Genomic DNA, 55,790 nt, shown 5'->3' on the forward strand with positions numbered 1-55,790 from the left:
GAAGTTGGGGTCCTTGCGGAATTCGGCGTCGTTGAGCGACCCGTCGAGCGCGGCGTTGAGCAATGCGCGGGTGGCCTTGATCGGCATCCGGCTGCCGACGCCATACTTGCCGCCGGTCCAGCCGGTGTTGACCAGCCAGCAATGCACTTCGCCCTTGGCGATGCGCTCCTTGAGCAGATTGCCGTAAACGCTCGGGTGGCGCGGCATGAAGGGCGCGCCGAAGCAGGTGCTGAAAGTCGCTTCGGGCTCGGTCACGCCGATTTCGGTGCCCGCGACCTTGGCGGTGTAGCCCGACAGGAAGTGGTACATCGCCTGATCGGGCGTCAGCCGCGCGATCGGGGGCAGCACGCCGAAGGCATCGGCAGTCAGCATGATGACGTTGGAGGGCGGCGGGCCCATGTTCTTTTCGGACGTGTTCGGAATCGACGACAGCGGATAGGCGCCGCGGGTGTTCTCGGCGAGGCTGTTGTCGTCGAGGTCGATTTCGCCCGCATCGTTCATCACGACGTTTTCGAGCACGGTGCCTTCCATCTTGGTGGTGGCATAGATTTCCGGCTCGGCCTCGGGGTTGAGACGGATCATCTTGGCATAGCAGCCGCCTTCGAAGTTGAAGACCGCCGTATCCGACCAGCCATGCTCGTCATCGCCAATCAGCGTGCGGCTGGCATCGGCCGACAGCGTGGTCTTGCCGGTGCCCGACAGCCCGAAGAACACCGCGGTCTTGCCGTCGGGGCCGATGTTGGCGCTGCAGTGCATCGGCATCACGCCCTTGGCGGGCAGTAGGTAGTTGAGAATGCCGAAGACGCTCTTCTTCATCTCGCCGGCATATTTGGTGCCGCCGATCAGGATCAGCTTTTCTTCGAGATTGACCGCGATCACGGTCTCGCTGCGCGTACCGTGGCGTTCGGGGTCGGCCTGGAAGCTGGGCAGGTCGATGATCGTGTATTCGGGCACGAAACCGTCGAGCTCGGCCTCGGTCGGACGGACCAGCAGCGTGCGGATGAACTGGTTGTGCCACGCCAGCTCGTTGATGACGCGCACGTTGACCCGGTATTCGGGCTGCGAGCCGCCGAACAGGTCGGCGACGAAAAGCTCGCCCTTGTCCGCTACCGCTTTGAGGAAATCTTCCTTGAGCGCAGCGAAATGCGCCGGCGTCATCGAAGCATTGTTGTCCCACCATACGGTGTCTTCGGTTTCGGCGTTGCGGACGATGAACTTGTCCTTCGCGCTGCGGCCCGTGTGCTTGCCCGTTTCGACCACCAGCGGACCGTCCTTGGCGCGGCGGCCCTCGCTGCGCTCCAGCGCGGCGGCGGTCAGCTCTTCCGAAGTCAGGTTGGGGTGAATGGTAGCGGAAGTCTCGATGCCCTGGTCGGCAAGCGAATGGGAAAGCGAAAAGGTCACTGAATTCTCCAGCGCGGGATGCGGGTTCGTCCGAAAGTGGCCTGCGCATACGAATGCGCGGCTGTCCTCAAAGCCAATAGTCCGGCTGCCAGCCGCCGTCAAACCACTGGCTGCCGATAAGTGCGCAGCATGCGACCGCCCGCGTTGTTTTGCCGCGGCAATGCGGCTAGTCATCGGGGCATGGAGCACATGGGCGCAGAGGCGATGCCGCAGGGCGAGACGAACCGCACGGTCATCGCGCTGGTCGATGACGACCGCAATATCCTCACCACCGTGTCGATCGCGTTGCAGGCCGAAGGATTCGCCACCCGCGTCTATTCGGATGGCGAGGCGGCGCTGGGCGCGCTGCTGTCGAACCCGCCCGACCTTGCCATCTTCGATATCAAGATGCCAAAGATGGACGGGATGGAGCTGCTCCGCCGGCTGCGCGAACAATCGCCGTTGCCGGTGATCTTCCTGACCAGCAAGGACGATGAAACCGACGAGCAGGCCGGCCTCGAAATGGGCGCGGACGATTATATCGCCAAGCCGTTCAGCCTGCGCCTGCTGCTGGCGCGTATCCGCGCGATCCTGCGGCGCAGCGGCGGCGACCATCCGCTGCTGTTGTCCGAGCAGTTCGACGACAAGCCGGGCGAGCTGGTCGAACGCGGGCGCCTGTTCATGGACCCGGCGCGTCACCACGTGACCTGGGACGGGCAGCCGGTATCGTTGACCGTAACCGAATTCCTGCTGCTCGAGGCGCTGGCTGCGCGCCCCGGCGTGATCAAGAGCCGCAACCAGCTGATGGATGCCGCCTATCCCGACGACGTCTTCGTCGACGACCGCACGGTCGACAGCCATATCAAGCGCATGCGCCGCAAGTTCCGCAGCGTCGATGACACCTTCTCCGCCATCGAAACCCTGTACGGCGCAGGCTACAGCTTCAACGAAGGCTGAGGCGAAGCGCAATGTCCGAAACCGGCAGTGTTCTCAAAGGCGATCCGCGAATCGAGAAGCAGCGCTGGTCGCGGCGGCTCTCGCTCACCAGCCGCATCCTGTTCGTCAACGTGCTGCCGCTGGTGCTGCTGGGCGGCGGGGTCATCTATGTCGATGCCTATCGCAAGCAATTGCTCGACGAGCGTTTCAAGCTGGCGCTGGTCGAAGCGCAGATCACCGCCGAAGCGCTGGCCGGCGCGACGCCGCAGCGACAGGAAGCGCTGCTGATCCAGATCGGCAAGGAGCAACGCCTGCGCCTGCGGGTCTACAGCCCAGACGGCACGCTCGAATCGGATAGCTTCAAGCTCGCCCCGCCCAGTTTCGTCCTGCCAAGCGCGAAGGAAGTCGACCAGAGCGCCTTCGCGCTGCGGCTCGATCGCTGGTTCGACCGGGTGGTGGGCGCGCCCGCCCTGCCCGACTATGTCGAGCCCGAGACCGACGATGTCGGCGACTGGCCCGAACTGACGCGGGCGCGCGAGGACAGCTTGACCCAGATCGTCCTGCGCGATGCTCCCGACGGCACGCATGTGATCAACGCCGCCGCACCGGTCGGGCTCGACGGCGATACGCTGCTGCTGACGCGCAACCCGGTCGACATTACCGAAAGCGTGCGCGAGGCCCGCTCGACGGTGGCGCTGGTCGTGCTGCTGGCGCTGGTGATCTCGACGCTGCTGTCGTTCTTCCTTGCGCAGACCATCGTGCGCCCTTTGCGCGAACTGGTCCATGCCGCAGTGCGCGTGCGGCAGGGCCGTGACCGGCAGGTCGAAGTGCCGCGCCTGCCGCAGCGACGCGACGAGATCGGCATGCTCGCCCGCTCGATCTCGGACATGACCGCCGCGCTGCGGCAGCGGATCGATGCGGTCGAACATTTTGCTGCCGATGTCGCGCATGAGATCAAGAACCCGCTCGCCTCGCTGCGCAGCGCGACCGAATCGCTCAGCAAGGTCGAGGATCCGACCTTGCGCGCGCAATTGCTCGATATCGCCACGCATGACGTGCGCCGGATCGACCGGCTGGTCACCGAAATTTCGGACGCAAGCCGGATCGATGCCGAAATGTCGCGGACCGAATTCGAGCCGGTCGACCTGGCGCAATTGCTCTGCACGATCGTCGAAAGCCGCGAGGCGCGCGACGAGAACGAAGGCCGCACGCTTGAAATTACGGGTGCGGACCGCCCCGCACGAGTCATGGGCGTGCCCGTGCGGCTCGAGCGCGTGATCCAGAACCTGCTCGACAATGCAGTGTCCTTTTCGCCGCCTGCGGGCCGCATCTGGGCCGATCTCAGCCGCCGCGACGACTGGATTACGCTGACCATCTGCGACGAGGGTCCGGGCATCCCCGAGGAAAAGCGCGAAAAGGTCTTCCGGCGCTTCCATTCGGACCGTCCGGCGGAAGAAGATTTCGGCAATCATTCGGGGCTCGGCCTCGCGATCGCGCGGACCATCGCCGAAGCGCATGACGGGACGCTGGTCGCCACCTCGCGCATGGACGGCGAAAGCGGGGCGTGCCTCCACCTGGGCCTTCCGGCCAAGCGCTGAGCATGGCGGTGCTCGCCAATATTACCGCTGTGGCAGTCGCCGGGCGGGTGCTGCTGATCGAGGGGCCGCCGGGGTCGGGCAAATCGACGCTTGCGCTGGCGCTGATCGATCGCGGGGCCACCCTGGTGGGTGACGATGGCGTGTCCATTACCCGCGATCGCGACACGCTGTTGGCCGCGCCGCCACCGAATACCTGCGGGATGATCGAGATACGCAATGTCGGCATCGTGGAGCTGCCCGTGACTGAGGGTCCGGTCGCGCTGCTGCTTACGTTCGATCCCGCAGCACCGCGTTTCCCGATGGACATTCCCGTGCGCGACATCGAGGGCGTGCCCATCCCGGCGCTGCCTTTCGCCCCCGGTGATGCGGTGCAGGCGCTGCGCGCCGAATATGCGTTGGAACTGCACGGGCTTCCCCTCCCCAAAGGCGATGAAAAGGCATAGGCACCCCCGCCATGGCTGATGATTCGCCCCCTTCGCAGCGCATCCTGCTCGTCACCGGACTGTCCGGCGCGGGCAAGTCGACCGCGCTGCAAGTGCTCGAAGATCTCGGCTGGGAAACGATCGACAATTTCCCGATTCGCCTGCTGGGCGGACTGGTCGCGGGAAGCGATGCGAACACCCGCCTTGCGATCGGTTTCGATTCGCGCACCCGCGGCTTCGTGCCGCAAGAGATCATCGCACTGTGCAAGCAATTCGAAGCGCGCGACGATATCGAACTGACCACGCTGTTCATCGATTGCACCAGCGCCGAGCTCGAGCGCCGCTATAACGAGACCCGGCGGCCGCATCCGATGGCCCGCGGGCGCACCGCGCTCGACGGGATCAAGTCCGAGCGCGAATTGCTCGACCCGCTTCGCCGCTGGTCCGATACCGTCATCGACACATCCGATTACGCGGCCAACCAATTGCAGCAGGTGGTGCGCGAACGCTTCGCCGAGAATGCCGAACCGGGGATGAGCGTGACCGTGTCCAGCTTCGGCTTTGCGCGCGGCATGCCCCCACTCGCCGATCTGATGTTCGACATGCGCTTTCTCGACAATCCGCACTGGATCGAGGGCCTGCGCGAACAGACCGGGCTCGATGAAGCAGTCGGCACGCATATCTCCGCCGATCCGGCCTTCGACCCCGCTTTCGAAAAGATCACCGACCTGCTGCTCGAGGTCATGCCGCGCTACGCCGCGCAGGGCCGCAGCTATCTCAACATCGCCTTCGGCTGTACCGGAGGGAGACACCGCTCGGTCTATAGCGCGGAACGTGCCGCCGAGGTCTTGCGTGAGGCCGGATTTTCGCCCACGGTCATTCACCGTAACCTCGGTTCGCGTCCCGCCGATCCGCTCGAGCGCCGCTAGACCCGGGGGCAAGGAATGATTAAGCGCCACGCTGGCATATTCTTCGGGCATCGCAACGGAACTGAAGCTGCATGATCGGCATGATCCTCGTTACCCACGGCAAGCTGGCCGAACACTTCATCGATGCGATGGAGCACGTCGTCGGCAAGCAGGAAGCCGTGGCCACCATCTGCATTGGCCCCAATGACGACATGGAGCAGCGCCGCGCCGACATCGCCGACGCGATCAAGGCGGTCGACGATGGCCAGGGCGCAATTATCCTGACCGACCTGTTCGGCGGGACGCCCTCCAACCTCGCCATCTCGCTGCTCGATACGGGCCACATTGAAGTGATCGCCGGGATCAACCTGCCGATGCTGATCCGCCTCGCGGGCGCGCGCAAGAGCATGAACGTGGTCGATGCGGTCAACGCCGCGCAGACCGCGGGACGCAATTACATCACGGTCGCGAGCGAATTCCTCGGCCAGGATATCGCCGGCGCTCGGAAAGCCTCTTGAACGAGCTGCGCAAGAGCCTTGTGGTGGTCAACCAGCGCGGGCTCCACGCCCGGGCGAGCGCGAAATTCGTCAATGCGGTGGCCGAACTTCCCGAAGGCTGCACCGTCCGCGTCGCCAAGGGCGAGAACGAGGCTGCCGGCGGGTCGATCCTCGGCCTGATGATGCTCGGCGCGGCCAAGGGCGACACGATCGACATCGTGGTTGCAGGCGAGGATGCAGATGCGGTGATGGCGCAGCTTTCGGCGATGGTCGAGGATGGCTTCGGGGAGCCCTGACGTGAGCCCGACACGCCGCGAAATCACCGGCTTTTCCAATCCCACGGTCAAGGCGCTGCGCGCGCTACGCGAAAAGAAGCACCGCAAGGCCGCGGGCCGCTTCCTGGCCGAAGGGCTGCGGCTGCTGACCGATGCGCGCGAATGCGGCTATCTGCCCGAAGTGCTGGTGCTGTCCGACAGGCGCGAGCCGCACCCGCTGCTGGCCGCGCTCGAAGAGGCGGTCGAAGCCGAGGGCGGCGAGATTATCGAAACCACGCCCGACATCCTCTCCAAGATCACCGGCAAGGACAATCCGCAGGCAGTCGCGGGGGTCTTCGCCGAATTCGACACCTCGCTCGCCGCGCTTGATCGCAGCAGCGCCGATATCTGGCTGGTTGCGCAGGCGCTGCGCGATCCGGGCAATCTGGGCACCATGCTGCGCACCGGCGATGCGATCGGTGCGGGCGGCGTGATCCTGCTCGACGACTGCGCCGATCCCTTCAGCGTCGAGGCAGTGCGCGCGAGCATGGGCGCGGTGTTCACGCAGCGCCTTGCGCAGGCGCGGTGGGAGGAATTCGAACCCTGGCTGCGCAGCGGCGCAGGGCAGCTTGTCGCCGCCAGCTTGCGCGATGCGCAGCCCTATCGCGGCGCACCCTATAGCGCACCGTGCTTCGTCATGGTCGGCAATGAAAGCCGCGGCCTGCCCGAACCATACGAGATGGCCTGCGACCTGCGCGTGACCATGCCGATGAAGGGCCGCGCCGATAGTCTCAATGCCGCGGTCGCCGCGGCGGTGCTGGGTTATGAGGTATTGGCCTCGCTCTGAGGGGCGTGCGGCGGCCCGCGACGGGACGAAGGGGATGTTAACCACAGTTCCCTAGTAATGGGCTCGACGCCCATGACCTCACCCGATCGCTTTGTCTCCCTCGACGGATTGCGCGGCATTGCGGCGATCGCGGTCGTGTTGTTTCATGTTTCGCTGGGGTACATGCCCGGCGGCTATCTGGCGGTCGATTTCTTCTTCTGCCTCAGCGGCTTCGTGATCGCGCTGGCGTTTGGCAAGCGGTTCGCAGACGGGCTGTCGTTTCGCGCTTTCGCCACGGCCCGCTTCGCGCGGCTCTACCCGATGATGTTCATCGGCGGCCTGCTCGGCATTATCCTGCATGGCGGCAATCCCAACATCCTGCTGCTCGTGCCCGATTTTCTGGGGCTGAGCCTGTTTCCGACCAACCCGCCGTTCTGGTCGCTGCTCGCCGAAGTCCTCGCCAATATTGCCTTCGCGCTGGTCCTCGTCGGATTGTCGACCCGCAAGCTGGCGCTGGTTGCATTGGTTTCCGGGTTACTGCTCGCCTTCGCGATCCTGTCGGGGCCGTGGCCGCGCGAGCTCGGCTCGCATTGGGACGGGGCCGGATGGGCGGTCCCGCGTACGCTCTATTCCTTCACCGCGGGGATGCTGATCTATCGCTGGCATGCGCAGGCTGCGCCGGTGCGGCGTATCACCCGGCTTGCATTGTTGCTGCCAGCCGCGCTGCTTGCCCTGACCTATTTCGGCGGACCCGACCGCGCGCTGTGGGACACCGCCGCGATCCTGTTCGGCCTGCCTGCGATCGTCTGGCTCGGCACGCGAATGGAGATGCCGTTCCAGCCGCTTTGGCGGCGGATGGGCGCGCTGTCCTACCCGCTCTATTGCATCCATGTGCCGCTCATCGCGCTGGCCGACGATCCGCTTGTTCGGCTGGCTATCGCGGCGCTGCTGGTGCCCGCGGCGCTGGCGCTCGATGCGTGGTACGACAAGCCCGTCCGGACGCTGCTCGCCAGGCGGTTTTCGCAAGCCAAGCCCGCCGCCATGCCCGCCCCTTAGATACGGGGGTGCCCTACTCCGCTGCTTCGCGGCCGTCGGCGATCTGCGCGGCGTCTTCAGCATTGTAGCGCGGGGTCGCCTCGACCTGGGGCACTTCGTCGATCTCGCGCTTGCCGATCTCGATGCCCTTGTCATGCAAGCGGCGCCCGGCGGAGAGCACGTTGCGCTCGAAACTGCCGACGAACTTGTTGTAATTGTTGACCGCAGTTTCCAATCCGCCGCCGACGCGCTTCATATGTTCCGCCGCGACCGCGAGGCGATCGTAAAGCTCCGCCCCGGCCTTGCCGATCTCGACCGCTTCCTGCGCAATCGTATCCTGCCGCCAGACCTGCGCCACGGTGCGCGCGATGGCGACGAGGTTGGTCGGCGTGGCGAGCAGCACCTTGTTGCGGAAAGCAAAGTCCCACAATTCGGGATCGTGTTCGAGCGCGGCGGCAACGAAATGCTCGCCGGGGACAAACATGACGACATAGTCGGGCGTGTCGTCGAACTGGCTCTGGTAGCTTTTCGAACCCAGCGTCTGGACGTGCCCGCGCATCGATTTCGCATGCAGGTCGAGATGCCGGATGCGTTCGTTCTCGTCATCGGCCTCGAACGCGGCCTGATAGGCGTTCAGTGAAACCTTGGCGTCGATCACCAGCTTCTTCTGGCCCGGCACATGGACCACCGCGTCGGGGCGCAGACGCCCTTCGTCGGTCTCGATCGAATGTTCGAGAATGAAATCGGTGTGTTCCGAAAGCCCGCATTGTTCGAGCACGTTCTGCAGCGCGCGTTCGCCCCAGCGGCCGCGCGCCTTGGGCGCATTGGTCAGGCTGTTACCGAGCCGCTGCGCCTCGCGCCGGACCTCTTCCTGGCCCAGCCGCATCTGTTCGATCTGCGCTGCGAGCGAGGAGAACGCATTGGTGCGCTTTTCCTCCAGCGCGGCGACCTGGTCCTCGTATTTCTTGAGCCGGTCGCCCACCGGCTGCAGCAATTCGCGGATCTTCGCTTCGGAGGTCTTCTCCGAATGCCCCAGCCGCTCGGTCGCGCGTTCGAGAAAGGCATCCTGCGCCTTGGTCAGCACCGCCGAACCGGTGTTCTGGAATTCCTTAAGCATTTCCTCCCGCGCTTCGATCAGCAGGCGTTTCTGCTCTTCGAAATTGGCGGTCTTTTCCTTCAGCGTCGCAAGCTCGGCGCTGAGCGCCCCGTTATTGCGGCGCATTTCATCTAGCACCGCCTCGTGCTGGCGGCGCGTTTCGCGCAATTCGCCGTCGAGCGCGTCGGCCCGCTCCGCCCGGACCGTGGCATTTTCCAGGTCGACGATCGCCTTGCGGAACTTCGCGTCGAGTTCCTTGGCCTCCGCATCGCGCTCGCCGTGGCGCGCCTGCCAGTCCTTGACCGGCGCGGAGCCGAGACGGTGACCGAGGAAATATCCCAGCGCGAGGCCGAGGACGAGCACGATGATGGCGATGAGGGTCGGATCCATGGCGCGACCCTACGCAGAACGGAGCGGGAACGCTAGGTGCACATTGCCACAATCAACACATGCGTCGCCCCTGCGCAGGCAGGGCCCCAGATAACTTCGCGAAAGAAACCCAACTCAGCTGGATCCCCGCCTGCGCGGGGATGACGCAATTCTGAGGGAGGTCCTTACGCCGCTTCGCGCAGCTTCTTTAGCTTCTTGAGCGCCATGTTGCGTTTGAGACGGCTGAGGTGGTCGATGAACAGGATGCCTTCGAGATGGTCCATCTCGTGCTGGATGCAGGTGGCCATCAGGCCTTCCATGTCCTCTTCATGCGTTTCGCCCTCGAGGTCCTGATAACGCACGCGGCAGGTCGCCGGGCGGTCGACATCGGCGAAGATGTCGGGGACCGAGAGGCAGCCTTCCTGGTAGCTGGCGAGGTCTTCCGCGGGATCGAGGATTTCGGGGTTGATGAACACCCGCGGTTCCTTCTTCGTCGGATAGTGGACGTGTTCGTGCCCGTCGTGATTGCACGGTTCGGGTTCCGCATCCTCGTCCTCGGGCTGGAGGTCGATCACCAGCACGCGCTTGGGCACGCCGACCTGGATCGCGGCAAGGCCGATACCGGGCGCGGCATACATGGTTTCGAACATGTCGGAGACGAGTTCGTTCAGCTCGTCGCCGAATTCGGTGACGGGTTCGGACACGGTCTTGAGCCGGGGATCCGGCACTTCGAGGATTTCACGGATAGCCATGGGTTGCCAGATAGTCGCGCCATGCGGATTCTTCAATTGTTCGTTGCGCACAGGCCATACCCCGTCTGCACGCGCCGGGTTTTACCCCAGCGGCCGCCGCGCGCGTAGCGCCTGTGCAAGCGTGCCTTCGTCGAGATAGTCGAGTTCGCCGCCGACCGGCAGGCCGTGGGCGAGCTGCGTGATGCGCACGGGATGCTCCTCGAGCCGTTCGGCGAGGTAATGCGCGGTCGTCTGCCCTTCGAGCGTGGCGTTCATCGCCAGCACCACTTCGTCCACCCCGCCCGCCTCCACGCGCGCCAGCAATTGCGCGATATTGAGGTCTTCGGGCCGCACACCGTCGAGCGCGGACAGCTTGCCGCCGAGCACGTGGTACTTCCCGGTGAACAGCTTCGCGCGGTCGAGCGCCCACAGGTCGGCGACATCCTCGACCACGCAGAGCGATTTCAGATCGCGCCGCGGATCGGCGCAGATCCCGCACGGGTTGGTGGTGTCGACATTGCCGCAGGTGTCGCATTCGACCAGCGCTTCGCCCACCGTGGCGAGCGCTTCGAGCAGTGCGGGCAGCGCGCTTTCGCGGCGCTTGACCAGCCACAGCACCGCGCGCCGGGCGCTGCGCGGTCCGAGCCCGGGCAGGCGCGCCAGTGCGGCGGCGAGGGTTTCGATCTCTTGCGATGCCATGGGGCGACAGATAGGGGCCGCAGCCAAACAGAGAAAGGCCAACCGCCCAATCATGCGCATAATCTTCATGGGAACGCCCGATTTCGCAGTGCCGACGCTGCAGGCTCTGGTCGATGCGGCGCATGAGGTCGTCTGCGTCTACACCCAGCCGCCGCGTCCGGGTGGCCGCCGCGGGAAGGAACTGACCCCCACCCCGGTGCACCAGCGCGCCAGCGATCTGGGGATCGAGGTCCGCCATCCCAAATCGCTGAGATCGGCCGAAGAGCAGCAAGCCTTCGCCGCACTCCACGCCGATGTCGCAGTGGTCGCTGCCTATGGCTTGATCCTGCCGCAGGCGGTGCTCGATGCGCCCGAACATGGCTGCCTCAACGTGCATGCCTCGATCCTGCCGCGCTGGCGCGGTGCGGCGCCGATCCACCGCTCGGTGATGGCGGGCGACAAGGTGACCGGCGTCACGATCATGCAGATGGAGGCCGGGCTCGATACCGGCCCGATGCTGGCGATGGCGCGCACCCCGATTGAGGGCAAGACCACCGGCGAGCTTACCGGGGAACTGGCCGAACTCGGCGCGCAACTGATGGTCGGCACCTTGCGCGACCTCAATATCCATGTGCCGATCGCGCAGGACGATGCCGATGCGACCTATGCCGCCAAGATCGACAAGGCCGAGGCGCGGATCGACTGGGACCGTCCGGCGGTGGAGGTGGTTCGGCACGCCCATGGCCTGTCGCCCTTTCCGGGAGCCTGGTTCGAACTCGATGGCCAGCGGGTGAAGCTGCTGCGCGCCGAGGTGGTCGAGGGGTCGGGCGCGCCTGGCGAAGTGCTCGACGAGCGGCTGGCGATCGCATGCAGCGAGGGAGCGATCCGTCCGCTCGAACTGCAACGCGCGGGCAAGCCGAAGATGGACCTGGACACCTTCCTGCGCGGCAACGCGGTGGCCAAGGGTGTCGTTCTCGAATGACTGCCGACCCTGTCCGTCACCCCCACAAAGGCGGGGCCCCAGATACCCTCTCGCCTGCCGCGATCGTCGGCTGGATTCCCGCCTGCGCGGGAATGACGGATGGGAGCGTAACGCCAGAATGACTCGCTTCGCGCTCACTCTCGAATTCAACGGTCCTACGCGGCAATGCGGTGGTGCCGGGTACAATCCTCGAATGACTGTCGCCTCAGCCCGTCACCCCCGCGAAGGCGGGGGCCCAGATACCCTCTCGCCAGTGCGCATGGTTAGCTGGATTCTCGTCTCAGCGGAAATGACGGGTGCGGGGAGCGTAACGCCAGAATGACCCGTTTCGCGCTTACTCTCGAATTCGACGGGACGCCCTTTTTCGGCCTCCAGCGGCAGAAAGACGGGCCGAGCGTCCAGCAGGCCGTCGAGGAAGCGGCCTTTCGCGTGCTGGGCGAAGAGGTGCGGCTGCACAGCGCCGGCCGGACCGATGCGGGCGTCCATGCGATCGCGATGCGCAGCCATCTGGATGCCGAGAAGGACATCAAGCCTTACCGCCTGATGGAGGCGCTCAATGCGCACCTCCGCCCCGATCCCGTCGCGGTGACGCATTGCGCGATCGTCCCCGACGACTGGCACGCGCGCTTTTCCTGCACCGGGCGATCCTATGTCTACCGGATTGCCAACCGCCGCGCGCCGCTGACGCTGGAACGCGGCCGCCTGTGGCAGGTGCCGCAGGATCTCGACGTGCAGGCCATGCACCGCGCGGCGCAGGCGCTGGTCGGGCTGCATGATTTCACCACTTTCCGCTCGGTCCATTGCCAGTCGGACAGCCCGGTCAAGACGCTCGACCGGCTTGATGTCGAGCAGGTGGCGACGCCGATGGGCACGGAAGTCCGCGTTCACGCTGAAGCGCGCAGCTTCCTCCATCACCAGGTCCGCTCGATGGTCGGCTGCCTTGCGCTGGTCGGCATGGGCCGCTGGCCCGAAGAGCGCATGGCCGAAGCGCTGGCCGCGCGCGACCGGCAGGAATTGGGATTGAACGCGCCCCCGCACGGCCTGTATTTCGTATCGGCGAGCTACCCCGCGGATAGTTGACCCAACGTCACCCTAGCCAAGCGCCACGAGCGCGCCTAGCGATAGGCCGGTTAGGTCCAGAATTGAATTGGGAGAATGCAGATGACCACAACCGGAAAGCAGCTTTTCACCACTCTTGAAAGCGACGGTACGCTGACCGTCGAGATCGCGCAGAGCGAATTTCCCGATCCCACCGGCAATCAGGTGCTGGTCAAGATGGAAGCGGCGCCGATCAACCCGTCGGACCTCGCGATCCTGACCGGCGCGGCCGATTTCGAGAATGCCGACTATTCCCCCGGCAAGGTCGTTGCCAAGATGCCCGAGCCGTTCAACTCGGGGCAGAAAGCCCGCCATGGCCAGCGCCTGCCCGCAGGCAACGAAGGCGCAGGCACGGTCATCGCAACCGGCGACAGCGACATGGCCAAGGCGCTGATGGGCCAGCGGGTCGCCTGCGTGCCCGGCACCGCCTACAGCGAATACGCGATTGCCGATGCCGCCATGTGCCTCCCGCTGGGCGATAACAGCGCCGAAGCCGGCGCGTCGAGCTTCGTCAATCCGATGACCGCGCTCGGCTTCGTCGAGAACGCCCGGATGGATGGCCACAAGGCGATCCTGCACACCGTCGGCGCATCCAATCTCGGCCAGATGCTCAACCGCATCTGCCTCGAGGACGGCATGGGCCTGGTCAATATCGTGCGTAAGGACGAGCAGGCCAAGCTGCTCAAGGATCAGGGCGCGACGCATGTCGTGAATTCTTCCGACGACGATTTCCTCGACCAGCTCAAGGCGGCGATCGACGATACCGATGCTTTCTACGGCTTCGATCCGATCGGCGGCGGCAAGATGGTCGACACCTGCTTCAAGGCAATGGAACAGGTCGCGGTCGGCAAGATGACCGAATATTCGCGCTACGGCTCGAACCAGCAGAAACGCATGTTCATCTATGGCCGCCTCGACTTCGGGCCGACCACGCTGACGCCCAGCTACGGCTTCGGCTGGACGCTCTCGGGCTGGCTGCTGACGCCGTTCCTGCAGAGTGCGGGAATGGAAACGGTGATGCGGATGCGCAAGCGCGTGCTCGACAACCTCACCACCACCTTCGCCAGCGGTTACAAGACCAAGGTCGATCTCGAAGGCATGCTGACCAAGGATGCGATCCTCGATTATCGCCAGATGAAAACCGGCGAGAAATATCTCGTGATGCCGCACCGCTGATCTACGAACATGCCCCCTCCTCTTCAGAGGAGGGGCAACGAGACTTGGCAAGCCGCAGGCGAGCCTAGTCGCAGTGGGGTGGTGATAGCGGCAAGCGCGACGCTGGCGCGTCGCCACCACCCCCAACCCCCTCCTCTTGAGAAGAGGGGGCCTTAACGCCCGTCGAAGGCGCGCTGGATGGCGGCGGGATCGCGCTCGCCGCCCGCCAGCAGCAGTTGCAGCAGGATGCGTGCCTTTTGCGGGTTGAGCGCCCGCGCCGCGACAAAGCCATTGGTTTCATCCTCGGGCTCGCGGTCGACCAGCCCTTCGTCGGCCCGGCTCGCGCGGACCACGCAGATGCCGCGCGCGGCCAGCCGTGCCAGTTCCTGCCGGACGCTCTCGGGCATATTGCCCTCGCCCACCCCGGCCACCACAATACCGCGCGTGCCCTCGGCCAGCTGCCGCGAAACCGCGGCGGCATCCAGCCCGGCATGGGCGTAGAGGATCACCACCTCGGGTAGCTCATCGGACCAGGCGAAGGCCGCGTCGGTTCCGCTGCGCCAGGGCGCGCCGAACCATTCGAGCGAAGCGGGTGTGACCAGCCCGACCGATTCGCGCGGGAAGCCGCGAAACGCCTCGGTCCCGCGGGTGCGGACCTTGTAGACGTCGCGCGCGCCGAACACGCGGTCGCCCATCACCACCAGCACCCCGCGCCCCGCGGCATCGGGATCGCTCGCCACCCGCACCGCATTGGCAAAATTGCGCAGCCCGTCATAGCCCACCGCATCGGCGGGCCGCATCGCGCCGACCACCACCACGGGCTTGTTCCCCGGCAGCGTCAGGTCGAGCAGGAAAGCGGTTTCTTCCAGCGTATCGGTGCCGTGGGTGACGATGATCCCGTCGCATTCCGGGTTGCTAAGCGCGGCCATCGCGGCGGTATGCAAGGCCTGCCACACCGCTGGCCCGATGTCGGCCGAATCGATATTGGCGATCTGCGTGCCCGACAATTCGGCCTCGAGCCCCAGCCCGCCGACCTTTTCAAGGTAATCCTCGATCCCGATCTCGCCCGACCGATAGTCATGCGCGATGGCGGAACCGGCGATCCCGGCAATCGTGCCGCCGGTGGCGAGGACGGTAAGCTTGGTCATGGGCGGGGCGAATAGCGGCCACGCGGCATTCTCGGCAATTGATTTTCAAGGAACAGCCGCTATGTGCGCTTCCACCCCGATGGACAGGGGGGCGCTTAGCTCAGTTGGTAGAGCATCTCGTTTACACCGAGAGGGTCGGCGGTTCGAGCCCGTCAGCGCCCACCATCTCCGTCCGCAAATCCGAGCGCTGCCGGGGACTGCCCGATTATTCCGCGATCGCCGCGTCGATGGCGGCGCGGGCTTCTTCGCCCGACCAGTCGTAATCGCCCTGCACGCGCCAGACTTCCTCCCCCGCCGCATCGTAGAGCACGGTGGTCGGCATCACCCCGCCGCCGAGCGTGAAGCCGAGTTCGTTGTCCGGGTCCATCCACGGTTCGAGCATGGCGTATCCGCCGGTAGCGAAAAAGGGTTCGACCACCGCGGCGCCCTGCATATCCTGGCTGACCGTCAGCACCCTGAGGCGGCCGTCATATTCGCTCGCCAGCGCGTCGAGCAGCGGCATTTCCTTGACGCAGGGCGCGCACCAGGTGGCCCAGAGGTTGAGCAGCACCGGCGTGCCGCGCAGGGCGGCGAGATCGAGCGTGCGCCCTGCCGGATCACTCACCGTCATCGCAGGCATGGGCGTACCCGCCTCGCTCGGGTCGATCTGCGCGGTTGGCGCGGATGAAGCGCTGCTTTCTTGCACCGCACCGGGTGCGCCCCTATCGCAGCCCGCGACAGCAAGACCGAGGACAAGTGCAAGCGTGAACGACAATCGGGACACGAAAAGCTCCAACAGCATGTGGGGCGGCAGGTTCGCCGAAGGGCCTAGCGCGATCATGCGCGAAATCAACGCCTCGATTCCGTTCGACAAGGCGCTGTGGCGCGAGGATATCGCGGGCAGCCGCGCGCATGTCGCGATGCTGGCCAAGCAGGGTATCGTCTCGCCCGAAGATGCCGCGACGATCGACAGCGGACTGCAGCAGATCGCGGGGGAATACGAACGCGATGGCGTCCCCGAGGACTGGGATCTCGAAGACATCCACATGACCGTCGAAGCGCGGCTGACCGAGATCGTCGGCGCGGTCGCGGGGCGGCTGCACACCGCGCGCAGCCGCAACGACCAGGTGGCGACCGATTTCCGCATGTGGGTGCGCACCGCCAACCAGCGCGCCATCGCGGGAATCGAAGCGGTGCTGCGCGCACTGGTTGCCCGCGCGGAAGAGCATGCCGACAGCATCATGCCCGGCTTCACGCATTTGCAGACCGCGCAGCCGGTCACGCTGGGCCACCATTTGCTGGCCTATTTCGAAATGCTGATGCGCGACCGCTCGCGCTTTGCCGATGCGCTGGCGCGGATGAACGAATGCCCGCTGGGCTCGGCTGCACTGGCGGGGACCGGCTTCGATCTCGACCGCGAGATGACCGCCGAGGCGCTCGGCTTCGCGCAGCCCACGCGCAACAGCCTCGATGCCGTATCGGACCGGGATTTCGCGCTCGATTACCTCATGGCCGCGAGCCAGTGCGCGCTCCACCTCAGCCGGCTGGCGGAGGAGTTCATCATCTGGGCCAGCCAGCCCTTCGGCTTCGTCAAGCTACCCGATACGCTGTCGACCGGCAGTTCGATCATGCCGCAAAAGCGCAATCCCGATGCCGCCGAACTGGTGCGCGGGCATGCGGGCCGCGTGATCGGCTGCGCCACCGCGCTGATGGTGACGATGAAAGGCCTGCCGATCGCCTATTCGAAGGACATGCAGGACGACAAGCCGCCGGTATTCGAGGCCGCGGGCCTGATCGATCTGAGCCTCGCCGCAATGGCGGGCATGGTCGCCGATAGCGGGTTCGAGACCGCACGGATGCGAAAGGCCGCCGAAGCGGGCCACGCCACCGCGACCGATCTGGCCGACTGGCTGGTGCGGCAGGCGGATATCCCCTTCCGCGAGGCGCACCATATCACCGGCGCCGCAGTCAAGCTGGCGGACGAGCAGGGCGTCGCGCTGGACGGCTTGTCGATTGGCGATCTGCAGAAAATCGACAGCCGTATCGATGCGCGCGTGTTCGATGCGCTGTCGGTCGATGCCTCGGTCGCTGCGCGCGGATCCTATGGCGGGACCGCGCCGGTTCGCGTAAGGCAGCAGGTAGCCGCGGCGAAACAGCGTCTCGGCATGGAGGTTTGATGCGCAAACGGGTCGCCCTTGCCGCTTTCGTGATGCTCGGCGCCTGCGGGCAGAAATCCGCGCTCCAGCCGGTCGAGGGGGCCGCCCTGCCGCCTGCGCCCTATGGCGCGGCGGTGCAGCCGACGGCGGACGAATTGCTCGCGGTCGAACCCACCGCGGCGCCCGACCGCAGCGTGGAACTGCGTACGCGATCGGAAGAGCGCGAGGATGACCCCTTCGAGCTTCCGCCCGAGTAATTTCAACGCCGCAAGCAAGCCTTGCTCGACATGCAGCGGGGCTTTGGGCAGAGGCGGTGCCCATGGATCATTTTGAGCTGAAAGACGGCGTATTGCATGCCGAGGGCGTGCCGCTGCCACACATTGCCGAAGAGGTCGGGACGCCGGTCTATATCTATTCGCGTGCCACGCTGGAACGGCATGCGCGCGTGTTCCGCGAGGCGCTGGGCGCGCTCAAGGACCCGCATATCGCCTTCGCAGTGAAATCCAATCCCAACCTCGCGGTGCTCAAGATACTCGCCAATGAAGGCTATGGCGCCGACGTGGTGTCGGGCGGCGAACTGACCCGCGCACTGGCCGCAGGGATGAAGCCCGAGGACATCGTCTTCTCGGGCGTGGGCAAGACCCATGCCGAGCTGCTGCAGGGGCTCGAGGTGGGCATCGGCCAGTTCAACATCGAGAGCGAGGAAGAGGGCTACGAGCTGGCTGCCATCGCCGCGCGGCACGGCAAGCGCGCCGCCTGCGCGCTGCGCGTCAATCCCGATGTCGATGCGCGCACGCATGAGAAAATCTCGACCGGCAAGCGCGAGAACAAGTTCGGCGTACCGCTCGACCGGGCGGCGGAGATCTATGCCCGGCTGGCCGAGGAAGACGGCCTCGATATGCGCGGCGTGGCGGTGCATATCGGTAGCCAGCTGTCGACGCTCGAGCCGCTCGAGACCGCCTTCGGCAAGGTCGGGGCGCTGATCGCCGAATTGCGCGCGCGCGGCTGCACCGTCACCCATGCCGATCTCGGCGGCGGGCTGGGTGTGCCCTACAAGGCGGGCGAGGAACTCCCTTCCCCGGCCGAATATGGCGCGATGGTCGCGCGCGTCACGAAGGATTGGGACGTGCGCCTGATGTTCGAGCCGGGCCGTGTGATCGCGGGCAATGCGGGCGTGCTGCTGACCCGCGTGATCCGCGCCAAGCGCAGCGGCAACGGCCCCCCCTTCGTGGTGGTCGATGCGGCGATGAACGACCTCGCGCGGCCCGCCATGTATGGCGCATGGCACGATTTCGACGCGGTCGAACCGAGCGGCGAGCGGATGACCGCGCATATCGTCGGGCCGATCTGCGAAACGGGCGATACCTTCGCGATGGACCGCGACTGCGATGCGCTGGTGGCGGGCGATCTGGCGGTGTTCCGTACGGCCGGGGCCTATGGCGCGACCATGGCCTCGTCCTACAATTCGCGCGGCTTCGTGGCCGAAACGCTGGTCGATGGCGATCGCTATGCCGTGGTCGCCGACCGCATCGCCGCCAGCGCGATCATGGATGCCGAACGCGTGCCCGAATGGCTCGACTGATGCGACGCCGCGATGCATAGCCTGCCGCTGTTCCACCGGATCGCCGGGCGACGCGTCGTGGTGGTCGGCGATGGCGACATGGCGGGCGCCAAGGCGCGGCTGGTCGAACGCGCGGGCGGAATACCCTGCGCCGAAACCGAAGCGCATCACGCCGCGCTGGCTTTCGTGGCGCTGGACAACCCCCGCGCGGCCGAGGCCGCGGCATTGCGGCTCAAACGCGCAGGCCTGCTGGTCAATGTCGCCGACCGGCCCGAATTGTGCGATTTCACCCTGCCCAGCCTGCTCGACCGCGATCCGGTGCTGGTGGCGGTGAGCACGGGCGGTGCCTCCGCCGGACTGGCGAAGCATCTGCGGCTGCGGCTCGAAGCGATCCTGCCGCAATCGCTGGGCGCGCTGGCCAGTACGCTGAGCGCGGCGCGCGAGCATATTCGCGCGCGGTATCCCGATGGCGACACCAGGCGGCGCGCGATCGACGGGGCACTGCAGGAAGGCGGCGCGCTCGATCCCTTCGCACCCGGCAGCGCGGCAGCAGTCGAGACATGGCTCGATCGCAAGACAGCCACCGAAGAAACGCGCGTACTCGACTTCACGCTCACCAGCGACGACCCCGAAGACCTGACCATCCGGCAGGCTCGCGCGCTGGGCCAGGCGGATACGGTGCTGCACGATCCCGCGATTGCAGAGGCGATACTGGTCCGTGCGCGCGCCGATGCGGTGCGCCAGCCGCTTCCCGCAGAGCCACCCGCGAGCGGGCTGACAGTCTTGCTGCGGCGCGGCTAGACGACCGCGAGTTCGGTCGCGCCGACTGCCGCGAAATAGCGCGCCAGCGCATCGGCAGTGCTGTCCGCCAGCGCGATATAGGCACGGCGGCGGTCATGCGGATCGGATACGCGCACCAGCAGATCGGCATCGACCATCTGCCCGATCCGGCGCAGGGCGGTGGTCGCAGGAACGCCCGCGGCGATGCATAGCGAGGTAACGCAGACCTGCTGCCGCTCGGCCCGCGCGGCGGCGAGATCGAGCAGGATATCCCACGCCGGATCGGCAAACAGCTCGGCATCGAGAAAGCGCATGCGCAGCTGGCGCGCCTTGATCAGCTTGCGCAGCACCGCGGCCTCGGGAAGACGCGGGCGATCGACCCCGTCTCGCGCGGCTTCATAGTCCTCCCCTTCACCGCGCCACGCAGGTGCGGGCGATTCGAAGCGGAACGCGCCGCCGCCTTCGCGCTGGCCGGGGGACAATTGCTCGAGCCGCTCGGCGATCTGGCCAACCTGTTCGGTCAGGCGGAGCAGCATCAGCCGGTCTTCCTCGCCCATTTCGCGCAAGCGCAGATTGGGCACCCGCGCGAGCACGCGTCCGATGGCGATGATGCGTTCGGCCCGGCCCGGATCGACGAGGATCTGCGGCGCCGACATCGAGAAACAGCCGAACACGCTGTCGAGCGCGCCCATGGTGGTGGACACCACAAGCTGCGCGCCCGCCTTGCCCCCGCGCATATCCAGCCGCGAGAGCAGCGCCAGCGCATCCGCGCTCGCTTCCGCGCAATCGACCAGCACGAGATCGCCCAGCGCACCGAGCGGCCCCTGCGCATATTCCTCGAGACTGCAGCATTCGCGCACGCGGAACCCCGCCGCCGCCGCATCCTCGCGCATTTCGGCGCGGATATGCGCGCGATCGGCAAGCACGGTCACCGCCAGTTGGCACCCGGCGGCATCGCGCACCGGCTCATATTGGAAATCCGCCTCCATCGACTCGTCCTCCCTTGCTCGAATACAGGAACAGGATGAGAACAAATGTGGATCACGTCAAGAAGACGGGCAAAATTCCCGTTGGCGATTGAACCATTCCCCACCCTGCTGCGACTATCGGATCATGGCAGCTATCGAAGCCTCATCGCCCGATGCCGGGCGGCTGTATGACGAGTTGCTCGTCACGCTGGTGCAGACGGGTGACCGGCGCGCGGGCGAACGGCTGGCGATCCGCTGGCAGCCGCGCCTGGCTCGAACCGCGCGCCGCCTGCTGGGCGATGACGAGGCGGCGCTGGTCGCGGTGCAGGAGACATGGCTGTCGATCCTGCGCAATATCGCAGGGCTGCGCGACCCGTCACGCTTCGCGCCCTGGGCCTTTGGCATCCTGCGCCGGCGCTGCGCCGACCGGATCCGACAGGCGCAGGCCGACCGTACGCGCCAGGGAGAAAGCGAGGACGAGCCCGTGCTCCCCGCCGCGGCGGACGACGCGCTGGCCATTCGCCAGGCTTTCGCCGCGCTGCCGGGGGACCAGCGGCTCGCCGCGCAATTGTTCTTCGTCGAGGGGCTGACCCTCGCCGAAATCGCCGAGGTGCAGGAGGTGCCGCCGGGCACCGCCAAGACGCGCCTCTTTCATGCCCGCCGCAAATTGAAGGCGGCCCTGTCCGGAGACGAAACATGACCGATATCGACACCCGTATCCGCGGCGCGCTCGACGCGGACGACGAGGCTTTCCTCGCCGCGCTCGATCCCGACCGCGGAATGTTCCAGCAGATCGGCGACAGCATGCGCGGTCCGCTCGGCGGCTGGGCCAAGCTCAGCTTTGCCACCGCGATCGTGATCGGCGTGGCGCTCGCCTATGCCTTCTACCGCGCGCTGACCTTCGCCAGCATGGAGCAATTGGTCGGCTGGGGCCTCACCTGTATCGCGCTGCTGGTGATGCAGGGCTTCCTCAAGGAATGGATGTTCGCACGGATGAACATGCTGACGCTGCTGGCGGAAGTGAAGCGGCTCCAGCTGCAGGTCGCGCTGCTCGCTGACAAGCGCGGCTAGGGGCGGATCTCGATCGGCGTGCCGTCGGGGATCAGGCTCCACAGCTCGGCGATCTCGGCATTCGACAGCGCGATGCAGCCATCGGTCCAGTCCCCGGGTATCCGCGTTTCATAGGGCAGGCCGTTGGGCTGGCCGTGGAGGAAGATCAGCCCGCCCGGCGACCGCCCGCGCGATCGCGCATAGGCGCGGTCCTGCGCATTGGGATAATCGATGTGCAGGCTGAGGTAATAGCTCGACTGCTCGTTGCCATAGGTGATCGTATAGCGCCCCTCGGGCGTGCGTTCGTCACCCTGGAAGCGTTTGTGGCCCTGCGGCGCATCGCCATATTGCAGGCCCGAATAGGTGCGGATCGCCCGCCCACCCTGATAGACCCACAGCTTGCGCTCGGACTTGTCGATCAGGACGAAATCGGCCCGCTCACCCGGCCGCGCCTGCTGCGCCTGCGCTGCCGGCACCGGCAGCACAGCGGCGCAAAACAGGACGGCGAGGAAGACGGCGAGAACGCGCATGGTGCCGGCACCATAGCGCGGATTTCTCATCAATCCATAAACGGATCGCGCATCAGGATCGTATCGTCACGCTCGGGACTGGTCGACACCAGCGCCACCGGGGTTTCGATCAGCTCCTGCACGCGCTGGATATACTTCACCGCATTGGCGGGCAGATCGGCATAGCTGCGCGCACCCGCGGTCGATTCGTGCCAGCCTTCCATGCTTTCGTAGATCGGCTCGACCGCAGCCTGGTCGGCGGCATGGCTGGGGAAATAATCGTAGACATTGTTCCGCAACCGGTAGCCGGTGCAGATCTTCACCTCGTCCAGCCCGTCGAGCACGTCGATCTTGGTCAGCGCGATCCCGGTCACGCCGCTGATCGCGCAGGTCTGGCGCACCAGCACGGCATCGAACCAGCCGACGCGGCGCTGGCGCCCGGTGACGGTACCGAATTCATGACCGCGCTCGCCAATGCCCTTGCCCACATCGTCGTCGAGCTCGGTCGGGAACGGGCCGCTGCCGACGCGGGTGGTGTAGGCCTTGACGATGCCCAGCACGAAGCCGGTGGCATTGGGCCCCAGCCCGCTGCCTGCCGCGGCCGTACCGCTGACCGTGTTCGAGCTGGTGACGAAGGGATAGGTCCCGTGGTCGATGTCGAGCAGGACGCCCTGCGCGCCTTCGAACAGGATCTTGGCGCCGGCCTTGCGGACCTTCTTCAGCCGCTTCCACACCGGCTGCGCATATTTGAGCACGAAGGGCGCGATCTCGCGCAGTTCGGCCAGCAATTGCTCGCGGTCGACCGGGTCCTGCTCGAACCCGGCGCGCAGCGCGTCGTGATGCGCGCACAGCCGGTCGAGCTGGGGTTCGAGATGGTCGAGATGCGCGAGGTCGCACACGCGGATCGCGCGGCGGCCGACCTTGTCCTCGTAAGCCGGACCGATACCGCGCCCGGTGGTGCCGATCTTGCCCGATCCGGCGGCCGCTTCGCGCAGCCCGTCGAGATCGCGGTGGATCGGCAGGATCAGCGGGCAATTGTCCGCCACGGCGAGGTTGTCGTCATTGATGGTGACGCCCTGCGCTTCGAGCTTCTCGATCTCGGCCTTGAGCGCCCACGGGTCGAGCACCACGCCATTGCCGATCACGCTGAGCGTGCCCGAAACGATACCGCTGGGCAGCAGCGAGAGCTTGTAGGTGGTGCCGTCGATGACCAGCGTGTGGCCCGCATTGTGGCCGCCCTGGAAGCGCACCACGGCATCGGCGCGGCTGGCCAGCCAGTCGACGATCTTGCCCTTGCCCTCATCGCCCCATTGGGCGCCGATCACGGTGACGTTGGCCATTCGATAGTTCTCGCAAATGTAAGGAAATCAAACGCCGCGGGCGTTAGGCTGATCTCAGGCACGGGGCAAGGCGCTTTGCCGGAAACATGGGGGCGCAAATCCGTTGGTACGGCAAAGGAGATCTTATGGCCGATTATCCCACTCTCGCGCTCAATGACGGCCGCCAACTCCCGCAACTGGGCTTCGGCACCTACAAGATCGACGAGGACGATGCACCCGAAGCGGTCAAGACCGCGCTCGATGTCGGCTACTGGCTGGTCGACACCGCAGCCATCTACCAGAATGAACGCGGGGTCGGCAAAGGCGTCGGCGACTGGTCCGACATTTTCCTGCAAACCAAGATCTGGAACGAAAGCCAGGGCTTCGAGCGGACCAAGAAGGCTGCCGACAAATGCCTCGAACGGTTGGGGCGCGACCATGTCGACATGCTGCTGATCCACTGGCCCTGCCCCGAAAAAGACCTGTTCGTGGAGACGTGGAAAGCGTTCATCGAACTGCGCGACGCAGGCAAGGCGAAGTCGATCGGCGTGTCGAACTTCCGCGAGCAGGACCTGCGCCGGATCATCGACGAAACCGGTGTGACGCCCGCGCTCAACCAGATCGAACTGCACCCCACCTTCCAGCAGCGCGAACTGCGTAAGCTGCACGAGGAACTGGGCATCGTCACGCAGTGCTGGTCGCCGCTGGGCCAGGGTGCGGGTATCGAGAACGAGACCATCGCCGTCATCGCCGAGGAAACCGGCCAGCCCGCCAGCGCCGTGATCCTGCGCTGGCACATGCAGCACGGACTGTGCGCGATTCCCAAGGCATCGAGCCGCGATCACATCGAGGCCAATTTCGCAGCGCTCAAGTTCACCCTCACGGACGACCAGATGGACCGCATAGACTCACTCGACGATCCCGAGGGGCGGATCGGTCCCGATCCGGGCGATTTCGAAGGCTGATCGCCGCTAGAGGATCGAACCCGACTTACTTGACTGTATTATATGGACATGACACCTCCTCCGGAAATTTCAGGAGAGTGTCATGTCCATTTTTCTTGCCCTGCTCGCTGCCACGCTGCCCGCCGCGCCGGTTGCGGCCGAGGCGACGGATCCGGTCTCCATCGTCGACCATGCGGCGCGTGAACGCGGCGATCCGAGCGAGGTGCTGGTGCTAGGCACCGCGCATCTCAGTTCGCTATCGGCGGATTTCGACACCGCCCGCTTCGATCCCCTGCTGGGCCGCCTCGAGGACTGGCAGCCGGATGCAATCGCGATCGAGAACCTTGATGGACCGCAGTGTGATTTCCTGCGCGCCTATGCGCATGCCTATGACGACACGGCGGAGACCTATTGCCCCGATCCTGCACCGGCACGCGAGGCGCTGGGCATGAACGCAGCGCAGGCGCACCGCGAGATCGGCGCACTGCTTAGCGAGGGGGCAACCTAGCGCTCGGCATCGCAGCGGCGGCGGCTGGCCGCGCTATTCCTGGCGATTGGCGATCCGAACTCGGCGCTGGTCCAATGGCTCCGCCTATCCGAAGCCGACCGCATTGCGGACGACGCGCTCACCGCCGAGCTGGTCCAGACGCTTGCGAAACGGATGGCACGCCTGAACGAATCCAGCCTGATCGCCGCGAGGCTGGCGGCCCGGCTTGGCCATGAACGGGTCTATCCGGTGGATGATCATACCGGCGACATCGCGGGGCATCCGATCAATGAAGAGACCTTCGGCACGCAGATGCGCCAGATCTGGGACAATCCCGCCAGTGCCGAGCGGCTGGCGGCCTATCAGGAATGGCAGGAGCAGGTGGAAGACGGCACGCTATCGGTGCTCGAATGGTATCGCCACCTTAATACCGATGAACAGGCGCGGCTGGCGATGAGGAGCGATTTCGGCGCCGCGGCAGGGTCGCCGCTGCCGGGCAATGCGGGGCGCAAATATCTCGCGTATTGGGAGACCCGCAATCTGCGCATGGTCGCGAATTTGCGCCAGGTGATCGGCGACGAGCGCCGCGTGCTCGCCATCGTCGGCGTCTCGCACAAGCCCTATTACGAACGCTACCTACGCATGACGAGCGATGTCAGACTGGTCGATACAAGCGTGGTTCTGAAGATCGACTGATCGGCGGGGGTGCCTGCACGGCCAAGCCCTGCTAACGGGACGCGGTGATGTCCAAGCCCCCGATCCGCATCGCCGCGCTCTATCAGTTCGCGCGGTTCGACGACCCGTCCGCGCTGCGTGCGCCCTTGCTCGCCGCGTGCGAGAGCAACGCGGTGCGCGGGACGCTGTTGCTGGCGCGCGAGGGGATCAACGGGACCATCGCCGGCAGCGACGAGGGAATCGCCGCGGTGATCGCGCATATCCGCATGCTGCCCGGCTGCGGCGCGATCGAGGTCAAGGAATCGCGCGTCGCCACCATGCCCTTCAACCGCACCAAGGTCCGGCTGAAGCGCGAGATCGTGACCATGGGCCAGCCCGATCTCGATCCGCTGGCAGGGGTCGGCACCTATGTCGCGCCCGAGGACTGGAACGCGCTGATTTCGGATCCGGAGACGATCGTGATCGACACGCGCAACGATTACGAAGTGCAGATCGGCACCTTTGCAGGCGCGATCGACCCGCAAACCACCAGCTTCGGCGAATTTCCCGAGTGGTTTCGCGCCAAGCGCGCCGAATTGGAGGCCGAGGGGCGCAAGCCCAGGATTGCCATGTTCTGCACCGGCGGGATTCGCTGCGAGAAATCGACCGCTTTCGCGCGCGCCGAGGGGGTGGACGAGGTCTATCACCTCAAGGGCGGCATCCTCAATTATCTCGAACACGTGCCCGAGCAGGACAGCCTGTGGCGCGGCGAATGCTTCGTTTTCGACGAACGGGTCAGCGTCGGCCACGGACTGGCGGCGGGCACCCACGGCCTGTGCCGCGCGTGTCGCAGGCCGCTGAGCGAAGCCGACATGGCGCATGCCCACTTCAGCGAAGGCGTGTCCTGCCCGCGTTGTCATGACGAGCGCAGCGACGAGCAGCGCGCGCGTTATGCCGAGCGCAACCGGCAGGCGCGGCTCGCACGAGAACGCGGCGAAGAACACATCGGGCGGCGCGGCGAAGCTGGGCGCGATGGCTGAACCGATCCTCTACAGCTTTCGCCGCTGTCCCTATGCGATGCGTGCACGCATGGCGCTGCGGATCGGCGGGGCATCCTACGAACACCGCGAGGTCGTCCTGCGCGACAAGCCGCCGGAAATGCTCGAGGTGTCGCCCAAGGGCACGGTGCCGGTGCTGGTCGCCGGACCGGGCGAGGTGATCGAGGAAAGCCGCGACATCATGCGCTGGGCGCTGGGGCGCAGCGACCCCGAAGGCTGGCTCGAGCGCGACGATCCGGAGTTGGTCGAAACCAATGACGGGCCGTTCAAACACCATCTCGACCGCTACAAATACGCTACCCGTTACGACGATGTCGATCCGGCGCAGCATCGCGCGGCGGCGCTGGAGATACTGCGCACGCTGGACGAGCGGCTTTCCCGGTCAGCCTATCTGCGGGGCGAGACGCGCGGCTTTGCCGATATCGCGATCTTTCCCTTCATCCGCCAGTTCGCCAATGCGGATCGTGAATGGTTCGATAGTCAGGCGCTGCCGCACCTTCAGACCTGGCTCGCAGGCCTGATCGATTCCGACCTCTTCGCCGGGATCATGGCCAAGCACCCGCAATGGGTGGCGGCCTAGAGCGGTTTGGGCTCGGTCCCGTCGAGCACATGCGAGCAGCCGAGCGCGCGCGCATCATCGCTGTCCGACACCGCTGCCACGGTCCGCCAGCCGATCGCCCGCAGGCGTGCGCCGACATCGCGGTCGTGGCCCAGCGGCAGGAACAGGATCTCGCGCTCATCGGCCTCGGGTCCGCCCAAGGCATCGAGCAGCGGATCCATATAGAGCGAGAACCCGGTCGCGGGTTCCTCGCTGCCCTTGATCGTATAGGTCCCCCCACGGCCCAGCGCGCCCCGCGCGCCCTCGCCATAGAGTGTGAAGCCGAACCAGCTCTGGTATTCGAACCCGTGCCGCTCGGTCGGGTCGAGCGTGACCCGCGCGCGGTCGCCGATGGTCGCGGCAATTTGGCGTAAGCCGGTGATCCGGCTGCCCAGCGCGCCGTCCACATCGATCTCCGCCAGCGTGTCGATCGCCTGGTCGAACGGGCCGGTGGCATACAGCAGCGGGAGATAGGCCTCGCCGCCTGCGTCGCGCAGCCCGCCGGCATCCTTGGTATCGAGCTCGCGGCGAACCGCAGCGCGGCGTTCGGCATCGAGCGGCAGCGTGTCTTCGGCCAGCGTATCGACCAGGTCGGGCAGCGTGAAATCGACCGAGATATTGGCCACCCCCGCCGCCTTGAGCGCCGCGATCGCCACCGAGACCATTTCGCTGGCAGCGGCAACACTGTCGGTGCCGATCAGTTCGGCCCCCACTTGCAGCCGCTGGCGTGCCGGGTCGAGCTGGTCCGCGCTCAACAGCGCGATATCGCCCGCATAGCACAGGCGCAGCGGACGCGGCGCGGAGGCCATGCCGGTGGCGGCAATGCGCCCGACCTGAACGGTCATGTCGCTGCGTAGCGCCAGCGTGCGCAGGCTTTCGGGATCAGTGAAGCGCACCATGCGGCGCGTCGCGACACCATCCATCCGGCCTGCCAGCGAGTGTTCGAATTCGACCAGCGGCGGACGCACGCGGTCGTAGCCATGGCTGTCCATCGCATCGAGCATCGCGCGCTTGGCAGTGGTGATCGCGCGGGCGCGCGCCGGCAGCGCGTCTTCGAGGCCGACGGGCAGGAGGTCGTCTTGATTGGTCATCGCGCCGCGCCCCCTGCCCTATCGTTTGTCAGAATGCCAGTGGCATCACGACCTTGACGCCTTCGAGTGCGCAGGCCTGCTCGACCACCTCGGGCGGGATCGGCGCATCGACGCTGAGCAGCACGGTGGCCTCGCCCCCGGCCTGGCGGCGACCGAGGTGGAAGGTGCCGATATTGATACCCGCCTGCCCGAGCAACGAACCGATCCGGCCGATGAAACCGGGCGCGTCTTCGTTGACGATATAAAGCATGTGGCCCTCGAGTTCGGCCTCGATCCGCACGCCGAACAGCTCGACCAGCCGCGGGGCATCGGCCCCGAACAGCGTACCCGCCACCGACCGGTCGCCCTGGTCGGTGCCCACCGTCACGCGGATCAGCGTGTTGTAGACGCCTTCCTTCTCGTGGCGGATCGAGCGGATGTCCAGCCCGCGTTCCTTTGCCAGATAGGGCGCGTTGACCATGTTCACCGTGTCCGAATACTGGCGCATCAGCCCGGCCAGCACCGCGCCTTCGATCGGCTTGCCCGACAGTTCGGCTGCCGCGCCTTCGCGCTCGATCGAGATCTTGGTCAGATTGCCATGCGCCAGCTGGCCCACCAGGCTGCCGAGGTCTTCGGCCAGACCCATATAAGGGCGCAGCTTGGGCGCTTCCTCGGCGCTGAGGCTGGGCATGTTGAGCGCGTTGGTGACACCGCCGCTGACGAGGTAATCCGCCATCTGTTCGGCCACCTGCAGCGCGACATTGACCTGCGCTTCGGTGGTGCTGGCACCGAGGTGCGGCGTGCACACGAAGTTGGGCTTGCCGAACAGCGGGCTGTCCTTGGCCGGTTCGCTCTGGAACACGTCGAGCGCGGCCCCGGCAACCTGCCCGCTGTCGAGCGCATCGGCCAGCGCCGCCTCGTCGATCAGGCCACCGCGCGCGCAGTTCACGATCCGCACGCCCTGCTTGGCCTTGGCGAGGTTTTCCGCCGACAGGATATTGCGCGTCTCGTCGGTCAGCGGCGTGTGCAGCGTGATGAAATCGGCCTTCGCCAGCAGCGTATCGAGATCGGCTTTCTCGACCCCGATTTCGACCGCGCGTTCCTCGGTCAGGAAGGGATCGTAGGCGACGACCTTCATGCGCAGGCCGAGCGCGCGGCTGGCGACGATGCTGCCGATATTGCCCGCGCCGATCAGGCCCAGCGTCTTGCCGGTCACTTCGACCCCCATGAAGTCGTTCTTGGGCCATTCGCCCGCCTGCGTGCGGACATTGGCGGCGGGGATCTGCCGCGCCAGCGCGAACATCATCGCGATGGCGTGTTCGGCTGTGGTGATCGAATTGCCGAACGGCGTGTTCATCACCACCACGCCCTTGCCGCTGGCATAGGGTATATCGACATTGTCGACGCCGATGCCCGCACGGCCGATCACCTTGAGGTTTTCGGCAGCGTCGAGGATTTCGGGCGTGACCTTGGTCGCGCTGCGGATGGCGAGGCCATCGTACTGGCCGATCACGGCCTTGAGTTCATCGGGCGTCATGCCCGGCTTCACATCGACATCGCAGCCGCGCTCTTCGAAAATGCGCGCGGCGTTCGGGTCCATCTTGTCGGAGATGAGGACTTTGGGTTTGGTCATTTTTCGTCACTCCCGCGACGGCAGGAGTCCATCCCACCTGTCGCTCATATACTGACGTTATCTGGATCCCCGCCTGCGCGGGGACGACGGATTAGCTCGCGGATTTGACCTGCTCGTAGGCCCACTCGATCCACGGTAGGAGACGCTTGAGGTCTTCCTGCTCGACCGTGCCGCCGCACCAGATGCGCAAGGACGGCGGGGCGTCGCGATAGCCGTTGAAATCATAGCCGACGTCGCGATCTTCGAGGAGCTTGACGATCTTCTTCGGGACCGCGGCCTTATCGTCGTCGGAAAGGCCATCGTACCACTCGCCCTGGAAGACAAAGCACACGCCGGTGTTGGTCCGCTTCGCCGGGTCGGCGACCATGTTGCGCAGCCAGGGGGTCGCCTCGATCCAGTCGAGGACGATCTTGGCATTGGCATCCGCGCGTTCGAACATCGCCTTGCGCCCGCCCATCGCCTGCGCCCATTCGAGCGCGTCGATATAGTCTTCGGTCGCCAGCAGCGAGGGTGTGTTGATCGTCGCGCCCTCGAAAATGCCGGTGTTGATCTTGCCGCCCTTCTTGAGGCGGAAGAGCTTGGGCAGCGGCCATTCGGGATCGTATTCCTCGATCCGCTGCACCGCCTTGGGGCTGAGGATCAGCATGCCGTGCTGCGCTTCGCTGCCCATCACCTTCTGCCAGCTGTAGGTCGTGGCATCGAGCTTGGCCCAGTCCATCTCCATCGCGAAAACAGCACTGGTGGCATCGTTGATCGTCACGCCTTCGCGGCCCGGCGCCAGCCAGTCGGTGTCCGGGATCTTGGCGCCCGAAGTGGTGCCGTTCCAGGTGAAGACGACGTCATTGTCCTGCGGGATGCTCGCCAGATCGGGAATCTCGCCGTAATCGGCGTCCATGACCGTAAGTTGCGGCAGCTTGAGCTGCTTGACCGCATCCTGGATCCAGACATTGCCGAAGCTTTCCCATGCCGCGACGGTCGCCGGGCGATCGGGGCGCAGCATGGTCCACATCGCGCATTCGAGCGCGCCGGTGTCCGATGCCGGCATGATGCCGACGAGGTAATCCTCGGGCACGCCGAGCATTTCCTTCGACAGGTCGATGGCATATTTCAGCCGCGACTTGCCGAGCGCGCTGCGATGCGAGCGGCCAAGCGATTCGGTTTTGAGATTGGCGGCAGACCAGCCTTTGTGCTTGGCGGTCGGACCGGACGAAAAGAAGGGGCGCTCGGGTTTGAGCGTAGGTTCGGCAGTCATGTATTCTCTCCTTGCAGAGAGCTCGCGCGGCGTTGGGACCGCGTGGCCCGCCGCCCGCACTAATGTTGCGCCGCAGCAAGTCAATGCGAAATAGCTATGCATCGGTGAAGCGCCTTTGCGACACGACCGGCGCCATCGCCCGACCGGCTGGCTTGGCGGCGCGTTTTGCGCGCCTTTCCAGCATCGTAGGCGCGGCCCATGCGGCGGATGGACGGCATCGGACAACTTCCCTAAAGCCTCGCGCAATGGATGTGACCGATCTCCGCATCGCGCTTTTCAGCGGGAACTACAATTATACCCGCGACGGGGCCAACCAGGCGCTCAACCGGCTGGCTGACTATCTGCTGCGCCAAGGCGCGGCGCTGCGCGTCTATGCCCCGGTGGTGGCCGAACCCGACTTCCCGCCGACGGGCGATCTCGTCGATGTGCCCAATGCCCGCATGCCGGTGAAGGGCCGCGGCGAATACCGCCTGCCCCTGCGGATCGACGCCAAGGTGCGCGCGGACCTGGCGGAATTCGCGCCCAATATGCTGCATCTGTCCTCGCCCGATCCGGTGGCACATGGCGCGCTCAAATGGGCGCGCGAGCGCGATTTGCCGGTGCTGGCATCGGTCCACACGCGGTTCGAGACCTATCCGCGCTATTACGGGCTCGGTTTCCTCGAGCCCGCGGTCGAGGGGATCCTGCGCCGCTTCTATCGCCGCTGCGATGCGCTGGTCGCGCCCTCGCAAAGCCAGATCGCCGAACTGAAGGCGCAGGAGATGCATGACGACATCTCGATCTGGTCACGCGGCGTGGACCGGACGGTCTTCGACCCATCGAAGCGCGATCTCGAATGCCGCCGCGCGCACGGCCTTGCCGATGACGATGTGGCGATCGTCTTCCTCGGCCGGCTGGTGATGGAAAAGGGCCTCGACGTCTTCGCCGAGACGATCGTGCAATTGCGCAAGCGGCAGGTGCCGCACAAGGTCCTGGTCATCGGTGACGGTCCGGCGCGCGGCTGGTTCGAAAAGGCGCTGCCGGGCGGCATTTTCGCCGGATTCAAGACCGGCAAGGAGCTTGGCCGGGCGCTCGCCAGCGGCGACATCTTCTTCAACCCGTCGATCACCGAAACCTTCGGCAATGTCACGCTGGAGGCGATGGCCTGCGGGCTGCCGGTGGTGGCCGCGGGCGCGACCGGCGCCGCGAGCCTGGTCCAAGAAGGCGAGACCGGGCGGCTGGTCGCGCCGGGCCGGCCCGAAGTGTTCGCCCCGGCCTGCGCCGATGCGCTGGCGCCTTATTGCCTGGATGACGCGCTGCGGCTCGCCCACGGCGCCAATGGCGAGCAGGCGGCGCGCGCCTATTCCTGGGATGTGATCAACCAGGCCGTGGTCGATACCTATCTGCGACTGCTCGAAGCGCGCACGGCCGCGCGCTAGGCCCTCAGCGCAGCACGCCCGCCGCGCCCATCCAGCGCGAATACCACAGCGAGAACAGCGTCGAGATCCAGATCGCCGCCATCAGCCCGGGGTTCTGGAGGCTGTCGGGGATTTGGGACACCACCAGTTCGAAATAGGTGGTGGCGATCAGTCCGATGGTCGCCACGACGAAAGCGGCGAACGCCAATTTGCGGCGCAGCAGCAGCAGGACCGAGCCGGTGAAGGCACCCCATACTCCCAGCGCCCATGCCGCATCGGCCCAGGCGGGGAAGCCATCGAAATAGGCGATCTGGTCGGGGGTCATGCCCAGATCGGCCAGACTTCCTGTTTGCGTCATCGTATAGCTGTAGCAGCCGATCGCATTGAACAGCAGCGTCGCGATGCCCACGACCCACAAATGCCACGGCGTTTTGATTGCCTGTTCCATCGAACTCTCTCCCCAAATGAGACCCGCGAGCGAAGACTAACGCTTCTCCCGCGGATCGCCAAATGGGTCGGGGTCAGAGCCGTTCGATCTTCTTCGCCAGATCGTCGACCAGATCGACGATTTCCTGCACCGTCTCCTCATCGAGCTTGCCCGAGCGGGCGCGGTTCTTGAGCACATTGGCGAGATTGCCGACCGCACGGAACATTTCCGGCGTGGCATAGGCGCGGCGATGCTCGCCATGACCCGACAGGCGTTCGAACAGCGCCGCGACCTCATCGGCGCGCTCTTCCAGCTCGGTCCGGCCGGCGGCGGTGGCTTCATAGGCCTTGCGGGTCTCGTCGCCCGCGGCCTGCGCGATCGCGCCTTCATCCTCGAGCAGCGCGAGCGTGGGATAGATCGTCCCCGGGCTCGGCGCATAGGAGCCTTTGGTCAGCTCCTCGATCGCCTTGATCAATTCGTAGCCGTGGCGCGGCTCGTCGGCGAGCAGCTTGAGCAGGACGAGCCGCAGCTCGCCCGAACCGAACATGCGGCGGCGGCGGCGTCCGCCCCCGCGCGGGCCGAAATCGAACGTCCAGCCGGGGCCGCCGAACTTGGCCGAAGCGCCCAAGCCATCGCGGCAATCCGCCTCGTTCATCATCGCCGCCACGAAGGGCCAACCGCCCATTCGGCGCATCCTGCGCCATTTGTGTGCCTTGTGCATTGTCATATCCTCGTATGATCTTCGATAGCTCTAAGATATATCTTAAAGCCGAGTCTGCAAGAGGGCACTGCAAATCCTCGGCGAACACCCTATGTCAGCCGACCAATGGCCGACCTGTTTCCCGACGACCTGCCCCAGGCAGCTGCACCCGACACCCTGCGCGAGGATGCGCCGCTGGCCGACCGGCTGCGTCCCGCAAGCCTCGACGAGGTGATCGGGCAGGACCATCTGACCGGGCCCGAAGGCGCGATCGGGCGGATGGTCGCGGCTGGCCGCCTGTCGAGCATGATCCTGTGGGGGCCGCCCGGCACCGGCAAGACCACCATCGCGCGGTTGCTGGCGGACAGCGTGGGGATGCGCTTCGAAAGCGTCAGCGCGGTATTCAGCGGCGTGGCCGACCTCAAGAAAGCCTTCGCCGCTGCCGACAAGGCCGCGCAAGCGGGTCAACGCACGCTGTTGTTCGTGGACGAGATCCACCGCTTCAATCGCGCACAGCAGGACGGCTTCCTACCCTTTGTCGAACGCGGCACGGTGACGCTGGTCGGGGCGACGACCGAAAACCCCAGCTTTGCGCTCAATGCGGCATTGCTCAGCCGCGCGCAGGTGCTGATCCTCCAGCGGCTCGACCATGAAGCACTCGGCCAGTTGCTCGACCGCGGCGAGACGCTCGAGGGGCCCCTCCCCCTCACGCCCGAAGCGCGCGATGCGCTGGTCGCCAGCGCCGATGGCGATGGGCGGTTCCTGCTCAACCAGGCCGAAACGCTCTACAATGCGCAGATCGCCGATCCGCTCGACCCGGCGGCGCTGGGCCGTTTCCTCCAGCGACGCGTCGCGGTCTATGACAAGGACCGCGAAGGGCATTACAACCTCATCTCCGCGCTGCACAAGGCGGTGCGCGGAAGCGACGTCCAGGCGAGCCTCTATTACTTCGCGCGCATGCTCACCGCGGGCGAGGAACCGCGCTTCCTCGCGCGGCGGCTGATCCGGATGGCGGTGGAAGACATCGGCATGGCGGACCCGCAGGCGCTGGTGCAATGCATGGCGGCGAAGGACGCGTTCGAATTCCTCGGCTCGCCCGAAGGCGAACTCGCGCTGGTACAGGCCTGCATCTACCTAGCCACCGCGCCCAAATCGAACGCTGCCTACAAGGCGCAGAAAGCCTCCTTCAAATCGGCGAGAGAAACCGGCAGCCTGATGCCGCCGCAGAATATCCTCAACGCGCCGACCAAGCTGATGAAGGACATAGGCTACGGGTCGGGCTACAGCTACGATCACGACGCGGAAGAAGGCTTCTCGGGCGACGATTACTGGCCCGAGGAGATGGAGCCGCAGAATTATTACCAGCCCGTCGAACGCGGGTTCGAACGCGAGGTAAAGAAGCGGCTCGACTATTGGGACAAGCTGCGGCGCGAGCGTGGGCAGGTTTAGCCATTTCCTCGCGATCGACTGGTCCGGCGCCAAGGGGCCGGTGCAGAAAGGCATAGCGCTGGCGCTGGCCGATGCGGCTGGCGGCCCGCCCGTGCTGGTCGAGCGGGGCCGCGGCTGGTCGCGCGCCGATGTGCTCGCGCTGCTGCGCGAGGACCTGCCCAACGATACGCTCGTCGGCATGGACCTCGGCATCGCGCTGCCCTTCGCCGATTGCGGCGCCTATTTTCCCAAGCGCGACGTGCTGCTGCCCGACGCGCGGGCGCTCTGGGCGCTGATCGACGATATCTGCGCTGGCGATCCCAATCTGGGCGCGCAAAGCTTCGTCGATCATCCCGAGTTCGCGCCCTATTTTCGCAACGGCAGCGATACCGGCATGCATTTCGGCTGCGACGGCGCCGCGCATGGACGCGGACGTTTCCGGGTCACCGAACGCGCGCAGGCGGAGATGGGCTGCAAACCCTATTCGAACTTCAATCTCGTCGGCGCGGCACAGGTGGGCAAGTCGAGCCTGACGGGGATGCGGGTGCTGCACCAGCTCCGCGGGCGATTGCCCGTGTGGCCGATCGACCCGCTGCCGGAACGCGGCTCGGCACTGGTCGAAATCTACACCAGCCTTGCCGCGCTGGAAGGCGGGAGAAGCGCCTCGAAAGCAAAGATGCGCAGCCATGAAGAACTCGACGCGGCGCTGGCCCGCCTGGGCAGCCCGCACGTCGGCGGTGAGGGGCCGATCGACGACCACTCCTCCGACGCACTCCTGACCGCGGCATGGCTGCGGCGTATAGCGGACGAACCGGGTCGCTGGACGCCGTCGGCGCTGACCCCCGAACTTGCGCGGACGGAAGGCTGGACCTTCGGCGCGCTCTAGATTTCGGGCAATTGCCCGCTGAAAACCGACCAGCCGGTCCTCCGCGCAATTTCTGCCAGCGCCTTGGCGCCGAGCAGGCTCGTCCCCGCGCGATTGAGCCCGGGCGACCAGACCGCGATCGCGGCACGGCCCGGAACGCTGGCGAGGATTCCTCCACCCACGCCCGATTTCCCCGGGAAGCCGACTTCGAAGGCGAACTGGCCCGAATTGTCATAGTGACCGCATAGCAGCATGAGTGCATTGATGCGCCGTGCGCGGCTAGCGGAGCACATTTTCTGCCCCGTCACCGGGTCAGTGCCGTCCAACGCCAGGAACAGCGCACTTTCGGCCAGCTGCCGACAGCTCATCGAAAGCGCGCATTGACGAAAATAGACCGACAGCACCTCTTCCACCGGGTTCAGCAGCCTCCCGAAATCGGCGAGGAACCATGCCAGCGCGCGGTTGCGTTCGCCCGCCTCGCTTTCGCTGCGCGCGACATCCTGGTCGAAATCGATCTGTGGGTCGCGGCCCATCCGCCGCAGGCGATCGATCAGGTCGCGCACCGCCTCGTCCACCCCGCGCCGGCCGATGAAACGGTCGGTGGTGACGATGGCGCCCGAATTGATGAAAGGATTGCGGGGTATGCCCTTCTCCTTCTCGAGCTGCACGATCGAGTTGAAGGCATCGCCCGACGGTTCGCGGCCCACCGCGTCCCACAGCGCCGATCCCTCGCGTTCGAGCGCTAGTGCCAGTGCAAACACCTTGGAGATCGACTGGATCGAGAACTTCTCGTCCGCATCGCCGGCGCAGGCGACCTGGCCGTCATCGGTCGCCAGCGCGATCCCGAACTTGCATGGATCGACCGCCGCGAGGGCGGGAATGTAACGCGCGGGCGTGCCCCCGCCGCGCTCATCCGCAAGGGCATTCCACGTATCGGTGACGATTGCCTGCAAATCCATGCGCGCCGCGATAGGCGGGGCCGGTGTACAGGGCAAATGGTGAAAGCATCCTGGTGGAGCCGAGCGGGATCGAACCGCTGACCTCGTCATTGCGAACGACGCGCTCTCCCAACTGAGCTACGGCCCCGTTCCAGGTTTGCGGCACACCCGCAGAGGGGATGCGCGGCGCGCCACCTAGCGAATGGCGGCGCGCCTGAAAAGCATCAATCTGCCTAGTTCTGCGAGCTGTCGTCCCCGTCGCCGCTGTTGGGGATCGGCTGGACGACGGGCACCGAGGCGCGCGTTTCGTCGACCGGCACGATCGGTATCTTCGCTCCGGTATCGGGGTCGATGACCTTGGTTTCCTGCAGCGGGGTCGCGCTCAGCGATGCCGGATCGGCACCCGGCTGCGGCGTCTGGAACGGACGTGCGTTCTGGACCGCGACATAGCCCGGCTGCGAATCTCCATAGCGATCGCCATAGCGGGCATCCCATGCGGAGGATTCGCGCTGGTATTGCTCATAGGCGACGAAGAACCGTTCGAACGGTCCTTCGAGAGCGGAGAAATTCGCCAGCGCGAAGCCTGCCGGGTCGACTTTTTCCGAAGCCAGATATTGCTGCGAGATGCCCAGCGCGGTGCGACAGAAGTCCGACCGTGCGGGCGGCAGCGCGAAGTAGTTGTAGACCATCGTCATCTGGCTCTCGCGCGCCATGATGGCGGGCCGGCCCCGGCCGTATTCCTGCCGGTACTCGGCATCGATGCGGTCGTTCACCTGCTTCAGCGGGCGGGCGTGATCCTTGATGTAGCTGCTGTAGGCATCGAGGATCGGCTGGTATTGCGGGTCGAGGCAATTGAGCGCGGCGACGTTCCAGGCCGAGCGGAAGTGCCAGACCTTCTCGTCGTCCGAAATACCGAGATTGACCGTTTCGCGCAGGCCCAGCGAATTCACCGGCGGGATGGCCATGGCATAGGATGCCTGGCCCGGAGGCAGTGGGCGATACGGCACCGCTTCGACCGCCGGGGGCGGCGGTGGCGGTGGCGGCGGTGGCGGCGCGGCGCAGGCCCCCAAGACGGCGAACCCGGCAGCTGCGGCTGCCATGCGAATGGTGATGTTTGAACCGCGACTCATAGCGCGTGGCACTCCTCGATAAATCTGGCATTCATCCTGCGCTGCCGTCCCTTGACGGAGGATGAAGACACGCGTCCTAGCCCTCGCCGGGTGCAAAGAAAATGCCCGAGGCGCTGGTTACGCCCCGGGCACGTTCAAACGATTCCTGTGTGCGACGAGTGGTTTACTCGCGGCTGCCCATGAAGCGCAGCAGGAACAGGAACATGTTGATGAAGTCGAGATAGAGGCTCAGCGCGCCCATGATCACGGCCTTGCCGGCGAATTCAGTACCGCGCAGGTACTGATATTCGCGCTTGAGCCGCTGCGTATCGTAGGCGGTAAGGCCTGCGAAGATCAGCACGCCGATAAAGCTGACGGCCAGCGCCAGCGTGCTCGACTGCAGGAACATGTTGATGACCATCGCGATCAGCAGACCGATGACGCCCATCACCAGGAAGGTACCCATGCCCGACAGGTCCTTCTTCGTGGTGTAGCCGAACAGGCTGAGACCGGCGAAGGCACCCGCGGTGGCGAAGAACGTCGCGGCGATGCTTTCACCCGTGTAGACGAGGAAGATCGTCGAGAGCGACAGCCCCATGACGGTGGCGAAAGCCCAGAACATCAGCTGCAGCGTCGCCTGGCTGAACTTGTTCACGCCGAAGCTCATCGCGAAAACGAAGGCGAGCGGCGCGAGCGCGACGATCCACATCAGCGGGCCGCTGGCGAAAGTCAGCGCCAAGCCGCTGCGGGCAGTCAGCAGCGCGACCAGGCCGGTCAGCAACACGCCCGAAGCCATGTAGTTGTAAATCTTGAGCATGTGGGCGCGCAGGCCCGCATCAAAGGTTTCCTGCCTGGCAACGGCGTCGCCAGCGCGTGGCACCGAGCCGAAGCCCTGCCTCTGGTCGGTGTCGTTCCAATTGGCCATGTCTATGCAACTCCTTTTGGCGGCGCGGTCATACGCGCCGCTCGTGAGGGGAATATCGGCACTTTACCGCTCGATTTCAAGCGAAACCGGAATTTGTAAGGCTAACGCGATTTAACCGATCGGAAGGGCGGCTCAGGCCTCGCCGACGGCATCCACCATCGCCGCCTCGAGCGCCTCGCTCGGGGTGCGCCCGCCCCACAGCACGAACTGAAACGCCGGATAGAAACGATCGCATTCGTCGACAGCGATTTCGACCAGCGCCTGCGCCTGGCCCAGGCTGAGCATCCCGTCGTCGCCCAGTATGGTGGCATTGCGATAGAGCAGGACGCCGCCATTCGACCAGATCTCGAAATGGCCAAGCCACATCTGCTCGTTGATCATGCTGACGAGCTCATACGCAGGGGTCAGCTTGTCCTTGGCAATACGGATGTCGGGCAGACACAGGATCTGGAGCACCATGTCTTCCGGACGCCAGATGCCGCGCAACTGGTACTTGGTCCAGCTTCCCTGGATCTCGCCGCTCATTTCTGTCGCGGTCGATTCGCATGGCCAGCCACGCGCTTCGAACAGGGCTACCAGCAGGTCGAGCGGCGCAGCGTCCTCTTCGACCTCGTAGCGATCTTCTGATGGTCTCATCGGAGCTGTTCCATGCGCGTCATGACTTGCTGGATGCAGAAACGCGGGGCCGCTTGGCAATGCATGCACGCCTCGACGCTGGGGAGAACCGTTAAGGGTTGTGCAAAGCTTGTGAACAAAACCGCCGCGCGCGTTAACCTTTGCGCGGGTTTACAGCTTTTCGATCACTTGGCCCTCAGCGCTGGTGAAGGTGAAACAGTCGACGCCCAATTCCTTGAGTTCCTTGACCATTTCGCGCGCTTTGGCGGCACTGTCATAGGGACCCGAAAGCAGGCGATTGGCCTCGACCCAGGGGGTGACGAACGGCCCCTTGCCGTCGAGCTTGCCCTCCGCCTTGCGCGAAATCCGGCGCCAGTCGAACTTGAGCGCCGAAACATCCTTGCCGGTCGCGACCTGCACCCAGTGCCGTGCCGGATGGGCGGGCGGCGGCGGCGGCTTGGGTTCCTCGCGCTCGCGCGGGATGGCGATGCGCGTGATATCCACCGCGCCGCTGGCCGAAGGCGTCGGCGTGCCGGGCGCCAGCGTGAAACCATCGAAGGCATCGGCGACCGATGCGGGCTGCGGCTCGGGCTCCGGTTGGATGGGCGCGGGCGGTGGCGGTGGCGGTGGCGGTGGCGGCGGGACTGTCGTTCCCATCGGAACCGATGGCGGTGGGTCTGCGCGCGCTATGACGACCGGGGCAGTGTTCGGCTGCGGCGCGGGTTCTGGTTCGGTAAGCGTTGTCGTCAGCGAAGGCGCAGGGCTCGGCGCGGGGATCGCTGACGCGGTCGGAGCAGACGGGGGCACATCATCTGGCGCTGGTGCTGCTACAATAGCCGATGCGCCGACGCTCGCCCCTGCGCTCGTCGCCCTGCTGCCCGTCAGATCGGGACGACGCCGGGTCTGGCGCGTGCGCGGATCGGCAGCGGCGGGCGAAGGCGTGGAGGCCTGCCGTACAGGCGGCGGTCCGGCACGCGCGATCTGCACCGCATCGCCCGCATAACCGGCAATGCCGGCATCGTCCGTGCCGATGCTGGCGGTGCGCGGGAAGACGCCCAGATTGCCCGCTGCCGCCTGCTGCGCCTTGGTCAGCCGCGGCATATATTCGAAATAGGCCGCCATGCGTCCGCCGATCCCTGCGGGGAGCATGGTGTTGGCGATGTCCTTCGCCTCGCGCGCGTCACCCAGGATCGCCAGGCCGAAAGCGCGGGTGCGGAAGGCGGCGACATCGCGCTGTTGCAGCAAGGGAAGCAAGGCGCCTTCGAAGCCCTCCCGATCGCCCGAAATTGCCAGGCTCAGGGCCAGGCGGCGGGTCGCTTCGGGACCGGCCCCATTGGCCAGTGCGAGCCGGTACAATTGCTGCGCGCTGGCGGAATCGCCGACGAGGTCGAAGGCCAGCCCGCGATCCTCGGCCATCCGCGCATTGGCGACACCCGCCTGCTCGGCCTCGGCGAACAAGCGCAGGGCCTCAACCGGACGGCGCGAGCGGGTGTAGGCCTTGGCCAGCCCCACCTTGCTGCGCGAATTGCCCGGCGACAGCTCGTTCGCGCGGCCGAAAAAGCCGATTGCCGCGTCGATGTCACCCAGTTCCAGCGCCGCTTCACCCGCATCGAGCAGTGCCGTGACATCGAGCGAATTGCGCGCCAGCCGCGACAGCGCGTCACCCAGCCGGCGCTCGCCTTCGGCGGGCAATGGCTGCACGATCTCGCGCTGGGCCGAGACACGCTCGGCCTGCGCTGCCAGAGCCAGCAACGCCACGGCAGCAGCAAGTCGCCCGGTCGAAATCATGTCCTGTTCCTCGCCGCGCGGGCGTTAACCCGCGCTGACGCGGCCTTACCTACTGGTTGTTCTGGCGTCCGAGGAAGCGCGGGATGTTGAGGCCGCCACTGCTGCCGCCATCATCATCTTCGTCTTCGTCATCCGCGCCTTCGGGATTGCTGGCCCCGCGCGATAGATTGGCCATCCGTTCGAACAGCGTGTTCCCGGGCAGCGAGCCGGAGCCCGCCCCGCCGCTGGAACCCGAACCGCTGCGCGCCGGCTGTTCGTCGCCAGCGCCTTCGCCCGGGAACAGCGGTTGCTTGCGCCCCGGCTTGGTCGCGAGCGGGCTGCCCGTGTCGCGCTGGTCGTCGCCGAGCTCGAATTCGTCCTGCGATCCGCCTTCGGTTTCGCGCATTTCGCCCGACAGGTCGAGCGGGGGGCGGTCTTCGTTCCAACCATCCTTCGCCGGCGTGCTGCCGAATTCGCGGTCATCGGCAGGCGCCGGGACGCCATCGTCATCGTCATCGTCGCCTTCGAAGCGTTCGGTATGTTCGTTGCGCAGGCCTGCGAGCGGATCGACGATGCCGTCGACATCGTTGTAGCCTTCCTCGTCATCCTCGTCGAACGATCCGGAAGTCGCCGGCGAGAGGCCGAAGCCCTGGCCGACATCCTCTTCCTCGGCTTCGTCGGTGAGATCGAACGCATCCGCATCGGCCGCAGTCGGCTCCGGTTCGGGAGCGGGCTGCGGCTGGTAGGACGGCTGTTCGGGCTCGGGATCGGCCGAAAGGCCTTCGTTGAGTTCGAACGGCTCTTCCTCGGCCACGTTGTCGCTCGGCAGGTCGAGCACCGGACGCCGCGGCGCGCTGCTTTCGCGCATCGAGAATGCCCGCGCGGGCGCTGCTGCAACCGAACCGTCGGGTTCGATCCCGGTAGCGACGACCGACACGCGGATCTTGCCGTCGAGGTCGGGATTGAAGGCCGAACCCCAGATGATGTTGGCGTCTTCGTCGACCAGCTCGCGGATATGGTTCGCGGCTTCGTCGACTTCGAGCAGCTTCATGTCTTCGCCGCCGATGATCGAGATGATGACACCCTTGGCGCCGGCCATCGACACGCCGTCGAGCAGCGGGTTGGCGATGGCGCGTTCGGCGGCTTCGAGTGCGCGGTTATCGCCTTCGCCCTCGCCGGTGCCCATCATCGCCTTGCCCATCTCGCTCATCACCGAGCGGACGTCGGCGAAGTCGAGATTGATCAGGCCGGGCATGACCATCAGGTCGGTGATCGAACGCACGCCCTGCTGGAGGACCTCGTCCGCCAGCATGAAGGCTTCCTTGAAGGTCGTTTCCGCCTTCGCGACCAGGAACAGGTTCTGGTTGGGGATGACGATCAGCGTGTCGACGTGCTTCTGCAATTCGTCGATGCCCGCCTCGGCTGCGCGCATGCGGCGCGTGCCTTCGAACAGGAACGGCTTGGTCACCACGCCGACGGTCAGCACGCCGCGCTTGCGCGCCGCTTCGGCAATAACGGGTGCCGCACCGGTGCCGGTGCCGCCGCCCATGCCTGCCGCGATGAACACCATGTTCACCCCGTCGAGCGAATCCTCGATTTCCTCGACCGTTTCCTCGGCCGCGGCCTTGCCCACTTCGGGGCGCGCGCCTGCGCCAAGTCCGCCGGTAATGTCGGGGCCGAGCTGGATGCGTTTTTCGGAGGGCGACGTACTCAGCGCCTGGGCATCGGTATTGGCGACGATGAAGTCGACGCCCTCGATCTCTGCCTGCATCATGTTGGCGATGGCGTTGCCGCCCGCACCACCGACACCGACGACCATGATCTTGGGACGAAGATCGTCGTCTGATGCCGGTCCGATATTGATACTCATCAAGAGTCCCCTGGGTATTCGAAAAGTCGCTTACTGGCTTTATGTCACAACTTTGGCACAAAGCGAATCGCACGTCGAAGTCATGATTGCCTTATCCACAAGGCCTAAAGGCGTGTTTGCGCGGCGGTTCAACCCTCAGAAATACTCGCGCACCGCGAGTAAGACACGGTTGATCAGACCCATGCCGCGATAACGCTTGGTGGGCTGGTATCGCGGACCCACCGAACGGATGTCGACCGGGTCGTCGGACGCATACAGGCACAGGCCCGCAAGCGTGGCGAAACCAGGCGTGGCATGCGCCTCGGGCAGGCCCTGCAATACGGGCGGTTTGCCAATGCGGACCGGGCGGCCGAGCGCGCCCTGCATGAATTCGGCGATCCCGTGCAGTTCCGCCCCGCCGCCGGTGAGCACGACTTGCCCGCCCTGCGCACCGGAGAAGCCCATCGCCTTGAGCGCCTTGCCCACTTCGGCGGTAGTGATGCCCAGCCGATCGGTGACGATCGAAACGAGTTCGGCACGGGCAATGCGATTGTGTTCGTCCGCGCCGCGGGCCAGCCGTCCGCCGGGTTCTTCGCCGGGGCCGTTGACGGCGATCATCTCGCGGTGGTCGGTCGGCGTCGCGATGGCCGAGCCCGACACGCATTTGAGCCGTTCGGCCTGGCTCCGGCGAATGCCGAGCGAAGAGGCGATCGCGTCGGTAATGTCGTTCGACCCGATGGGGATCGATTTCAGCCCCAGCAGCATGCCCGCCGCATGGACCGAGACATTGGTCACCTGCGCGCCGATTTCGACCAGCGCGACACCCAGGTCGCGCTCTTCCGCAGTGAGGCAGGCATAGGCCGCCGCCAGCGGGCTGGCGACCACACCTTCGACATCAAGATGCGCGGTCTGCACCGCCTCGATCAGATTGCGGACGGGTGGACCTTCGGCCAGCGTGACATGGACATCGACCCCCAGCGCCTCGGCATGGAGGCCCTTGGGATTGGCGACGCCATGCGCCCCGTCGAGCGTGTAATGCGCCGGCTGCGCATGCAGCACCATGCGTCCGTCGGGGTGCAGGTGGTCGCGCGCGGCATAGAGCAGGTGCTCGATGTCGTCTTCCTCGATCCGGCGCCCGCCGATGGCGATCTCGACACTGGAAATCTTGCTCGACAGCCCCGCCCCCGCGCAGCCGATCCACACGCTCTGGATCGAGGTGTTGGCATTCGCTTCGGCCTTCTCGATCGCGGTGCGGATAGCATGGCTGGCCGCGCGCATATCGGTGACATAGCCGCGCTTGATCCCGTCGCTCGCGCGGTGGCTCGAGCCGAGCACGACCATCTCGCCGCCTTCGGCCTGGCCCATGATCATGGCCGAGACGCGGAACGACCCGATGTTCACGGCGCCGAAGACACGGGTGATGCGTGGCTGCTCGGAGGCCATTATTCGGCCTTCCCGTTGAGCGCCATCTGCTTGGGACACGGCCCGTCCGCACAGCGCAGATAGGCACGGTCGGGCACCCGCATGTCGATCGCGATGGGCTTGCCCCCGATGAGCCGGTGCATCCCGTCGAGCTGGGCGAATTTCACCAAGGCGGGCGCGCCCAGATCGCCTTCGGGCAGCGCGAGCAACTGGCCGGTCTTGAAGGTCAGGTTCCACCGCCGGTTGCCGACCCATTCGGCAGACGCAATCTGCGGCTTGAGCGCAGGTGCCGCATCGAGCAGCCGCCCGAGTTCCTCGACCTGGCGCGCGGCGCCGGGCCCTTCGATCAGCAATTTGCCTTCTGCATTCTTGGAGCTGATCGGTTCGAGTTCGTTGCCCCGCGGGTCGATCAGCACCAGCCGGTCGGGCTTGCGCAGCACCGCATGCGGCACGCGCTCGACGATATCGATCTTGAGCGTATCGGGTAGCTGGCGCGATACCCGCGCATCGGCCACCCACGGCAGGTCGAGCAGGCGCGCGCGCACCGCATCGAGCTCCACCAGCGGCATTGGGCGGTCCTGCTCCGCCAGCACCCGCTCGTAAACCTGCTGTTCGTTCATCCGCTCGACGCCCGAGACGCGCACCCGGCTGACCTCGAACCCCGAGCGAGAGGCCGACTTGGCCAGTTCCGCCTTCGCCATTTCGGGCACACCGGCGTAGCTCGCGATCGTCCAGGCGATACCCAGCCCCGCCGCGATGATCACGAACAGGAAGAACCTGTGCCACTGCTCCTCGGTGAAGGGCAGCGCGGCCATGGCGCGGTCGAACAGTCCGCTCGTATGCTTGCGCGCGGCATGCGCCTTCTGGCTGCGATTGCGTGCCGCCGCAGACCGGCGCACGCCCGTGGGTGAGCGTCTGACCTTAGCCATCCTTGCCCCCGGAGCGGGCGGCGTGATCGCGCAGCGCCGCAGCCACGATCAGCTCGCACAGCGTCGCATATTCGATCCCGGCGTAACGGGCCTGTTCGGGCACGAGGCTGAGCGGGGTCATCCCCGGCTGGGTGTTGGTTTCGAGCACGAACAGCCCGTCCTCGCCTTGTTCCTCGTCCCAGCGGAAATCGGTCCGGCTGGTCCCGCGGCACCCGAGCACCCGATGCGCGGTCAGCGTATGTTCGAGGCACAGTTCGGCGATCCGCGCCGGGATCTCCGCCGGGCAGATGTGATCGGTCATGCCGTCGGTATATTTGGCGTCAAAATCGTAGAACCCGCTCTTGGGCTTCAGTTCGGTAACCGCCAGCGCGCGCGGGCCGTCGGCGAAATCGACCACTGCCGCGGTCAGCTCGCGGCCCTTGATATAGGGTTCGGCAAGCAGTTCGGCGAAATCCTGCCACGGCCCCTTGGCATCGGCTGCGATGGGATTGCCGTAATTGCCTTCGTCGGTGACGATGGCCACGCCGACCGAGCTGCCTTCATTGACCGGTTTGAGAACGTAGGGGCGCGGCATCGGGTCGCGCTGGTGCAGGTCCGCGCTCTTGACGATCCGCCCGCCGGGCATCGGGATGCCGCGCGGCACCAGCGCCTGCTTGGTCAGCTGCTTGTCGATCGCGACGACCGAGGTGGCGAGGCCCGAATGCGTATAGGGCACGCCCATCAGGTCGAGCATGCCCTGCACGGTGCCATCCTCGCCGGGCACGCCATGCAGCGCGTTGAACACGACATCGGGCGCGGCCTCGGCGATCCGCGCGGCGACGTGGCGGTCCATGTCGATCCGCGTTACGCGGTGACCGCGCTCTTCCAGCGCCGTGGCAATGCCTTCGCCCGACATCAGCGAAACCGGGCGCTCATTGGCCCAGCCGCCCATCAGGACGACGATATGGAGTTTGGGGAGATCGGTCATTGTCGGTCCTTAGGGTCGCCCCACACGCTGGATTTCCCATTCGAGTTCGACACCCGAATGTTCGTAAACGCGGCGTTTCACTTCTTCGCCCAGCCCTTCGATATCGGCGCTGGTGGCATTTTCGACATTGAGCAGGAAATTGGTGTGCTTCTCGCTCACCTGCGCGCCGCCCTTGCGCAGGCCGCGGCAACCCGCTGCATCGACCAGTTCCCACGCCTTCCTGCCCGGCGGGTTCTTGAAGGTCGATCCGCCGGTCTTGGTGCGCAAGGGCTGCGAGTTTTCACGCGCTTCGCCGATCGCATCCATCTTCGCACCGATTGCGGCGGGATCGCCCGGTTCGCCCTGAAACCGCGCCGAAATCACCACCGCGCCATCGGGCAGTGCCGAATGGCGATAGGTATATTGCAGGTCCGCGACGGGCAGCGTGAGGCACTGGCCACCGGGCATCACCACAGTGCAATCGATAAGTACGTCACTGACTTCGCGGTCATAGGCGCCGCCGTTCATGCGCACGAAACCGCCGACCGTGCCGGGGATACCGCGCATGAACTCGAGCCCCGCCACGCCGGCATCGCGCGCCGCGCTGGCAACAAGGATGCCATGCGCACCCGCGCCGCAATCGACCACGCAGGTCGCTTCGTCGATCGCGACATCGGCAAAGGACTTGCCCAGCTTGACCACGACGCCGGGCACGCCGCCATCGCGAACGATCAAATTGGAGCCAAGCCCCAATGCCATGACCGGCAGATTGCCCTCGAGCCGCTGGAGGAATTCCTTGAGGTCTTCTGCGTCGGCGGGCTCGAACAGCCAGTCGGCCTTGCCCCCGGCCTTGAACCAGACGAGCTTGGCGAGCGGCGCATCGGGGATCAGCTTGCCGCGCAGGCCCTGCGTGTCGATCGGCGCAGCCACACCGCCCTCGACTTCGCAATCAGGGGCCATGCAGCTGTCGCGGTTCCACACATCGCCCGGCTGGTCACCCGCGCTCATGCAGTGCTCGCTTTCGCAATGCCATTGGCGAGGCCCGCTGCCCATTGGGTGATATCGCCCGCGCCGAGGCATACGACCAGATCGCCCGGTTGCAGATCGGCGGCCAGCTTTTCGGCCAGGTCTTCCTCATCTGCGACCGTCTGCGCGGCGCGGTGGCCGCGCGCCTTGAGCCCGGCGACCAGCGCCTCGGCATCGACCCCCTCGATGGGATCCTCGCCCGCGGCATAGACCGGCGTCACATAGACCTCGTCCGCCTCGTTGAAGCAGCTCTGGAAGTCTTCCATCAGATCGCGCAGCCGGGTGTAGCGATGCGGCTGGACAACCGCGACGACGCGGCCCTTGCCCGCGCTTTCGCGCGCGGCGGACAGCACCGCCCTGATTTCGACCGGGTGGTGACCGTAATCGTCGATGATCGTCGCCACACCGTCGCCGCTGGGCACTTCGCCCACTCGCGTAAAGCGCCGCCGGACCCCGCCGAACGCGGAAAAGCCGTTGCAGATAACATCGTCGGGGCAGCCCATCTCGATCGCCACCGCAATCGCCGCCAGCGCGTTCTGGACATTGTGGCGTCCCGGCATCGGCAGGCGCACGCCCTCGATCCGGCGATCCTCCTGTCCGCGGCGACGCACGATGACGTCGAACACATTGCCGCCTGCATCGGGGCGAATGTTCACGCCGCAGATGTCCGCCTGCAGGTTGAAGCCATAGGTCACGACATTGCGATCGCGCACCTTGCCGATCACCGCCTGCACTTCGGGGTGGTCGATGCACAGGATCGCCGCGCCGTAGAAGGGCACGTTGTGGATGAACTCGACGAAGGCGTCCTTCACCCCGTCGAAATCGCCGTAATGGTCGAGATGCTCGGGATCGATATTGGTGACCACCGCAATGGTCCCGTCGAGCCGCAGGAAGCTGCCGTCGCTCTCGTCGGCCTCGACCACCATCCATTCGCTGTCGCCCAGCCGTGCGTTCGAACCATATTGTTCGATGATCCCGCCATTGATCACGGTGGGGTCGATATTGCCCGCATCGAGCAGAGCGGCGATCATGCTGGTGGTCGTCGTCTTGCCATGCGTACCGGCCACGGCAACGGTGGATTTCAGCCGCATCAGTTCGGCCAGCATTTCCGCCCGGCGGACCACGGGGATGCGGTTTTCCAGCGCGTAGGCGACTTCGGGATTGGTCCGCTTCACCGCGGTCGAGGTAACGACGACCGCCGCGCTTTCGACATTTTCGGGAGCGTGGCCGATCGCAACTTCGATCCCGCGCTGGCGCAGGCGTTCGACGGTCGCGCTGTCCTTCACGTCGGAACCCTGGACCGCATATCCGAGATTGTTCATCACTTCGGCAATACCGGACATGCCGATGCCGCCGATGCCAACGAAATGTACGGTGCCGATATCGGTAGGGACGCCCCTCATTCCGCAGCCTCCCGCACCGCGCCCTGGCCGGCGGGCACACCCTGCGACGACCCGCGCGCATTGTTGCCGCCGACGCGGATGACATCCATCAGCTCCGCCCCGCCGAAGCTCTCGACGAGATCGGCCAGGTCCTCGACCGCCTTGGGCCGTCCGCAATTCCACGCGGCATGTGCAGCCTTGGCGAGACCCTGCGGATTTTCCGCCAGCACCTTGATCTGCTTGGCCAGTTCCTTGCCGGTGAAACGCTCCTGCCGGATCATCCGCGCGCCGCCCGATTTCGCCAGTTCACGCGCATTGGCGGCCTGGTGGTCATCGGTCGCAATCGGCAACGGGATCAGGATTGCCGGGCGACCGACCGCAGTCAGCTCGGCAATGGTGGATGCGCCCGCGCGCCCGATGAACAGGTGCGCATCGGCAAGGCGGGCGGCCATGTCTTCGAAATAGGTCGCCAATTCGGCGGGAATGCCATGCGTGCGATAGCGTTCGCGGACCGCGTCGAGATCCTCGGGGCGACACTGCTGCGTCACCTGCAACTGCTGGCGCAGCGCGGGCGGGAGCATGGAAAGGCCGTCGGGCACCACTTCGGACAGCACCCGCGCGCCCTGGCTGCCGCCGGTGACGAGCACCCGCAGCAGACCGTCTTCGGTAAAGGGAGGGAACGGTTCGTCGCGCAGGCTGAGCACGCCCGCGCGCACCGGATTGCCGACAAGGTGGACCTTCCCGGCGTGTCTCGCGTCGAGCCGCTCGACTTCGGGATAGGCGGTGGCGATGGCGTCCACCCGTCCGGCGAACAGGCGATTGACCCGGCCGAGCACGGCGTTCTGCTCGTGTACGACGGTGGGCACGCCGGCGCTGGTGGCAGCGAGGATCGCGGGCAGCGAAGGGTAGCCGCCAAAGCCGACCACCGCGCTGGGCTGGAAGCTGTCGAACAGCCGCAGCGCCATGCGCCGCCCTTCCCATACCGCCTTGAGGCCCTTGAACCAGCTGAGCGGGTTCTTGCCGAACCGGCCCGCAGGGATGACATGCGCGGGCAGGAAATCGGGCTTGCCGGGGATTTCGGCACCGCGCTTGTCGGTGATCAGCGCGACATGATGACCGCGCCTGTGGAGCTCGGCCGCGAGCGCGAAGGCGGGCAGCAAATGCCCGCCGGTGCCCCCGGCAGCGAGGACGAAATGGCGGCTGGCGCCGGTCATGGGTGAATCTCCCGGCGTGCGGAACCCGTAGTGTCTTTCATCGGGGCCGTCTGCCCGAAGCCGAGCCTGTCGCCAAGTCCAATGGTCCGGCTTTTCAGGAACGGGTTGCGGCGGGTGATCGCCAGCATCAGCCCGACATTGAGGCAGATGGCGATGGTCGAAGAGCCGCCATAGCTGACCAGCGGCAGCGTCATCCCCTTGGACGGGAACAGCTGCAGATTGACGAGGATGTTGATGAACGCCTGCCCGCCGAGCAGGGCGATCAGCCCCGCACCGGCCAGCAATGCGAACAGGTCCTCCTCGTCGATCAGACGCATCAGCACACGCACCACGATGGCGAGATAGAGCAGCACGATCAGGCCGCAGACGATCAGGCCGAATTCCTCGCCGATGACGCTGAAGATATAATCGGTATGCGCCTCGGGCAGGCTCATCTTGCGAATGCCGAGGCCATAGCCTGCGCCCGTCCACCCTCCGGCGAGCAGCGTGCGGCTGGCGAGGTCGACCTGGTCGAACGCGGTCCCGCCGCCGAGGAAGGCGTCGATCCGGTGGCGCGCATTGTCATAGAGGAAATAGGTCGCGGTCAGGCCGATGATGCAGCCGCCGACCACGCCGCCCAGCCGCTTCACATCGACCCCCGAGAGCACCACCATGACGAACCACACGCCGCCGAACAGGATCGTGCTGCCCAGATTGGGCTGCATCATCATCAGCACCGCAATGAGCGCGAGATAGGCGGTCGCGATGCCCAGAACCGGCAGGTTGGGATCCCGCATGCGCCACGAGAGGATCCACGCCATGGCGATGGCGAAACCGGGCTTGAGGAATTCCGACGGCTGGAACTGCATGCCGAGATTGATCCAGCGCCGCGCGCCGTTGATCTCCACCCCGATCAGCGGGACGAGGAACAACAGTCCCGTCATCACCGCCGCGAGCACGATGGCAAGCCGCCGCGCATTCTCGCGCGTGAGCATCGATATGCCGAGCAGCGTCCCGATGGCGAGCACCTGCCAGGCGAGGTGGCGGTAGAAGAAATACAGCGGGTCGAGCGTCTCGCTCGCGGTCGACAGGCGATCCGCGCTGGCGGGCGAGGCGGCGGCGACCGCGATGGTGCCGAAGCTCATCAGCAGCAGCACGAGCAGCAGCAGCACGCGGTCGATCTCGCGCCACCAGATCTTGATTTCGGACCAGCGCGACAGCTTGCCCTTGGGCATGTGCGCAGGCTGGCGCTTGCCGGGGACATAGGGCTGCATCGTGTTCATGCCAGCCGCTCCACCAGCGCGCGAAAATGATCGCCGCGCTTCTCGAAGTCGGCATATTGGTCGAAGCTGGCACAGGCGGGCGAGAGGAGGACCGTGTCGCCCGGCGCAGCGCTTTTCGCAGCGTTGGCGACCGCACGGTCGAGCGTCTGGCATTGTTCGACCGGCACGCGGCCGTCGAGCAGCGCCGCAAAGTCCGGCCCGGCCTTGCCGATGGTGTAGGCGGCTTTCACATGGCCCAGCTCGGCCTCGCATTCGCCCAGCCCGGGCTCCTTGGCGAGCCCGCCGACGATCCAGTGGATATTCTCGAACGCCGCCAGCGCGGGGGCGGAGGCAGCGGTGTTGGTGCCCTTGCTGTCGTTGACATAGGCGACGCCGGAAACTTCGGCGACACGCTCCATGCGGTGCGCAAGGCCGGGGTAGCTCTTGAGTCCGGAGCGGACCTGCTCGGGCGCAATCCCCAGGATGTCGCAGACTTCGATGGCGGCTGCCGCGTTCTCGCGATTGTGCGGTCCTTGCAGCGATGGCCAGTCGGCTTGCTCGCCCGGCGCGATGCCCCTGTTCTGGAGTACATCTTCGAGAATGCTCGCAATCGAGCCTTCGGCGAACTGCCCCAGCACCCGCGCATCGGTGAACCGGGCGATCGAATTCTGGCCCCGCGCCTGCATTCCCAGCAGACGCGATTTGCTGGCGGCATATTTGCCGAAATCCCCATCGTACCGGTCGAGATGGTCGGGGGTGATATTCAGCAGCACCGCCACATCGCAATCGAGCGAATAGGTCAGGTCGATCTGGTAGCTCGACAGTTCGAGCACATAGACCCCAACGCCTTTGTCATTGGGGGCTAGCGGTTCCTGCTCGAGGATCGGCAGCCCGATATTGCCGCCCATGGTGGTCGGCACGCCCGCCTCTTTGAGGATGTGGTGGACCAGCGCCGTCGTAGTCGATTTGCCATTGGTGCCGGTGATCCCGACGACCTTGTGCGGCGGCAGGTCGGCCCGCGCTTGCGCGAAAAGTTCGATATCGCCGATGACCGGCACGCCGAAACTGTCGGCATGCGGCTTGATCGGATGCGTGTTGAGCGGCACACCGGGGCTGACGACTACGCCCGCATAGCCGGTAAGGTCCGCCGCCAGCGGGTCGCCGATGGCGCAGCGCCCGGCATAGGGTTCGCGCGCTTCACCACGGTCGTCCCACACCAGCACATCGGCGCCGCTCGCCAGCAGCGCCTCGACCGTCGCCCGGCCGGACCGCGCGAGGCCAAGCACCGCGTATTTTTTGTCCTTCCAGGCAGGTGAGGTGATCATCGTAGCTTGAGCGTCGCGAGCCCCAAGAGTGCCAGCACGATGGCCACGATCCAGAACCGGATCACGACCTTGCTCTCCGACCAGCCAAGCTGTTCGAAATGGTGGTGGATCGGTGCCATGCGGAAGACCCGCCGTCCGGTGCGCTTGAACCAGACCACCTGGATAATGACGCTCAGCGCCTCGAACACGAACAGCCCGCCAACGATGGCGAGGACGATCTCGTGATGCGTCGCCACGGCGATCGCGCCCAGCGCGCCGCCGAGCGCGAGGCTGCCGGTATCGCCCATGAAGACCGCCGCGGGCGGGGCGTTGAACCACAGGAAGGCGAGACCCGCGCCCATGATCGCCGCGCAGAAGATCGCCAGTTCGCCCGCACCCTCGACATGGGGAATGCCGAGATAGGTCGAGAAGTCGACGCGGCCGACGAGATAGGCGATCAGCGCGAAGGTCCCCGCGGCGATGATGACCGGCATGGTGGCCAGCCCGTCGAGCCCGTCGGTGAGGTTCACCGCATTGCCCGCGCCGACGATGACGATCGCGGCGAAGGCGTAGTAGAAGACACCCAGCTCGACCCCGAAGTCATTGACGAAAGGGACATAGACGAAGGTGTTGATCTGGCTGACGATAATATAGCTGGCGATACCCGCGACCGTGAATTCCATCAGCAGGCGGATGCGCGCCGAAACGCCCTTGTGGCTGGCCTTGGTGACCTTGTCGTAATCGTCGAGGAAGCCGATCAGGCCGAAGCCCAGCGTCACGGCGAGACAGGCCCAGATGAACGGATTGCGCAAATCCATCCAGATCAGCACCGACAGCGTCAGGCTGATCAGGATCATCAGCCCGCCCATGGTCGGCGTGCCGCGCTTGGCGAGGTGGGTCTGCGGCCCGTCCTCGCGGATCGGCTGGCCCTTGCCCTGGCGGATGCGCAGCATGGCGATGAAACGCGGGCCAATGACGAGGCCGATGACCAGCGCGGTCATCAGTGTCGCTCCGGCACGGAACGTCTGGTAGCGCACGAGGTTGAAAAAGCCTTCGAAATTCAACCATTCGGCGAGGATGTATAGCAAATCGGCCTCTCGTCGCGCCTAGCCGGCGCGGGTGAAATGATCCACGAGCCGGCCAAGACCGACCGAGTTGGAGCCCTTGACCAGCACAGCATCGCCCGCGACGACGCCGAAGTCCTCGAGCAACCCGATCGCCTCGTCGGCGGTATGGCAATGCGCCCAGGCGATGGGCTTGCCAAGGACGGAGCTTTCCGGTTTCCCCAGTTCGCGCGCCAGGGCGAGCATCTCGTCGCCGACCAGCAACGCATAGTCGACATCGGCGGCGAGGATGGGTTCGGACAGCGCGGCATGGAACTGCGGACCGAAATCGCCCAGCTCCTTCATCGCGCCCAGAACGGCGATGCGGCGGCCCGAGGGCGTCTGCCCGAGCTGCGCGAGGGTGGCGCGCATGCTGGCGGGATTGGCATTGTAGCTTTCGTCGATCAGCAGCGCCTTGCCGCCGGGAACGTCGATCCCGTGGCGCGCACCGCGTCCCTTGAGCCCGCCCATTTCGGCCAGCGCGAGACCGGCAGCGGCCATATCGCCGCCCGCCGCCCGCACCGCTGCCATCACTGCGAGCGAGTTGACCACCCAGTGATCGCCGGGCTCGGCGACGGTGTAGCACAGCCGCCCTTCGGGAAATTCGCAAGTCACGAGGCTGCCGCCGTTGGCGCTGGGGATTGCATCGAGCAAGCGGACATCGGCGAACCGTGCGCGGCCGAAGCTGACGACATTCGCCCCCGCCCGCAGCGCGGCCAGCTTGAGCGGTTCGTAATGTTCGCTGTCGGCGGGGATCACCGCGGTCCCGCCCGGTTCGAGACCAGCGAAAATCTCGGCCTTGGCGGCAGCGATCGCCGCCATGCTGCCGAGGTTCTCGATATGCGCCGGGGCGATGGTCGTGATGACCGCGACATGCGGGCGGACCTGCGTGGTCAATTCGGCGATCTCGCCGGCATGGTTCATGCCCATTTCGAACACGCCGAACCGGCTGCGCGCGGGCATCCGCGCCAGGCTGAGCGGCACACCGACATGGTTGTTGTAACTGCGCGTGGAGCGATGCGCCGCGCCGCGGCTGGCACGTTCGAGACTGGCGAAGATCGCTTCCTTGACCCCCGTCTTGCCGACCGATCCGGTCACCCCGATAATGGTTGCCTCGACCCGGCTGCGCGCCGCACGCGCCAGCGCCTGCAGCGCCTTGGTGGTGTCGTCGACGAGGATATGCGGCCAGTCGACGGGCCGGTCGACGATCGCCCCCGCTGCGCCATTGGCGAAGGCGGTGCCGAGGAAGCGGTGGCCGTCCATCGCCTCGCCCTTGAGCGCGACGAACAGGTCGCCATTGACCACATCGCGGCTGTCCATCTCGACGCCCGCGACCTGGAAATCATGGCTGGCAGTGCCGCCCACGGCCTCGGCAATGCTGCGCGCGTCCCACAGCGTCAGCGGCAGGCGGTCGCGCGGGTCGGCGGGCCATTCGACATAGGCCGGATGGCGCAGGATTGCCGCGCTCATGCATCACCTCTGGCGATCTGCGCGGCGCATTCGCGCGCGACCTCTACGTCGTCGAAGGGTAACACCCGCATGTTCTCTCCCGATCCGATGATCTGACCCGTTTCATGTCCCTTGCCGGCGATCAGGACGATGTCCTGCGCACCCGCTTCGGCAATGGCTGCGAGAATGGCTTCGCGACGCCCGCCTATCTCGCGCGCCTGCGGCGCACCTGCAAGCACCTGGCGGCGGATTTCCGCAGGATCTTCGCCGCGCGGATTGTCGTCGGTAACCATGACGAGGTCGCTCGCCTTGGCCGCTGCCTCGCCCATCGGCGCGCGCTTGCCATGATCGCGGTCGCCGCCCGCGCCGAAAACGGTGATGAGCCGCCCGCTGACATGCGGGCGCAGCGCCGCGATGGCGGCTTCAAGCGCGTCGGGTGTATGCGCGTAATCGACATAGACGGGCGCGCCCGAGGGCGCGATCACCGCACGTTCCAGCCGCCCGCGGACCGGCTGGAGCCGCGCGACCGCATCCCAGACCAGCCCGGCGTCGCTGCCGGTGGCAAGCGCCAGCCCGGCGGCGGTCAGCGCGTTGGAGACCTGGTAGGCACCGATCAGCGGCAG

56 protein-coding genes and 2 tRNA genes (2 of these 58 only partly in view) are annotated in these 55,790 nt (G+C 66.0%); 26 read left to right on the plus strand and 32 right to left on the minus strand.

The features are described 5' to 3' along the window. Positions 1-1,401, minus strand: the 5' portion of a protein-coding gene (locus J2S32_RS05665) for a phosphoenolpyruvate carboxykinase (RefSeq protein ID WP_253517919.1). 198 nt of this gene lie to the left of the window's left edge; 1,401 of the gene's 1,599 nt are visible here — the first part of the coding sequence; its start codon is at positions 1,399-1,401; its stop codon lies beyond the left edge, outside the window. A gap of 180 nt (positions 1,402-1,581) precedes the next feature. Between J2S32_RS05665 and J2S32_RS05670 the strand changes: the two genes are divergently transcribed. The 8 genes from J2S32_RS05670 to J2S32_RS05705 all read left to right on the plus strand — a co-directional run bounded on the left by J2S32_RS05670 (position 1,582) and on the right by J2S32_RS05705 (position 7,877). Continuing rightward, positions 1,582-2,337, plus strand: a complete 756-nt coding sequence (locus tag J2S32_RS05670; RefSeq protein ID WP_301298643.1) for a response regulator transcription factor — start codon at positions 1,582-1,584, stop codon at positions 2,335-2,337. Between the two features lie 11 nt (positions 2,338-2,348). Continuing rightward, the gene (locus J2S32_RS05675) at positions 2,349-3,914 is read left to right on the plus strand and encodes an ATP-binding protein (protein WP_253517922.1); all 1,566 of its coding nucleotides are present in this window, start codon (positions 2,349-2,351) and stop codon (positions 3,912-3,914) included. A gap of 2 nt (positions 3,915-3,916) precedes the next feature. Further along, complete coding sequence (locus tag J2S32_RS05680; RefSeq protein WP_253517925.1) at positions 3,917-4,357, plus strand: HPr kinase/phosphorylase; 441 nt, start codon at positions 3,917-3,919, stop codon at positions 4,355-4,357. Between the two features lie 11 nt (positions 4,358-4,368). Then, positions 4,369-5,265 carry an RNase adapter RapZ gene (gene rapZ / locus J2S32_RS05685; RefSeq protein ID WP_253517928.1) on the plus strand — a complete coding sequence of 299 codons (897 nt, stop codon included), beginning with the start codon at positions 4,369-4,371 and terminating at the stop codon, positions 5,263-5,265. Positions 5,266-5,336: 71 nt separating this feature from the next. Further along, the gene (locus tag J2S32_RS05690; RefSeq protein WP_253517932.1) at positions 5,337-5,762 is read left to right on the plus strand and encodes a PTS sugar transporter subunit IIA; all 426 of its coding nucleotides are present in this window, start codon (positions 5,337-5,339) and stop codon (positions 5,760-5,762) included. Next, positions 5,759-6,037 carry an HPr family phosphocarrier protein gene (locus J2S32_RS05695; protein ID WP_253517935.1) on the plus strand — a complete coding sequence of 93 codons (279 nt, stop codon included), beginning with the start codon at positions 5,759-5,761 and terminating at the stop codon, positions 6,035-6,037. Before J2S32_RS05690 ends, J2S32_RS05695 begins: the two co-directional genes overlap by 4 nt. A 1-nt stretch (position 6,038) precedes the next feature. After that, positions 6,039-6,842 (plus strand): TrmH family RNA methyltransferase, encoded by an 804-nt coding sequence (locus J2S32_RS05700; protein ID WP_253517938.1) that lies wholly within the window; start codon positions 6,039-6,041, stop codon positions 6,840-6,842. 72 nt (positions 6,843-6,914) lie between these two features. Beyond that, entirely contained in the window at positions 6,915-7,877 is a 963-nt protein-coding gene (locus J2S32_RS05705; protein WP_253517942.1) for an acyltransferase family protein, read from the plus strand. 13 nt (positions 7,878-7,890) lie between these two features. On the opposite strand, the gene J2S32_RS05710 is transcribed toward J2S32_RS05705, so the two are convergent. The 3 genes from J2S32_RS05710 to recR form a co-directional block, all read right to left on the minus strand. Further along, positions 7,891-9,342 (minus strand): DNA recombination protein RmuC, encoded by a 1,452-nt coding sequence (locus tag J2S32_RS05710; RefSeq protein ID WP_253517946.1) that lies wholly within the window; start codon positions 9,340-9,342, stop codon positions 7,891-7,893. A 164-nt stretch (positions 9,343-9,506) separates the two neighbouring features. Then, complete coding sequence (locus J2S32_RS05715) at positions 9,507-10,073, minus strand: peptide deformylase (protein WP_063506122.1); 567 nt, start codon at positions 10,071-10,073, stop codon at positions 9,507-9,509. 81 nt (positions 10,074-10,154) lie between these two features. After that, on the minus strand, positions 10,155-10,751 hold the full coding sequence (gene recR, locus J2S32_RS05720) for a recombination mediator RecR (protein WP_253517967.1): 597 nt from the start codon (positions 10,749-10,751) through the stop codon (positions 10,155-10,157). A gap of 52 nt (positions 10,752-10,803) precedes the next feature. On the opposite strand from recR, the gene fmt reads away from it, so the two are divergent. From fmt to J2S32_RS05735, 3 genes are all read left to right on the plus strand, one after another. Continuing rightward, positions 10,804-11,712 carry a methionyl-tRNA formyltransferase gene (gene fmt, locus J2S32_RS05725; RefSeq protein WP_253517970.1) on the plus strand — a complete coding sequence of 303 codons (909 nt, stop codon included), beginning with the start codon at positions 10,804-10,806 and terminating at the stop codon, positions 11,710-11,712. A gap of 318 nt (positions 11,713-12,030) precedes the next feature. Beyond that, positions 12,031-12,792: a tRNA pseudouridine(38-40) synthase TruA gene (truA, locus tag J2S32_RS05730; protein WP_253517991.1), complete on the plus strand. Its 762-nt coding sequence runs from the start codon at positions 12,031-12,033 to the stop codon at positions 12,790-12,792. Between the two features lie 81 nt (positions 12,793-12,873). Then, complete coding sequence (locus J2S32_RS05735) at positions 12,874-13,986, plus strand: zinc-binding dehydrogenase (protein ID WP_253517995.1); 1,113 nt, start codon at positions 12,874-12,876, stop codon at positions 13,984-13,986. A gap of 152 nt (positions 13,987-14,138) precedes the next feature. Here J2S32_RS05735 and J2S32_RS05740 read toward each other — a convergent pair whose 3' ends face one another. Beyond that, the gene (locus tag J2S32_RS05740; protein WP_253517998.1) at positions 14,139-15,113 is read right to left on the minus strand and encodes an asparaginase; all 975 of its coding nucleotides are present in this window, start codon (positions 15,111-15,113) and stop codon (positions 14,139-14,141) included. An 89-nt stretch (positions 15,114-15,202) separates the two neighbouring features. On the opposite strand from J2S32_RS05740, the gene J2S32_RS05745 reads away from it, so the two are divergent. Further along, positions 15,203-15,278: transfer RNA gene (locus J2S32_RS05745), tRNA-Val, on the plus strand. 40 nt (positions 15,279-15,318) lie between these two features. Here the strand turns inward: J2S32_RS05745 and J2S32_RS05750 are convergent. After that, a complete protein-coding gene (locus tag J2S32_RS05750; RefSeq protein ID WP_253518001.1) occupies positions 15,319-15,894 on the minus strand; it encodes a TlpA family protein disulfide reductase in 576 nt (191 codons plus the stop codon). A gap of 37 nt (positions 15,895-15,931) precedes the next feature. Here J2S32_RS05750 and argH point away from each other — a divergent pair, with 37 nt between their 5' ends. From argH to J2S32_RS05770, 4 genes are all read left to right on the plus strand, one after another. Further along, entirely contained in the window at positions 15,932-17,269 is a 1,338-nt protein-coding gene (gene argH / locus J2S32_RS05755; RefSeq protein ID WP_253518004.1) for an argininosuccinate lyase, read from the plus strand. Further along, positions 17,269-17,505, plus strand: coding sequence for a hypothetical protein (locus J2S32_RS05760; RefSeq protein ID WP_253518007.1), 237 nt, complete (start codon positions 17,269-17,271; stop codon positions 17,503-17,505). Before argH ends, J2S32_RS05760 begins: the two co-directional genes overlap by 1 nt. A 62-nt stretch (positions 17,506-17,567) precedes the next feature. Next, on the plus strand, positions 17,568-18,830 hold the full coding sequence (gene lysA / locus J2S32_RS05765) for a diaminopimelate decarboxylase (RefSeq protein ID WP_253518010.1): 1,263 nt from the start codon (positions 17,568-17,570) through the stop codon (positions 18,828-18,830). A 12-nt stretch (positions 18,831-18,842) separates the two neighbouring features. Then, positions 18,843-19,610, plus strand: coding sequence for a precorrin-2 dehydrogenase/sirohydrochlorin ferrochelatase family protein (locus tag J2S32_RS05770; RefSeq protein ID WP_253518013.1), 768 nt, complete (start codon positions 18,843-18,845; stop codon positions 19,608-19,610). Here J2S32_RS05770 and J2S32_RS05775 read toward each other — a convergent pair. Continuing rightward, entirely contained in the window at positions 19,607-20,578 is a 972-nt protein-coding gene (locus J2S32_RS05775; protein WP_253518015.1) for a MarR family winged helix-turn-helix transcriptional regulator, read from the minus strand. The genes J2S32_RS05770 and J2S32_RS05775 overlap by 4 nt on opposite strands. A 124-nt stretch (positions 20,579-20,702) precedes the next feature. Between J2S32_RS05775 and J2S32_RS05780 the strand changes: the two genes are divergently transcribed. Both J2S32_RS05780 and J2S32_RS05785 read left to right on the plus strand, forming a co-directional pair. Further along, on the plus strand, positions 20,703-21,257 hold the full coding sequence (locus J2S32_RS05780; protein ID WP_253518018.1) for an RNA polymerase sigma factor: 555 nt from the start codon (positions 20,703-20,705) through the stop codon (positions 21,255-21,257). Next, positions 21,254-21,628, plus strand: coding sequence for a DUF6768 family protein (locus J2S32_RS05785; protein ID WP_253518032.1), 375 nt, complete (start codon positions 21,254-21,256; stop codon positions 21,626-21,628). The genes J2S32_RS05780 and J2S32_RS05785 overlap by 4 nt, the downstream gene beginning before the upstream one ends. Here the strand turns inward: J2S32_RS05785 and J2S32_RS05790 are convergent. Further along, on the minus strand, positions 21,625-22,137 hold the full coding sequence (locus J2S32_RS05790; RefSeq protein WP_253518035.1) for a L,D-transpeptidase family protein: 513 nt from the start codon (positions 22,135-22,137) through the stop codon (positions 21,625-21,627). The two genes, J2S32_RS05785 and J2S32_RS05790, sit on opposite strands and share 4 nt — an antisense overlap. Positions 22,138-22,166: 29 nt before the next feature. Beyond that, positions 22,167-23,456 (minus strand): adenylosuccinate synthase, encoded by a 1,290-nt coding sequence (locus tag J2S32_RS05795; protein WP_253518038.1) that lies wholly within the window; start codon positions 23,454-23,456, stop codon positions 22,167-22,169. Positions 23,457-23,581: 125 nt separating this feature from the next. Here J2S32_RS05795 and J2S32_RS05800 point away from each other — a divergent pair, with 125 nt between their 5' ends. From J2S32_RS05800 to J2S32_RS05820, 5 genes are all read left to right on the plus strand, one after another. Beyond that, a complete protein-coding gene (locus tag J2S32_RS05800; protein WP_253518042.1) occupies positions 23,582-24,400 on the plus strand; it encodes an aldo/keto reductase in 819 nt (272 codons plus the stop codon). Positions 24,401-24,482: 82 nt separating this feature from the next. After that, a complete protein-coding gene (locus J2S32_RS05805; protein ID WP_253518047.1) occupies positions 24,483-24,887 on the plus strand; it encodes a hypothetical protein in 405 nt (134 codons plus the stop codon). A 153-nt stretch (positions 24,888-25,040) separates the two neighbouring features. Beyond that, positions 25,041-25,562, plus strand: coding sequence for a DUF5694 domain-containing protein (locus J2S32_RS05810; RefSeq protein WP_253518050.1), 522 nt, complete (start codon positions 25,041-25,043; stop codon positions 25,560-25,562). Positions 25,563-25,609: 47 nt separating this feature from the next. After that, positions 25,610-26,560: an oxygen-dependent tRNA uridine(34) hydroxylase TrhO gene (gene trhO / locus J2S32_RS05815; protein WP_253518053.1), complete on the plus strand. Its 951-nt coding sequence runs from the start codon at positions 25,610-25,612 to the stop codon at positions 26,558-26,560. Continuing rightward, on the plus strand, positions 26,553-27,158 hold the full coding sequence (locus J2S32_RS05820; protein WP_253518056.1) for a glutathione S-transferase: 606 nt from the start codon (positions 26,553-26,555) through the stop codon (positions 27,156-27,158). Before trhO ends, J2S32_RS05820 begins: the two co-directional genes overlap by 8 nt. Here the strand turns inward: J2S32_RS05820 and J2S32_RS05825 are convergent. From J2S32_RS05825 to J2S32_RS05835, 3 genes are all read right to left on the minus strand, one after another. Continuing rightward, on the minus strand, positions 27,155-28,267 hold the full coding sequence (locus J2S32_RS05825) for an ATP phosphoribosyltransferase regulatory subunit (protein ID WP_253518060.1): 1,113 nt from the start codon (positions 28,265-28,267) through the stop codon (positions 27,155-27,157). The genes J2S32_RS05820 and J2S32_RS05825 overlap by 4 nt on opposite strands. A gap of 28 nt (positions 28,268-28,295) precedes the next feature. Beyond that, positions 28,296-29,879 carry a phosphoglycerate dehydrogenase gene (gene serA / locus J2S32_RS05830; RefSeq protein WP_253518065.1) on the minus strand — a complete coding sequence of 528 codons (1,584 nt, stop codon included), beginning with the start codon at positions 29,877-29,879 and terminating at the stop codon, positions 28,296-28,298. A 91-nt stretch (positions 29,880-29,970) separates the two neighbouring features. Then, on the minus strand, positions 29,971-31,131 hold the full coding sequence (locus J2S32_RS05835; protein WP_253518069.1) for a phosphoserine transaminase: 1,161 nt from the start codon (positions 31,129-31,131) through the stop codon (positions 29,971-29,973). A gap of 245 nt (positions 31,132-31,376) precedes the next feature. Between J2S32_RS05835 and J2S32_RS05840 the strand changes: the two genes are divergently transcribed. Beyond that, entirely contained in the window at positions 31,377-32,549 is a 1,173-nt protein-coding gene (locus J2S32_RS05840) for a glycosyltransferase family 4 protein (RefSeq protein ID WP_253518086.1), read from the plus strand. Positions 32,550-32,553: 4 nt separating this feature from the next. Here the strand turns inward: J2S32_RS05840 and J2S32_RS05845 are convergent, their stop codons facing one another. Beyond that, the gene (locus J2S32_RS05845) at positions 32,554-32,976 is read right to left on the minus strand and encodes a hypothetical protein (protein ID WP_253518091.1); all 423 of its coding nucleotides are present in this window, start codon (positions 32,974-32,976) and stop codon (positions 32,554-32,556) included. A 73-nt stretch (positions 32,977-33,049) separates the two neighbouring features. Continuing rightward, positions 33,050-33,640, minus strand: coding sequence for a PadR family transcriptional regulator (locus J2S32_RS05850; protein ID WP_253518095.1), 591 nt, complete (start codon positions 33,638-33,640; stop codon positions 33,050-33,052). A gap of 141 nt (positions 33,641-33,781) precedes the next feature. Here J2S32_RS05850 and J2S32_RS05855 point away from each other — a divergent pair, with 141 nt between their 5' ends. Together J2S32_RS05855 and J2S32_RS05860 are read left to right on the plus strand one after the other, a co-directional pair. After that, a complete protein-coding gene (locus J2S32_RS05855) occupies positions 33,782-35,104 on the plus strand; it encodes a replication-associated recombination protein A (protein ID WP_253518097.1) in 1,323 nt (440 codons plus the stop codon). Beyond that, positions 35,091-35,969: a hypothetical protein gene (locus tag J2S32_RS05860; RefSeq protein ID WP_253518100.1), complete on the plus strand. Its 879-nt coding sequence runs from the start codon at positions 35,091-35,093 to the stop codon at positions 35,967-35,969. Before J2S32_RS05855 ends, J2S32_RS05860 begins: the two co-directional genes overlap by 14 nt. Here the strand turns inward: J2S32_RS05860 and J2S32_RS05865 are convergent. The 18 genes from J2S32_RS05865 to J2S32_RS05950 form a co-directional block, all read right to left on the minus strand. Beyond that, a complete protein-coding gene (locus J2S32_RS05865; protein ID WP_253518104.1) occupies positions 35,966-36,907 on the minus strand; it encodes a glutaminase in 942 nt (313 codons plus the stop codon). The genes J2S32_RS05860 and J2S32_RS05865 overlap by 4 nt on opposite strands. A 51-nt stretch (positions 36,908-36,958) precedes the next feature. After that, positions 36,959-37,034, minus strand: a tRNA-Ala gene (locus tag J2S32_RS05870). An 85-nt stretch (positions 37,035-37,119) separates the two neighbouring features. Next, positions 37,120-38,016 carry a hypothetical protein gene (locus J2S32_RS05875; RefSeq protein WP_253518107.1) on the minus strand — a complete coding sequence of 299 codons (897 nt, stop codon included), beginning with the start codon at positions 38,014-38,016 and terminating at the stop codon, positions 37,120-37,122. Between the two features lie 163 nt (positions 38,017-38,179). Then, positions 38,180-38,920 (minus strand): Bax inhibitor-1/YccA family protein, encoded by a 741-nt coding sequence (locus J2S32_RS05880; RefSeq protein WP_253518110.1) that lies wholly within the window; start codon positions 38,918-38,920, stop codon positions 38,180-38,182. 132 nt (positions 38,921-39,052) lie between these two features. Then, positions 39,053-39,556 (minus strand): YbjN domain-containing protein, encoded by a 504-nt coding sequence (locus J2S32_RS05885; protein WP_253518113.1) that lies wholly within the window; start codon positions 39,554-39,556, stop codon positions 39,053-39,055. 150 nt (positions 39,557-39,706) lie between these two features. Beyond that, a complete protein-coding gene (locus J2S32_RS05890) occupies positions 39,707-41,323 on the minus strand; it encodes a tetratricopeptide repeat protein (protein ID WP_253518118.1) in 1,617 nt (538 codons plus the stop codon). A 49-nt stretch (positions 41,324-41,372) separates the two neighbouring features. Next, positions 41,373-43,172, minus strand: coding sequence for a cell division protein FtsZ (gene ftsZ, locus J2S32_RS05895; RefSeq protein ID WP_253518121.1), 1,800 nt, complete (start codon positions 43,170-43,172; stop codon positions 41,373-41,375). 135 nt (positions 43,173-43,307) lie between these two features. Beyond that, the gene (gene ftsA, locus J2S32_RS05900) at positions 43,308-44,594 is read right to left on the minus strand and encodes a cell division protein FtsA (RefSeq protein ID WP_253518124.1); all 1,287 of its coding nucleotides are present in this window, start codon (positions 44,592-44,594) and stop codon (positions 43,308-43,310) included. Beyond that, complete coding sequence (locus J2S32_RS05905) at positions 44,594-45,502, minus strand: cell division protein FtsQ/DivIB (RefSeq protein ID WP_253518127.1); 909 nt, start codon at positions 45,500-45,502, stop codon at positions 44,594-44,596. Before J2S32_RS05905 ends, ftsA begins: the two co-directional genes overlap by 1 nt. Beyond that, positions 45,495-46,469, minus strand: a complete 975-nt coding sequence (locus J2S32_RS05910) for a D-alanine--D-alanine ligase (protein WP_253518130.1) — start codon at positions 46,467-46,469, stop codon at positions 45,495-45,497. The genes J2S32_RS05905 and J2S32_RS05910 overlap by 8 nt, the downstream gene beginning before the upstream one ends. A 9-nt stretch (positions 46,470-46,478) precedes the next feature. Continuing rightward, positions 46,479-47,408 (minus strand): UDP-N-acetylmuramate dehydrogenase, encoded by a 930-nt coding sequence (gene murB / locus J2S32_RS05915; protein ID WP_253522968.1) that lies wholly within the window; start codon positions 47,406-47,408, stop codon positions 46,479-46,481. A gap of 44 nt (positions 47,409-47,452) precedes the next feature. Continuing rightward, positions 47,453-48,877, minus strand: a complete 1,425-nt coding sequence (gene murC / locus J2S32_RS05920; RefSeq protein ID WP_253518132.1) for a UDP-N-acetylmuramate--L-alanine ligase — start codon at positions 48,875-48,877, stop codon at positions 47,453-47,455. Next, positions 48,874-50,070 (minus strand): undecaprenyldiphospho-muramoylpentapeptide beta-N-acetylglucosaminyltransferase, encoded by a 1,197-nt coding sequence (gene murG, locus J2S32_RS05925; protein ID WP_253518135.1) that lies wholly within the window; start codon positions 50,068-50,070, stop codon positions 48,874-48,876. Before murG ends, murC begins: the two co-directional genes overlap by 4 nt. Beyond that, positions 50,067-51,323: an FtsW/RodA/SpoVE family cell cycle protein gene (locus J2S32_RS05930; RefSeq protein WP_437181931.1), complete on the minus strand. Its 1,257-nt coding sequence runs from the start codon at positions 51,321-51,323 to the stop codon at positions 50,067-50,069. The genes murG and J2S32_RS05930 overlap by 4 nt, the downstream gene beginning before the upstream one ends. 5 nt (positions 51,324-51,328) lie before the next feature. Then, positions 51,329-52,636: a UDP-N-acetylmuramoyl-L-alanine--D-glutamate ligase gene (murD, locus tag J2S32_RS05935; protein WP_253518142.1), complete on the minus strand. Its 1,308-nt coding sequence runs from the start codon at positions 52,634-52,636 to the stop codon at positions 51,329-51,331. Next, entirely contained in the window at positions 52,633-53,703 is a 1,071-nt protein-coding gene (gene mraY, locus J2S32_RS05940; RefSeq protein WP_253518155.1) for a phospho-N-acetylmuramoyl-pentapeptide-transferase, read from the minus strand. Before mraY ends, murD begins: the two co-directional genes overlap by 4 nt. 18 nt (positions 53,704-53,721) lie before the next feature. Continuing rightward, positions 53,722-55,188 (minus strand): UDP-N-acetylmuramoyl-tripeptide--D-alanyl-D-alanine ligase, encoded by a 1,467-nt coding sequence (locus tag J2S32_RS05945; RefSeq protein WP_253518158.1) that lies wholly within the window; start codon positions 55,186-55,188, stop codon positions 53,722-53,724. Then, positions 55,185-55,790, minus strand: partial view of a UDP-N-acetylmuramoyl-L-alanyl-D-glutamate--2,6-diaminopimelate ligase gene (locus J2S32_RS05950; protein WP_253518161.1) — the final stretch only. The gene runs 867 nt beyond the window's last position; 606 of the gene's 1,473 nt are visible here — the last part of the coding sequence; its start codon lies beyond the right edge, outside the window — the gene reads right to left on this strand; it ends in the stop codon at positions 55,185-55,187. Before J2S32_RS05950 ends, J2S32_RS05945 begins: the two co-directional genes overlap by 4 nt.

It is taken from the genome of Qipengyuania citrea, assembly GCF_024171405.1.
Classification (GTDB): domain Bacteria; phylum Pseudomonadota; class Alphaproteobacteria; order Sphingomonadales; family Sphingomonadaceae; genus Qipengyuania; species Qipengyuania profunda.

Bases quoted from the DNA above. Each gene is read 5' to 3' on its own strand.
- J2S32_RS05945 (WP_253518158.1), bottom strand. From the start codon at position 55,188: ATGAGCGCGGCAATCCTGCGCCATCCGGCCTATGTCGAATGGCCCGCC.
- lysA (WP_253518010.1), top strand. From the start codon at position 17,568: ATGGATCATTTTGAGCTGAAAGACGGCGTATTGCATGCCGAGGGCGTG.
- J2S32_RS05810 (WP_253518050.1), top strand. From the start codon at position 25,041: ATGGCACGCCTGAACGAATCCAGCCTGATCGCCGCGAGGCTGGCGGCC.
- trhO (WP_253518053.1), top strand. From the start codon at position 25,610: ATGTCCAAGCCCCCGATCCGCATCGCCGCGCTCTATCAGTTCGCGCGG.
- J2S32_RS05885 (WP_253518113.1), bottom strand. From the start codon at position 39,556: ATGAGACCATCAGAAGATCGCTACGAGGTCGAAGAGGACGCTGCGCCG.
- fmt (WP_253517970.1), top strand. From the start codon at position 10,804: ATGCGCATAATCTTCATGGGAACGCCCGATTTCGCAGTGCCGACGCTG.
- J2S32_RS05780 (WP_253518018.1), top strand. From the start codon at position 20,703: ATGGCAGCTATCGAAGCCTCATCGCCCGATGCCGGGCGGCTGTATGAC.
- J2S32_RS05760 (WP_253518007.1), top strand. From the start codon at position 17,269: ATGCGCAAACGGGTCGCCCTTGCCGCTTTCGTGATGCTCGGCGCCTGC.
- murD (WP_253518142.1), bottom strand. From the start codon at position 52,636: ATGATCACCTCACCTGCCTGGAAGGACAAAAAATACGCGGTGCTTGGC.
- J2S32_RS05880 (WP_253518110.1), bottom strand. From the start codon at position 38,920: ATGGCCAATTGGAACGACACCGACCAGAGGCAGGGCTTCGGCTCGGTG.
- J2S32_RS05855 (WP_253518097.1), top strand. From the start codon at position 33,782: ATGGCCGACCTGTTTCCCGACGACCTGCCCCAGGCAGCTGCACCCGAC.
- J2S32_RS05875 (WP_253518107.1), bottom strand. From the start codon at position 38,016: ATGAGTCGCGGTTCAAACATCACCATTCGCATGGCAGCCGCAGCTGCC.
- J2S32_RS05690 (WP_253517932.1), top strand. From the start codon at position 5,337: ATGATCGGCATGATCCTCGTTACCCACGGCAAGCTGGCCGAACACTTC.
- J2S32_RS05775 (WP_253518015.1), bottom strand. From the start codon at position 20,578: ATGGAGGCGGATTTCCAATATGAGCCGGTGCGCGATGCCGCCGGGTGC.
- J2S32_RS05905 (WP_253518127.1), bottom strand. From the start codon at position 45,502: ATGGCTAAGGTCAGACGCTCACCCACGGGCGTGCGCCGGTCTGCGGCG.
- murB (WP_253522968.1), bottom strand. From the start codon at position 47,408: ATGGCCCCTGATTGCGAAGTCGAGGGCGGTGTGGCTGCGCCGATCGAC.
- J2S32_RS05820 (WP_253518056.1), top strand. From the start codon at position 26,553: ATGGCTGAACCGATCCTCTACAGCTTTCGCCGCTGTCCCTATGCGATG.
- murC (WP_253518132.1), bottom strand. From the start codon at position 48,877: ATGAGGGGCGTCCCTACCGATATCGGCACCGTACATTTCGTTGGCATC.
- J2S32_RS05930 (WP_437181931.1), bottom strand. From the start codon at position 51,323: ATGCAGCCCTATGTCCCCGGCAAGCGCCAGCCTGCGCACATGCCCAAG.
- J2S32_RS05740 (WP_253517998.1), bottom strand. From the start codon at position 15,113: ATGACCAAGCTTACCGTCCTCGCCACCGGCGGCACGATTGCCGGGATC.
- J2S32_RS05785 (WP_253518032.1), top strand. From the start codon at position 21,254: ATGACCGATATCGACACCCGTATCCGCGGCGCGCTCGACGCGGACGAC.
- argH (WP_253518004.1), top strand. From the start codon at position 15,932: ATGCGCGAAATCAACGCCTCGATTCCGTTCGACAAGGCGCTGTGGCGC.
- J2S32_RS05845 (WP_253518091.1), bottom strand. From the start codon at position 32,976: ATGGAACAGGCAATCAAAACGCCGTGGCATTTGTGGGTCGTGGGCATC.
- J2S32_RS05675 (WP_253517922.1), top strand. From the start codon at position 2,349: ATGTCCGAAACCGGCAGTGTTCTCAAAGGCGATCCGCGAATCGAGAAG.
- J2S32_RS05910 (WP_253518130.1), bottom strand. From the start codon at position 46,469: ATGACCGATCTCCCCAAACTCCATATCGTCGTCCTGATGGGCGGCTGG.
- J2S32_RS05735 (WP_253517995.1), top strand. From the start codon at position 12,874: ATGACCACAACCGGAAAGCAGCTTTTCACCACTCTTGAAAGCGACGGT.
- J2S32_RS05715 (WP_063506122.1), bottom strand. From the start codon at position 10,073: ATGGCTATCCGTGAAATCCTCGAAGTGCCGGATCCCCGGCTCAAGACC.
- J2S32_RS05770 (WP_253518013.1), top strand. From the start codon at position 18,843: ATGCATAGCCTGCCGCTGTTCCACCGGATCGCCGGGCGACGCGTCGTG.
- murG (WP_253518135.1), bottom strand. From the start codon at position 50,070: ATGACCGGCGCCAGCCGCCATTTCGTCCTCGCTGCCGGGGGCACCGGC.
- serA (WP_253518065.1), bottom strand. From the start codon at position 29,879: ATGACCAAACCCAAAGTCCTCATCTCCGACAAGATGGACCCGAACGCC.
- truA (WP_253517991.1), top strand. From the start codon at position 12,031: ATGACCCGTTTCGCGCTTACTCTCGAATTCGACGGGACGCCCTTTTTC.
- rapZ (WP_253517928.1), top strand. From the start codon at position 4,369: ATGGCTGATGATTCGCCCCCTTCGCAGCGCATCCTGCTCGTCACCGGA.
- J2S32_RS05710 (WP_253517946.1), bottom strand. From the start codon at position 9,342: ATGGATCCGACCCTCATCGCCATCATCGTGCTCGTCCTCGGCCTCGCG.
- J2S32_RS05705 (WP_253517942.1), top strand. From the start codon at position 6,915: ATGACCTCACCCGATCGCTTTGTCTCCCTCGACGGATTGCGCGGCATT.
- J2S32_RS05835 (WP_253518069.1), bottom strand. From the start codon at position 31,131: ATGACTGCCGAACCTACGCTCAAACCCGAGCGCCCCTTCTTTTCGTCC.
- J2S32_RS05840 (WP_253518086.1), top strand. From the start codon at position 31,377: ATGGATGTGACCGATCTCCGCATCGCGCTTTTCAGCGGGAACTACAAT.
- ftsA (WP_253518124.1), bottom strand. From the start codon at position 44,594: ATGGCCTCCGAGCAGCCACGCATCACCCGTGTCTTCGGCGCCGTGAAC.
- J2S32_RS05790 (WP_253518035.1), bottom strand. From the start codon at position 22,137: ATGCGCGTTCTCGCCGTCTTCCTCGCCGTCCTGTTTTGCGCCGCTGTG.
- J2S32_RS05680 (WP_253517925.1), top strand. From the start codon at position 3,917: ATGGCGGTGCTCGCCAATATTACCGCTGTGGCAGTCGCCGGGCGGGTG.
- recR (WP_253517967.1), bottom strand. From the start codon at position 10,751: ATGGCATCGCAAGAGATCGAAACCCTCGCCGCCGCACTGGCGCGCCTG.
- J2S32_RS05890 (WP_253518118.1), bottom strand. From the start codon at position 41,323: ATGATTTCGACCGGGCGACTTGCTGCTGCCGTGGCGTTGCTGGCTCTG.
- J2S32_RS05865 (WP_253518104.1), bottom strand. From the start codon at position 36,907: ATGGATTTGCAGGCAATCGTCACCGATACGTGGAATGCCCTTGCGGAT.
- J2S32_RS05805 (WP_253518047.1), top strand. From the start codon at position 24,483: ATGTCCATTTTTCTTGCCCTGCTCGCTGCCACGCTGCCCGCCGCGCCG.
- J2S32_RS05795 (WP_253518038.1), bottom strand. From the start codon at position 23,456: ATGGCCAACGTCACCGTGATCGGCGCCCAATGGGGCGATGAGGGCAAG.
- J2S32_RS05850 (WP_253518095.1), bottom strand. From the start codon at position 33,640: ATGGGCGGTTGGCCCTTCGTGGCGGCGATGATGAACGAGGCGGATTGC.
- J2S32_RS05825 (WP_253518060.1), bottom strand. From the start codon at position 28,267: ATGACCAATCAAGACGACCTCCTGCCCGTCGGCCTCGAAGACGCGCTG.
- J2S32_RS05750 (WP_253518001.1), bottom strand. From the start codon at position 15,894: ATGCTGTTGGAGCTTTTCGTGTCCCGATTGTCGTTCACGCTTGCACTT.
- ftsZ (WP_253518121.1), bottom strand. From the start codon at position 43,172: ATGAGTATCAATATCGGACCGGCATCAGACGACGATCTTCGTCCCAAG.
- J2S32_RS05670 (WP_301298643.1), top strand. From the start codon at position 1,582: ATGGAGCACATGGGCGCAGAGGCGATGCCGCAGGGCGAGACGAACCGC.
- J2S32_RS05800 (WP_253518042.1), top strand. From the start codon at position 23,582: ATGGCCGATTATCCCACTCTCGCGCTCAATGACGGCCGCCAACTCCCG.